Origin of the sequence: Nocardioides eburneus (genome assembly GCF_040838215.1) — a bacterium.
Classification (GTDB): Bacteria; Actinomycetota; Actinomycetes; order Propionibacteriales; family Nocardioidaceae; genus Nocardioides; species Nocardioides eburneus.
Genome location: NZ_JBFPJR010000031.1, coordinates 1 through 47,560, shown reverse-complemented (window position 1 = coordinate 47,560; position 47,560 = coordinate 1). Strand labels below are relative to the sequence as shown.

44 protein-coding genes, 1 tRNA gene and 1 rRNA gene are annotated in these 47,560 nt (G+C 72.6%); 31 read left to right on the top strand and 15 right to left on the bottom strand.

Annotated features, from left to right (window positions below; translation table 11 throughout):
- The first annotated feature begins 138 nt into the window (after window positions 1–138).
- Window positions 139–255: ribosomal RNA gene (gene rrf, locus AB3X52_RS15605) — 5S ribosomal RNA — on the top strand.
- 203 nt (window positions 256–458) lie between these two features.
- The gene (locus AB3X52_RS15600; protein ID WP_367995020.1) at window positions 459–1,478 is read left to right on the top strand and encodes a nitronate monooxygenase; all 1,020 of its coding nucleotides are present in this window, start codon (window positions 459–461) and stop codon (window positions 1,476–1,478) included.
- An 89-nt stretch (window positions 1,479–1,567) separates the two neighbouring features.
- Here the strand turns inward: AB3X52_RS15600 and AB3X52_RS15595 are convergent, their stop codons facing one another.
- Both AB3X52_RS15595 and AB3X52_RS15590 read right to left on the bottom strand, forming a co-directional pair.
- Window positions 1,568–2,755, bottom strand: coding sequence for a ScyD/ScyE family protein (locus AB3X52_RS15595; RefSeq protein ID WP_367995019.1), 1,188 nt, complete (start codon window positions 2,753–2,755; stop codon window positions 1,568–1,570).
- Between the two features lie 136 nt (window positions 2,756–2,891).
- Window positions 2,892–3,653: an MOSC domain-containing protein gene (locus tag AB3X52_RS15590; RefSeq protein WP_367995018.1), complete on the bottom strand. Its 762-nt coding sequence runs from the start codon at window positions 3,651–3,653 to the stop codon at window positions 2,892–2,894.
- A gap of 94 nt (window positions 3,654–3,747) precedes the next feature.
- Between AB3X52_RS15590 and AB3X52_RS15585 the strand changes: the two genes are divergently transcribed.
- From AB3X52_RS15585 to AB3X52_RS15575, 3 genes are all read left to right on the top strand, one after another.
- A complete protein-coding gene (locus AB3X52_RS15585; RefSeq protein ID WP_367995017.1) occupies window positions 3,748–4,734 on the top strand; it encodes an aldo/keto reductase in 987 nt (328 codons plus the stop codon).
- A gap of 10 nt (window positions 4,735–4,744) precedes the next feature.
- Complete coding sequence (locus AB3X52_RS15580; protein ID WP_367995016.1) at window positions 4,745–5,392, top strand: class E sortase; 648 nt, start codon at window positions 4,745–4,747, stop codon at window positions 5,390–5,392.
- A gap of 118 nt (window positions 5,393–5,510) precedes the next feature.
- Entirely contained in the window at window positions 5,511–6,794 is a 1,284-nt protein-coding gene (locus tag AB3X52_RS15575) for a hypothetical protein (protein ID WP_367995015.1), read from the top strand.
- A gap of 33 nt (window positions 6,795–6,827) precedes the next feature.
- Here the strand turns inward: AB3X52_RS15575 and AB3X52_RS15570 are convergent, their stop codons facing one another.
- Window positions 6,828–7,412, bottom strand: coding sequence for a mismatch-specific DNA-glycosylase (locus AB3X52_RS15570; protein ID WP_367995014.1), 585 nt, complete (start codon window positions 7,410–7,412; stop codon window positions 6,828–6,830).
- A gap of 69 nt (window positions 7,413–7,481) precedes the next feature.
- On the opposite strand from AB3X52_RS15570, the gene AB3X52_RS15565 reads away from it, so the two are divergent.
- The 3 genes from AB3X52_RS15565 to AB3X52_RS15555 all read left to right on the top strand — a co-directional run bounded on the left by AB3X52_RS15565 (window position 7,482) and on the right by AB3X52_RS15555 (window position 10,411).
- The gene (locus tag AB3X52_RS15565; protein WP_367995013.1) at window positions 7,482–7,946 is read left to right on the top strand and encodes a hypothetical protein; all 465 of its coding nucleotides are present in this window, start codon (window positions 7,482–7,484) and stop codon (window positions 7,944–7,946) included.
- 63 nt (window positions 7,947–8,009) lie between these two features.
- On the top strand, window positions 8,010–9,251 hold the full coding sequence (locus AB3X52_RS15560) for a site-specific DNA-methyltransferase (RefSeq protein ID WP_367995012.1): 1,242 nt from the start codon (window positions 8,010–8,012) through the stop codon (window positions 9,249–9,251).
- Between the two features lie 59 nt (window positions 9,252–9,310).
- Window positions 9,311–10,411 (top strand): FUSC family protein, encoded by a 1,101-nt coding sequence (locus AB3X52_RS15555; RefSeq protein ID WP_367995011.1) that lies wholly within the window; start codon window positions 9,311–9,313, stop codon window positions 10,409–10,411.
- 19 nt (window positions 10,412–10,430) lie between these two features.
- Here AB3X52_RS15555 and AB3X52_RS15550 read toward each other — a convergent pair whose 3' ends face one another.
- Window positions 10,431–11,564 carry a glutamate--cysteine ligase gene (locus tag AB3X52_RS15550; RefSeq protein ID WP_367995010.1) on the bottom strand — a complete coding sequence of 378 codons (1,134 nt, stop codon included), beginning with the start codon at window positions 11,562–11,564 and terminating at the stop codon, window positions 10,431–10,433.
- Between the two features lie 68 nt (window positions 11,565–11,632).
- Between AB3X52_RS15550 and AB3X52_RS15545 the strand changes: the two genes are divergently transcribed.
- Window positions 11,633–12,976, top strand: a complete 1,344-nt coding sequence (locus AB3X52_RS15545) for a threonine/serine exporter family protein (protein ID WP_367995009.1) — start codon at window positions 11,633–11,635, stop codon at window positions 12,974–12,976.
- A 4-nt stretch (window positions 12,977–12,980) separates the two neighbouring features.
- Here the strand turns inward: AB3X52_RS15545 and AB3X52_RS15540 are convergent, their stop codons facing one another.
- Window positions 12,981–13,235 carry a DUF2630 family protein gene (locus tag AB3X52_RS15540; RefSeq protein ID WP_367995008.1) on the bottom strand — a complete coding sequence of 85 codons (255 nt, stop codon included), beginning with the start codon at window positions 13,233–13,235 and terminating at the stop codon, window positions 12,981–12,983.
- An 80-nt stretch (window positions 13,236–13,315) separates the two neighbouring features.
- Here AB3X52_RS15540 and hrpA point away from each other — a divergent pair, with 80 nt between their 5' ends.
- The 3 genes from hrpA (at window position 13,316) to AB3X52_RS15525 (ending at window position 19,626) form a co-directional block, all read left to right on the top strand.
- Complete coding sequence (hrpA, locus tag AB3X52_RS15535; protein ID WP_367995007.1) at window positions 13,316–17,242, top strand: ATP-dependent RNA helicase HrpA; 3,927 nt, start codon at window positions 13,316–13,318, stop codon at window positions 17,240–17,242.
- Window positions 17,243–17,252: 10 nt separating this feature from the next.
- Window positions 17,253–17,849: a hypothetical protein gene (locus AB3X52_RS15530; protein WP_367995006.1), complete on the top strand. Its 597-nt coding sequence runs from the start codon at window positions 17,253–17,255 to the stop codon at window positions 17,847–17,849.
- Window positions 17,850–18,207: 358 nt separating this feature from the next.
- Entirely contained in the window at window positions 18,208–19,626 is a 1,419-nt protein-coding gene (locus AB3X52_RS15525; RefSeq protein WP_367995005.1) for an ABC transporter substrate-binding protein, read from the top strand.
- Window positions 19,627–19,653: 27 nt separating this feature from the next.
- Here AB3X52_RS15525 and AB3X52_RS15520 read toward each other — a convergent pair whose 3' ends face one another.
- Window positions 19,654–20,967, bottom strand: coding sequence for an HRDC domain-containing protein (locus AB3X52_RS15520; protein WP_367995004.1), 1,314 nt, complete (start codon window positions 20,965–20,967; stop codon window positions 19,654–19,656).
- Window positions 20,964–21,599 carry a DUF3000 domain-containing protein gene (locus tag AB3X52_RS15515; protein WP_367995003.1) on the bottom strand — a complete coding sequence of 212 codons (636 nt, stop codon included), beginning with the start codon at window positions 21,597–21,599 and terminating at the stop codon, window positions 20,964–20,966. The genes AB3X52_RS15520 and AB3X52_RS15515 overlap by 4 nt, the downstream gene beginning before the upstream one ends.
- A gap of 70 nt (window positions 21,600–21,669) precedes the next feature.
- Here AB3X52_RS15515 and hemE point away from each other — a divergent pair, with 70 nt between their 5' ends.
- Window positions 21,670–22,758: a uroporphyrinogen decarboxylase gene (gene hemE, locus AB3X52_RS15510; protein ID WP_367995002.1), complete on the top strand. Its 1,089-nt coding sequence runs from the start codon at window positions 21,670–21,672 to the stop codon at window positions 22,756–22,758.
- Between the two features lie 98 nt (window positions 22,759–22,856).
- Here hemE and AB3X52_RS15505 read toward each other — a convergent pair whose 3' ends face one another.
- Window positions 22,857–23,078 carry a hypothetical protein gene (locus AB3X52_RS15505; protein ID WP_367995001.1) on the bottom strand — a complete coding sequence of 74 codons (222 nt, stop codon included), beginning with the start codon at window positions 23,076–23,078 and terminating at the stop codon, window positions 22,857–22,859.
- A gap of 109 nt (window positions 23,079–23,187) precedes the next feature.
- Here AB3X52_RS15505 and AB3X52_RS15500 point away from each other — a divergent pair, with 109 nt between their 5' ends.
- The 5 genes from AB3X52_RS15500 (at window position 23,188) to AB3X52_RS15480 (ending at window position 27,546) form a co-directional block, all read left to right on the top strand.
- Complete coding sequence (locus AB3X52_RS15500; protein WP_367995000.1) at window positions 23,188–23,709, top strand: flavin reductase family protein; 522 nt, start codon at window positions 23,188–23,190, stop codon at window positions 23,707–23,709.
- 109 nt (window positions 23,710–23,818) lie between these two features.
- On the top strand, window positions 23,819–25,237 hold the full coding sequence (gene hemG / locus AB3X52_RS15495) for a protoporphyrinogen oxidase (RefSeq protein WP_367994999.1): 1,419 nt from the start codon (window positions 23,819–23,821) through the stop codon (window positions 25,235–25,237).
- Window positions 25,234–25,716 carry a GNAT family N-acetyltransferase gene (locus AB3X52_RS15490; protein ID WP_367994998.1) on the top strand — a complete coding sequence of 161 codons (483 nt, stop codon included), beginning with the start codon at window positions 25,234–25,236 and terminating at the stop codon, window positions 25,714–25,716. The genes hemG and AB3X52_RS15490 overlap by 4 nt, the downstream gene beginning before the upstream one ends.
- 31 nt (window positions 25,717–25,747) lie before the next feature.
- A complete protein-coding gene (hemQ, locus tag AB3X52_RS15485) occupies window positions 25,748–26,488 on the top strand; it encodes a hydrogen peroxide-dependent heme synthase (protein ID WP_367994997.1) in 741 nt (246 codons plus the stop codon).
- A gap of 110 nt (window positions 26,489–26,598) precedes the next feature.
- Window positions 26,599–27,546: a putative endonuclease domain-containing protein gene (locus tag AB3X52_RS15480; protein ID WP_367994996.1), complete on the top strand. Its 948-nt coding sequence runs from the start codon at window positions 26,599–26,601 to the stop codon at window positions 27,544–27,546.
- A 38-nt stretch (window positions 27,547–27,584) separates the two neighbouring features.
- Here the strand turns inward: AB3X52_RS15480 and AB3X52_RS15475 are convergent, their stop codons facing one another.
- The 3 genes from AB3X52_RS15475 to AB3X52_RS15465 form a co-directional block, all read right to left on the bottom strand.
- On the bottom strand, window positions 27,585–28,853 hold the full coding sequence (locus AB3X52_RS15475) for a uracil-xanthine permease family protein (RefSeq protein WP_367994995.1): 1,269 nt from the start codon (window positions 28,851–28,853) through the stop codon (window positions 27,585–27,587).
- A 51-nt stretch (window positions 28,854–28,904) separates the two neighbouring features.
- Window positions 28,905–29,312 (bottom strand): peptide-methionine (R)-S-oxide reductase MsrB, encoded by a 408-nt coding sequence (gene msrB, locus AB3X52_RS15470; protein WP_367994994.1) that lies wholly within the window; start codon window positions 29,310–29,312, stop codon window positions 28,905–28,907.
- Between the two features lie 76 nt (window positions 29,313–29,388).
- Window positions 29,389–30,252, bottom strand: coding sequence for a DUF4349 domain-containing protein (locus tag AB3X52_RS15465; RefSeq protein WP_367994993.1), 864 nt, complete (start codon window positions 30,250–30,252; stop codon window positions 29,389–29,391).
- A 48-nt stretch (window positions 30,253–30,300) separates the two neighbouring features.
- Between AB3X52_RS15465 and AB3X52_RS15460 the strand changes: the two genes are divergently transcribed.
- Window positions 30,301–31,386: a DNA polymerase domain-containing protein gene (locus AB3X52_RS15460; RefSeq protein ID WP_367994992.1), complete on the top strand. Its 1,086-nt coding sequence runs from the start codon at window positions 30,301–30,303 to the stop codon at window positions 31,384–31,386.
- Complete coding sequence (locus tag AB3X52_RS15455; RefSeq protein WP_367994991.1) at window positions 31,376–31,903, top strand: mycothiol transferase; 528 nt, start codon at window positions 31,376–31,378, stop codon at window positions 31,901–31,903. Before AB3X52_RS15460 ends, AB3X52_RS15455 begins: the two co-directional genes overlap by 11 nt.
- Window positions 31,904–32,095: 192 nt before the next feature.
- Here the strand turns inward: AB3X52_RS15455 and AB3X52_RS15450 are convergent, their stop codons facing one another.
- Window positions 32,096–32,644 (bottom strand): hypothetical protein, encoded by a 549-nt coding sequence (locus AB3X52_RS15450; protein ID WP_367994990.1) that lies wholly within the window; start codon window positions 32,642–32,644, stop codon window positions 32,096–32,098.
- Between the two features lie 103 nt (window positions 32,645–32,747).
- The gene (locus AB3X52_RS15445; protein ID WP_367994989.1) at window positions 32,748–33,836 is read right to left on the bottom strand and encodes an ATP-dependent DNA ligase; all 1,089 of its coding nucleotides are present in this window, start codon (window positions 33,834–33,836) and stop codon (window positions 32,748–32,750) included.
- 60 nt (window positions 33,837–33,896) lie between these two features.
- Between AB3X52_RS15445 and AB3X52_RS15440 the strand changes: the two genes are divergently transcribed.
- The 6 genes from AB3X52_RS15440 to AB3X52_RS15415 all read left to right on the top strand — a co-directional run bounded on the left by AB3X52_RS15440 (window position 33,897) and on the right by AB3X52_RS15415 (window position 39,136).
- The gene (locus tag AB3X52_RS15440) at window positions 33,897–35,018 is read left to right on the top strand and encodes a hypothetical protein (RefSeq protein ID WP_367994988.1); all 1,122 of its coding nucleotides are present in this window, start codon (window positions 33,897–33,899) and stop codon (window positions 35,016–35,018) included.
- Entirely contained in the window at window positions 35,015–36,130 is a 1,116-nt protein-coding gene (locus AB3X52_RS15435) for a hypothetical protein (RefSeq protein ID WP_367994987.1), read from the top strand. Before AB3X52_RS15440 ends, AB3X52_RS15435 begins: the two co-directional genes overlap by 4 nt.
- Window positions 36,131–36,176: 46 nt before the next feature.
- A complete protein-coding gene (locus AB3X52_RS15430) occupies window positions 36,177–36,293 on the top strand; it encodes a DUF6752 domain-containing protein (protein ID WP_367994986.1) in 117 nt (38 codons plus the stop codon).
- Between the two features lie 56 nt (window positions 36,294–36,349).
- Window positions 36,350–36,428 (top strand) — tRNA-Gln (locus AB3X52_RS15425).
- A gap of 161 nt (window positions 36,429–36,589) precedes the next feature.
- On the top strand, window positions 36,590–38,113 hold the full coding sequence (gene glmU, locus AB3X52_RS15420) for a bifunctional UDP-N-acetylglucosamine diphosphorylase/glucosamine-1-phosphate N-acetyltransferase GlmU (protein WP_367994985.1): 1,524 nt from the start codon (window positions 36,590–36,592) through the stop codon (window positions 38,111–38,113).
- Window positions 38,114–38,164: 51 nt separating this feature from the next.
- A complete protein-coding gene (locus AB3X52_RS15415; protein WP_367995021.1) occupies window positions 38,165–39,136 on the top strand; it encodes a ribose-phosphate diphosphokinase in 972 nt (323 codons plus the stop codon).
- A 157-nt stretch (window positions 39,137–39,293) separates the two neighbouring features.
- Here AB3X52_RS15415 and pepN read toward each other — a convergent pair whose 3' ends face one another.
- Window positions 39,294–41,756 carry an aminopeptidase N gene (gene pepN, locus AB3X52_RS15410; RefSeq protein WP_367994984.1) on the bottom strand — a complete coding sequence of 821 codons (2,463 nt, stop codon included), beginning with the start codon at window positions 41,754–41,756 and terminating at the stop codon, window positions 39,294–39,296.
- 243 nt (window positions 41,757–41,999) lie between these two features.
- Here pepN and AB3X52_RS15405 point away from each other — a divergent pair, with 243 nt between their 5' ends.
- Window positions 42,000–42,656 (top strand): 50S ribosomal protein L25/general stress protein Ctc, encoded by a 657-nt coding sequence (locus tag AB3X52_RS15405; RefSeq protein ID WP_367994983.1) that lies wholly within the window; start codon window positions 42,000–42,002, stop codon window positions 42,654–42,656.
- A gap of 4 nt (window positions 42,657–42,660) precedes the next feature.
- Entirely contained in the window at window positions 42,661–43,269 is a 609-nt protein-coding gene (pth, locus tag AB3X52_RS15400) for an aminoacyl-tRNA hydrolase (RefSeq protein WP_367994982.1), read from the top strand.
- Here the strand turns inward: pth and AB3X52_RS15395 are convergent.
- Window positions 43,259–43,933 carry a helix-turn-helix transcriptional regulator gene (locus AB3X52_RS15395; protein WP_367994981.1) on the bottom strand — a complete coding sequence of 225 codons (675 nt, stop codon included), beginning with the start codon at window positions 43,931–43,933 and terminating at the stop codon, window positions 43,259–43,261. The genes pth and AB3X52_RS15395 overlap by 11 nt on opposite strands.
- Before the next feature lie 520 nt (window positions 43,934–44,453).
- On the opposite strand from AB3X52_RS15395, the gene AB3X52_RS15390 reads away from it, so the two are divergent.
- From AB3X52_RS15390 to AB3X52_RS15380, 3 genes are all read left to right on the top strand, one after another.
- A complete protein-coding gene (locus AB3X52_RS15390; protein ID WP_367994980.1) occupies window positions 44,454–45,923 on the top strand; it encodes a sensor histidine kinase in 1,470 nt (489 codons plus the stop codon).
- Complete coding sequence (locus AB3X52_RS15385; protein WP_367994979.1) at window positions 45,907–46,590, top strand: response regulator; 684 nt, start codon at window positions 45,907–45,909, stop codon at window positions 46,588–46,590. Before AB3X52_RS15390 ends, AB3X52_RS15385 begins: the two co-directional genes overlap by 17 nt.
- A gap of 136 nt (window positions 46,591–46,726) precedes the next feature.
- Window positions 46,727–47,560: hypothetical protein (locus AB3X52_RS15380; RefSeq protein WP_367994978.1), on the top strand; the 834-nt coding region annotated here is incomplete at its 3' end.

Here is a 47,560-nt window from a genome sequence, read left to right as displayed (position 1 = left end):
ACCGGTACTAATAGGCCGAGGGCTTGTCTTCACAAACACTTTGCAAAGACAACCCGCCACAAAGCGCTCGCGTCCACGACAACTATCGTGACTCATGGTTTTGGCCATCCCCGGGACCCCGGGGTTGGTCGGTAGAGTTACGGCGGCCATAGCGAAAGGGAAACACCCGGTCCCATCCCGAACCCGGAAGTTAAGCCTTTCAGCGCCGATGGTACTGCAACCGGGAGGTTGTGGGAGAGTAGGACGCCGCCGGACATACTTTTGTGCAGCGCCGGCCCCGGTGACGGGGCCGGCGCTGCTCTCATTTCCACACCCCTTTTTGCGGCAAGCTCACATCGAGGGACGCCGCCGCGGTGCATTCGGCGCGTCGCGTCGGGCTACTGAGGCGGTATGAGGACCGCCATCGATGTCGGCCGCCGGTGGAGCGGCGAGGAATGATGCCGCGTGAATCTGGGCGTGTGCCCAACATCTTCGGCACGGACGTTCCCGTCGTCGGGGCCCCGCTGGGAGGCGGTGCGTCGACCGTCGCCCTGGCGGAGGCGGTGACCGGTGCCAGCGGGTTCGCGTTCTTCCCGGCCGGCTATCGGGACCCGGACGGGCTTGCTGCGGACCTCGCAGAGCTGCGGCGCGCCGATATTGAGGTGGGCGTCAACCTGTTCGTCCCGGACCGCGAGCCCGTCGATCGTGCGGCGTACCGGGCCTATCGCGAGGAGCTGATGCCCGAGGCAGCGGTCCTGGGCGTCGACCTGCCCGCTGAGCCGGTCGCGGACGATGACCACTGGTCGGAGAAGGTCGCGCTCTTGGCGTCCCAGCCGGCGGCGTACGTCTCGTTCACGTTCGGTCTGCCATCGGCGAAGGACGTGGCGCGCCTGAAGAAGGCGGGGAGCATGCTGCTGGCCACCGTGACGACGGTCGAGGAGGCGTACGCTGCCCAGGAGATCGGCTTCGACGCGGTCGTCGCGCAGGGGAGTGAGGCCGGCGGGCACAGCGGGACGCACGATCCCCGGCGCGAGATCACCCCCATGGACACCGCCGCGCTGACCCGCGGTGTGATCGCCGCGACGGGTCTGCCGACGGTCGCGGCAGGGGGCGTTGACGGGTCGACGCGGGTCACCGAGCTGTTGCACTCGGGAGCGACGGCGGTCGCGGTCGGCACGCTGCTGCTCCGCACGGACGAGTCCGGTGCGTCGACGGTGCACAAGGACGCGTTGGCCTCGCCCCGGTTCACGGCGACCGCGCTGACCCGGAGCTTCACCGGGCGGCCGGCCCGTGGCTTGCTCAACGGCTTCATGAAGCGGCACGAGGCGTCCGCGCCGGTGGGCTACCCGGCGCTCCACCATCTGACGCGGCCGCTGCGGGTGGCGGCGGCGAAGGCCGGGGACACGGACCGGCTGCATCTATGGGCAGGCACCGGCTTCCGCAGCGCTCGGACCGGCTCGGCCCGTGATGTCATACGCGACCTGGCAGCCCTGGGCTGAACCTCGGCGGTCCTGGCCGCGAAGTCGGACCAGCACGCGGGCCGGATCCCCCTCGACCCGGCCCGCGCGACTGAGGATGCGTGCTCCGGCTAGTAGCCGTACTTCACCAGCTGGGCCGCCGGCGCTGAGCCGCTTTCGGTCCCGGAGAGCACGTTGGTGGTGGCGACGACGCCCCATGGGGTCCACTCGACCGCGCCGGGTGCGGTGACCTTGGCGAGCGTCGAGATGTGCGGCCCGAACCGGCTCCAGGTGACTCGGGAGATCTTGTTGCCGAAGATCTCGGAGACGTAGAGCGTGCCGTTCGGGGCGACCGCGACGCCGGTGGCTCCGGTGAAGCCGCGGACGATCTGGCGGGCGCGGTGCGCGATCGGGCTGACGGTGAAGACGCTGCCGCGTGCGCCCAGCTGCGGGCCCTCAGGGCCGCCGGGCAGGCTGCTGACGTAGAGCTGGCCGAAGCGGCCCATCTCGATGTCGGTCGGCACCGGCTCGAACCAGTACGTCGTCCCCACGAAGCAGGGGTCGAGCCCCATGCCGCTGACCTGCGAGGCCGTCAGCGTCGTCGGGATCGCCGGCAACGTGGCGACGGTGCGGACGCGACCGCCCGGGCTGACCAGGAACACCGCGTTGGCGCCGGCATCGGCGACGTACGTCCAACCGCCGAGCTGGGTCGTGGCGTAGGGGTGCGAGTCGACGGCCCCGGTGTAGGTCGCCGGTCCGTTGTCCGCGGTCGGCCACAGCGCGGCGCAGCTCGAGGCGATGGAACGGAAGCCGTACGTCGTGCCCTGGTCCGGGTTGGCCGCGGCCTCGTAGGCGTGGATGTCGGCGATCTGGCGGGCGGTGCCGTGGGGGCCGAGCTGCATCAGCCAGGAGTCGACGTTCTCGTTGGTCTGCTGGTTGGTCTCGGTGACGGTGAAGCGGACCGACCAGCCGCTGACCGAGACGCCGCCGACCTCATAGCCGTTCGGGTCCTGGTAGACGACGACCGGTGCCTTCCCGGGCACGATCTTGAGCAGCTGACCGGCGAAGTTCGACGTGACGTACGCCGTGCCGTTGGGTGTGACCGCTGCGGAGAGCGGCGTGAGCAAGCCGCTGGCGTACACCCGCGGGATGCGCGGTTTGTGGGCCTTCGTCTTGTGCGCCGGCTTGTGGGCCTTGACCTTCGCTTTGTGGTGGACGGCGGCCTTCTGGGCCTCCGCACCGGGGCTCGTCGCGGCGATCCCGGCACCGGCCAGAGCCAGCACCGCGGCGACCGCCACGAGCCGATGGATCTTTGACATGTCCAGCCTCCCTCGAGCTGGCCGACGGCGCCGTTGCCGTCGGTCCCGAGTCAGTCTTGGAAGGCATGCCCGACGGTCGAATCCCCACTTCTGGTGAAACCGGGGCCCTTGTCCTCCAGGTTGGGGACGGATGTGCTCAAGAGGGGGACACGGTCCCGGGCCGGACGACCCTGGCGTAGACCCCGAACGCCGGTTCACCGGCACGGTTGAGCGGACGGTAGGTCGCCAGCGCCTTCAGCAGGCGGCCGTCCCGCTCGCCGGTCGCGGGATCGAGGTCGATCACGGCGCACCGGGGGATCGGGGCCCCGATCCGTAGGCGTACGCCGCCGGCCTCGACCTCCTGCCCGAGCCACCGCTCCTCGGCGTACGGCTCGTCGGTCGCCACCAGCAGCGTGGCGCGGAACCGGGCCGCCGCTCCCGGGAGGTCGTCGCTGATCCCGCGCCGACCGGTCCGCTCGGCGAGGTCGCGCACCGAGGCCGTCGTCACGAGCGTGAGCGGCTCGCCGAAGACCACCCCGCCGCGCGGCGCCGCCGCCAGCCGCACCTCGCGACCGAGGTGACGGGAGAAGAGGGCGGCGTGCGGTCCGTCCAGAAGCTCCAGCGGCACCGGTCGGCCCCAGTAGTCGCAGGTCAGCGTCTCCCCGCTCGAGGTCGGCTCGGCGGAGACGGACTCACCGCCAGGGAGCGCGACGGCGAGCCGGCGTCCCTCGACCTCCGCCGTCACCGCGACCAGCGCCGGGTGCTGCACCGTCTTGAGGACGCGGCGACCCGTGACGTCGACCAGGCAGTAGCGGCGGTCGCCGAGCGCGCCCCGCGCGTCGAGCGCCACGGCGTCGTACGCGAGATGGCGGGTGCCCTTGACGGCAGCGAAGCCCGCCCTGGTCACCTGGAGCTCCACACGCCCAGTCAACCAGGGGCGCCGTGACAGTCACCGGGCGACCTGCGCCACCCACCAGCGGCGGTTCGCCGGGCAGATACGGGAGGATGGCGGCATGGAACAGCGGACGCTCGGATCGACGGGCAGGGACGTGTCGGTGATCGGCCTCGGGACGTGGCAGCTGGGGGCCGACTGGGGCGCCGTGGACGAGGCCGACGCGCGGGCCGTGCTCGAGGCGAGTGTCGAGGCCGGCGTGACGTTCTTCGACACCGCGGACGTGTACGGCGACGGCCGGAGCGAGCAGGTCATCGGTCGCTTCCTCGCGGAGACGGGCGCGCCCGTCACCGTCGCCACGAAGATGGGCCGGCGGGGCGACCAGGTCGCCGCCAACTACACCCTCGACCACTTCCGCGCCTGGGCCGACCGCTCCCGGGCGAACCTGCAGCGCGACACCCTGGACCTCGTGCAGCTGCACTGCCCGCCGACCGACGTGATCGAGGCGCAGCGGACCTACGACGACCTGGAGACGCTGCGGTCCGAGGGCGCGATCGCGGCGTACGGCGTCTCCGTCGAGACCTGCGCGCAAGCCCTCGCGGCGATCGAGCGCGGCGCCGCCACCATCCAGATCATCATCAACGCGTTCCGGCTCAAGCCGCTCGACGAAGTGCTCCCCGTCGCGCGGGAGAAGGGCGTCGGGATCATCGTGCGGGTGCCGCTCGCCAGCGGCCTGCTGAGCGGTCGCTACACGACCCACACCACCTTCGCGCCCGACGACCACCGCACCTTCAACCGCCACGGCGAGGCGTTCGACCAGGGCGAGACGTTCTCGGGCGTCGACTTCGAGACCGGCGTCGCCGCCGCGCAGGAGTTCGCCGCCCTGGCCCGGGCTGCCGCCCCGGACGCGACCACGGCGCAGGTCGCCCTCGCCTGGCTCGCGCAGCAGCCCGGTGTCACCACGGTGATCCCCGGGGCGCGCAACGTCGACCAGGCCCGGGCGAACGCCGCGGCGGGCAGCCTGTCGCCGCTCGGCGACGCCTTCGACGCCGACGTCCACCGGCTCTACGACGCCCGATTCCGTGCGGCCGTCCACGGCCGCTGGTGAGCGCGGCTCGATGACCGGTCGCCGGGTCGCGCTGTGGGGCGGCGTCGTCCTCATCCTCGTGGGATTGTCGATGCTGGGCTACGTCGCCTGGGAGTTCTGGGGCACCAACTGGGTGAGCCACCGCCACCAGAAGGAGGCGGTGCACCAGCTCCGCGACGCCTGGAAGCAGGGCGAGAGCGGCGCCTCGACCCACTTCGGCCGGGCGAGCGCGATCATCGAGATCCCCCGCTTCGGGAAGGACTACGAGGTCCCCGTCTTCGAGGGCACCTCGGACTCCGTCCTGGCTGCGGGCTTCGGGCACTTCACGGGTACGGCGGGGCCGGGACACGTTGGCAACTATGCGCTGGCCGCCCACCGGGTGACCCACGGCGAGCCGCTGCGCCACATGCCGGACCTGCGCGTGGGGGACCGCGTCCGGGTCCTGACCCGCACGGCGACGTACGTCTATCGGCTGACCTCGCGGGGGGACGGGCTCGTCGTCCCCTTCACCGACACGTGGGTCACGACGCCGCTGCCGAAGAACCCGGACGGCGGCGTCCAGCCGGACCAGCGGAAGGGTCAGCGGCTCATCACCCTGACGACCTGCTCGGAGCTCTTCCACACCGACGACCGCATGGTCGCGTTCGGCGTCCTGGAGTCGCGCACGCCGGTCGGGTGAGGCTCCTCGGTGTCGGGCGGACAGGGTATTCATCCCCTGTTCCTCATCGCGTCTCTTCGACCTACAGTGGCGACGGAAGGATGACCCCGGCGGCATCAGTCGGGACTGAGGGGGAGCGGTGCGGATCACAGCACTCGTGGGCAGTCTGGTGATCGCGGCGACCACGGTCGTCGGGGGCCCGCTCGCGAGCGCCGGCGCCGCGGACGGGTCGGTCACCGTGCACGGCCTGCGGTTCCCGCTCGGGAGCCCGGTCCAGCTCTCCTTCGTCGGCTGCGACGGCCTCTACTCCCGCGCCCCGGAGACGCTCGCCCCGCGGATCTCCACCGACGCCGACCTCGGGCAGCGCAGTGTCGCCTACGACCTCGCCGGCGGGAACGCCGTCGGGACGCTCGCGTACGTCGACAGCCTGGCCGCCACCACGCACGTCGGCCTCGACGTGAAGGCCCCCGGTGGCACCACCGGCGTGGCATACGCCGTCTACCAGCCCGCGGCGATGCGCGGGACGGCGACGCTGTGGGTCGGACGTGCGTCGCTCGCCGCCGCCGGCGGCTGGACCCCGGTCGACGCCTTGGGCCGCTCCTTCGCCTGGGAGCGTGTCGACAGCCGCACCGGCACGCCGCTCGGCGGTGCCGCCTCGGCCACCGTGGCGGACTTCACCGCGGAGCACGGTGACGGTGCCGGCTTCGTCACCGTCGGCTTCGGCTGCGACGGTCAGTCGTTCCAGATCGACGCGCTCCGCCTCGACGGGACCGTCGATGACCTCGAGGGCTTCGACGCCCAGGTCGGGATCACGGCCTCTGCTGACGCGGTGTCGGCCGGCGGCCGCGTGACCCTGACGGGCAGCCTCACCGACGGGTTCGGCGGCCGCATCCCGCAGGGCACGCTGATCCTCGAGGCCAGCACCCGGGGTGGTGGCTGGAGCCCGGTCGCGGTCGTCGACGCCAGCGGGGGCGACCCTCAGGTCGAGGTCAGCCCGACGGAGACGACGCGCTACCGCTTCCGCTTCGCCGACCGGGACCTTGCGCCGGGGAGCGAGTCCAGCACGGTCACCGTCACGGTCGCGGCGCCGAGCATGTCACCGGCGGTCACCTCGCCACCGCCGTCATCGCCACCGTCGTCACCGACGACCGCGCCGGACACCCCGACACCGTCGGGCTCGGCCCCCGGCTCGCCGGCGGCATCGCCGGTCCCGTCGACCACGACCCCGGAGAAGTCTCCGACGACGCCGTCGCAGAAGCCCACCTCCACGCCCACGGGGAGTACGACGCCCAGCAGCCCGGCTGCCAGCCCGACGGCCGCGGCAACGACGAGATCGCCGGGCGGCCCGTCGTCTCCGAGGAGCCCCGCGGCGGGCGTCGCGGGGGCGCCGGACGATGCGGCAGCGGGGCCGGCCGGGGGCTGAAGCGTCCGCCAGGGGCCAAGGCGTCCGCCGGGGTCAGATCACGCCCGCGGCGCGGGCCGCGGCGGCGTACGCCTGGGCGAGCGAGGCGACGGTCTCGTGCGCGTTGAGCCCGCTGGGATTCGGCACGACCCAGAGCTCGGCCGGGCCGAGCGGCTCGGGCTGGCGACCCGGGACCGCCTTGGGCAGGCCGAAGGCGGCGCGGTACGCCGTGATCCCGGCGATCGCCACGACCTGCGGCCGGCGGGCCTCGACGAGGCGGGTGAGGGCGGCGCCGCCCTCCTTGAGCTCCGCGTTGGTGAGCTCCGAGGCCCGGGCCGTCGCGCGCTGGACCAGGTTGGTGATGCCGATGCCGCGAGACCGGAGGTGGTCGCGGTCCTCGTCGGTCATGCCGGCGGCCGCATCCACGGGACGGGTGATGATCCCCGCGGCCAGGAGCGCCGGGTAGAACCGGTTGACCGGGTGGGCGAAGTGGGTCTGCGTGGCCGCGGTCCACAACCCCGGGTTGATGCCGACGAAGAGCAGCCTGAGCTCCTGGTCGTCGCGGGGGAGCAGGTCGGGAACAAAGACGCCGTAGTAGCTCTGCAGCTCGGCCTTGGTGAAGCGGGGCACGGGCGGCATCCTCGCATCCGGGCGAGGCGGTCCCGCCTCGACCTGCAACGATCCGGCGGCCTTCGACGTTGTCCAGGCATGAGAGGCATGCTCGGAGTCCTCGTCGTGGTCGGCACGGTCCTCGCGGGTGCGGGGTGCGGCGCACCCGACGCCGCCCCCGGCGGATCCGGTTCACGGTCCGCTGGCCCCGTCGTCGGCGACTCCCGGGTCGCCGTCGTCTCGGTGACCGGTGCTCGGATAGGCGGGCTGGCCGCGCCCGCGACGGCGCTGCCGGACACGCGGGCGCAGCGGTCCTACCTCGCCCGGCTGCCGACCGGCCCACGGACCCAGGCACGACAGGCGATCGAGGGTCTCGCCGTCACCGCCCCAGAGATGCTCTACGCCCACGTGGTTCACGTCGGCTGCCGGGAGGCGCCCGCCGACACGGTCTCGGTCGTCCGGCGCGGCAGTGCCGTCACGATGACGAGCAGCTTCCGCGAGCCGGCGACCGTCGACTGCTTCGCCCCGGTCTCCACCCTCGCGTTCGCCGCCGTCCCCGGCTGAGCCGCGCCGACCTGCCGGGCGGATGCTCCGTGCACCGGCGCCGAACCGGATAGCGTGACGCCCGTGGAGGCGTGGAACACGTTCGTCGAGGGCGACAACCTCGCGGTGCTTCACGCCTTGGCGCGGGCCGGCGAGGAGTTCGACCTGGTCTACATCGACCCGCCCTACAACACCGGCAGCGTGCTGGCCTACCACGACGACCTGCGCGGCGCGGACGGCCGGCGTGCCGGTCGGCACGAGGCCTGGGTCGCCATGATGCGGCCCCGCCTCGAGGCGGCCCGCGCGGTCATGTCCTCGCGCGGGGCGATCTATGTCTCGATCGACGACAACGAGGCGGCGTACCTCCGGCTCCTCCTCGACGAGGTCTTCGGCGAGCGCAGCTTCCTGGCGCAGGTCGTGGTCAACCTCAACCCGAAGGGCCGGCAGCTGGGCAAGGGCTTCGCGACGTCCCATGAGTACCTCCTGGTCTACGCGTACGACGCCCGCACCTGCGTGCTCGACGCGTCGAGCCCCGACGACGTGGACGCGCGCGACTTCCCCCAGGTCGCCCCCGACGGCCGGCGCTACCGCCGGCTCCCGCTGCGCAACACGAACAAGAAGTTCAATCCCGAGACCGCGCGGACGCTGCATTTCCCGGTCTGGGGCGACCCGGAGACGGGCGAGGTGCGGACCGCGGCCTTCGACGGAGGCGTCGAGATCTGGCCGGTGTTCGGCGACGGGACGCCGGCGGTGTGGCGGTGGAGCGCGCCGCTCATCGAGCGCCGCGCCGTCGACCTGGTCTGCCGCCGGGTGCGCGGGCGGCTGGGGGCACGCATCGACGTCTATCAGCGGGACTGGCTCGACACCGCCGGTGGTCGCGACCGGCGCAAGAAGCTGCGCACCATCTGGCCCGCCGACGAGGTCGGCTCCACCGACACCGCCGTCGCCGAGGTGAAGGCGCTGGTCGGCAAGGTGTTCGAGTCGCCGAAGCCGACCGGGTTGCTCCGCCGCATCCTCACGACGATGCCGGGGGACGCGCGGGTCCTCGACTTCTTCGCCGGGTCGGGGACGACGGGCCACGCGGTCGCCCTCGCGAACGCGGCCGACGGCGGCCGCCGTACCTGTCTGTCGGTCAACTCCGCCGAGCCGGTCCGTGCGGGCTCCGACGCCGCCCGTGCGGGCCTGGCCACGGTCGCCGACATCACCCGGGCCCGGCTCCAGGCGGTCGCGGACACCGTCGGCGGCGGCTTCGCGGAGGTGAGCCTCGGCCTGCTGGCGGCCCAGGCCGGATCGATCGCGGACCCGTTGCCCGAGGCGGTCTCCTGAGGAAGGTCATGGCCGCCGATCCCGCCCGGTGGCGTCGCCGCTCTGGCAGGATCGGTGGCATGCTCTCGGACGCCGCCTCGCGCCTGCGAGCACAGACGCGCAGCCAGGCCCGGGCACGCTACCGGCGCTGGTCGGCGAAGCGCTGGCACGTCGCGCAGGCCGCCGTCGCGGCCGGCACGGCCTGGTTCATCGCCGACGACGTCCTGCGCCACCCGCAGCCGGTGTTCGCGCCGATCGTCGCGCTGGTCAGCCTGGGGACGTCGTACGGCCAACGCCTGCGGCGGGTCCTCGAGATCACGCTCGGCGTCGCGATCGGCGTCCTGCTCGGCGACCTGCTGGTCCGGGGGATCGGCTCCGGCCCGTGGCAGCTGAGCCTCATCGTCGCGCTCGCGATGTCGACCGCGCTGCTGTTCAACTTCAGCCAGCTCTTCATCAATCAGGCCGCCGTCCAGTCGATCTTCGTGACGACGGTGCTGCCGACCGGCGGCGCCGCGTTCACGCGGTGGACCGACGCGCTGATCGGCGGATGCGTGGCGCTCGTCGCCGCATCGATCGTGCCGGCCGCACCCTTGCGACGGCCGCGGGAGCAGGCGGCGGTCGTCGTCCGGAAGATCTCCGCGCTGTTGCGCGCGGCGGCCCAGGTGATGCTCGAGGGGAAGGGCGATCACGGGTACGCCGTCCTCGCGGACGCCCGGGCCACCGACACCCTCATCCGCGAGCTGCAGGCGGCCGCGGACGAGGGCATGTCCGTGGTCGCGAGCTCGCCGTTCCGGATCCGCCACAAGGAGAACGTCCGCAAGATGGGGGAGCTCGTCGAGCCGCTCGACCGGGCGATCCGGACCACCCGCGTGCTCGTCCGACAGGCGGCCGTCTCCGCCCACCTGGGGCGGCCGGTGCCGGCGTCGTACGCCTCGCTCGCGCTCGACCTCGCCGACGCCACCGACCAGGTGGCCGAGGAGCTCGCCTCGGACCGGATGGCCGTGACGGCGCGTCCGGCGCTGCTGGCCGTGGGCGAGGCGACCGCGGCCGTCGAGCGGGCCGCGTCGATGAACGCCGAGGTCGTGCTCGTGCAGCTGCGGTCGCTCGTCGTCGACCTGCTCGTGATGACCGGGGTCGAGCAGATGGACGCGGTCGACGCGCTTCCGCCGCCACCTGGCTGAGCCGGGTGAGGGGCGCGGATCAGCGGCCCAGGCTCTCCCGCAGCTCGCGTACGACGGAGTCGACGACCGCCACCAGGTCGAAGTCGGTCGCTGCGGCGACCGCCCGCTGGCGCTGGTAGGACGCCCCGCGCGCCACGATGGTCGAGACCGACGCGAGCTCGTCGGTGCAGCGCAGCCGCTCGGCGACGGGCTGCAGCCGCGCCAGCAGATCGGTGAGGTCGTCGGTGACGAGCCGCTCGCGTGACTCGCTGTCGAGGATGACGATCGCCTCGAGGCCGTAGCGCGCGGCCCGCCACTTGTTCTCCTGCACATGCCAGGGCGGCATCGTGGTCACCGGCGCCCCGGTCGCGACGCGCGCGTCGAGGTCGACCACGAGGCAATGCACGAGGGCCACGAGCGCCGCCAGCTCCTCGAACGTCGAGACGCCGTCGCAGATCCGGGTCTCGAGCGTCCCGAGGTGGGGGGAGGGCCGCACGTCCCAGCGGATCTCGCTGAGCTCGTCGACGACGCCGGTGGTGAGCTGATCCTGGGCGAACCCCTCGAACTGGTCCCAGGTCTCGAACTGGAACGGCAGCCCGGCGGTCGGCAGCTGTTGGAACATCAGCGCCCGGTTGGAGGCGTAGCCGGTGTCGACGCCCGCCCAGATCGGCGATGAGGCCGACAGCGCCTGGAGGTGGGGGTAGTAGGTGAGCAGTCCGGACAGCACCGGCATGACCCGGCTCTGCTCCGGCAGCCCGACGTGGACGTGGAGGCCCCAGATCAGCATCTGACGGCCCCACCACTGGGTGCGGTTGATGAGCTCCTCGTAGCGATGTCCGGGAGTGAGCTGCTGACGGGTCCAGGAGGCGAAGGGGTGCGTGCCGCCGCCGTACAGGTCGACCCCGAGCTCGTCGCAGCCGAGGACGACGGCGTCCAGGGTCGCCCGCAGGTCGCTCATCGCCTCGGCGACGGTGTGGCACACGCCGGTCACGATCTCGACGGTGTTGCGCAGCAGCTCCTTGTGGAGACGGCTCGGATCGGGCATCCGCGGCTTGGCCCGGGCGAAGAGGTGGGCGGCCTCGTTGACCAGGTCACGGGTGTCGCGGTCCACGATGGCCAGCTCCCACTCCACCCCGAGCGTCGGCTCGGGCGAGGCGTGGAAGTCGATCCGCATGACGAAAGCGTTCCAGGTGAGCCGGGCCCGCGCCAGGGGGCGCTTGCCTCTTTGGCAACATCGGGCACGTGGACGCACGCGACGTGAACCTGACGCTGGACTTCTGCCTGCGCGTGGGCGAGCTGTTGCTGTCCTCGGGAGCCGGTGCGGCCGACGTGGCGGCGTCCATGCGGAGCCTCTCCCGGCACTTGGGGCTGCGCAACGCCGAGATCGACGTCACCTACATCAACCTCTCGATGCAGTACCAGCCCGATCCCGAGGAGATGCCGGTGCTGGTCACCCGGCAGGTCCAGATCCGGGCGATCGACTATGACCACCTCACCCAGGTCGACCACCTGATCCGCGACGTCATCCGCGGGGCGCTCGACCTCAAGGAGGCCCGCGCCGAGCTCGCGCGGATCGTGTCGGGCGGCCACGGTCGTCCGCGGTGGGCGGTCACCCTCGGCGTGGCCGCGATGGCGGCCGCGGTCGCGGTGCAGCTCGGCGGTGGCGTGCTGGTGTCGCTGCTCGCCAGCGTCTCGGCCGTCGGCATCGACCGGCTGCAGCTCGGCCTCATGCGTCGCCGGCTGCCGATCTTCTACCAGCAGGTCGCCGGCGCCGGCCTGGCCTCGCTGCTCGCCCTGGGCGCCGCCGCCTCACCGGTCGACATCGACGTGTCGTCCTCGATCACTGCGAACATCGTCGTGCTGCTCGCGGGGATCGGCTTCATGGGAGCGCTGCAGGACGCGCTCACCGGCTTCCACATCACCGCCAGCGCCCGGCTCATGGAGGCGCTCATGTCGACCGCCGGCATCATCGCGGGGGTGAGCGGCGGTCTCGCCCTCGCCTCCGCCGTCGGCGTCACGATCCCGCCCATCACCCCGGGCGCGACGGATGTCCAGGGGACGTCGCTCTCGGTCGCCGGTGCTGCGATCGCGGCCGGGGCGTTCGCCTATGCGTCGTACGCCCCACGGCGGATCATCGCACCGATCGCGCTCATCGCGGCTGTCGCGATGGGCATCTTCCTGGCGCTGCCCACGGACCTCGGCCGGGCTCTCGGCGTCGGGGTGGCGGCGTTCTTCGTCGGCCTGGTGAGCTACTCGGTCTCGGGTCGCCTGCGGGTGCCGCCGCTGGTGGTCGTCGTCTCCGCGGTCGTGCCGTTGCTGCCCGGTCTCTCGATCTATCGCGGCCTGACGCTGCTCTCCGAGGGCACCGGCCCGGACACCTCCGACGGACTCCTCGCGATGTTCACAGCCGCGTCGATCGCGGTGGCGCTCTCCTCGGGCGTCTTCCTCGGGGAGTACGTCGCCCAGCCGCTCAAGCGTCCGGCCCGGAAGCTCGAGGCGCGACTCGCCGGTCCGCGTCTGGTCGGTCCGGTCCGGACGCCGCGCACCCGCAAGCGTGGCCGCAAGGCACGCAGCGAGCCGGCCTGAGCGCTCACTCCAGGTAGTTCTCGACCACGCCCTCCGGCCGCACGGCGGCGGCTGAGGGGTCCTGGCCCGCGGCGCGGAGCGCGTCGCGCTGGCGGAGCAGGTCCCAGCACTGGTCGAGCTCGGTCTCGACGGCCTTGAGCCGGGCGTGCTCGTCGTCGACCGTGATCTCGCGGGCGGCGAGCCTGTCGCGCAGGTCGCGCTCCTCGCTCACGAGTCGGCTGATGCGGGTGCGGATGCTGGTGTTCTCCTCGTCGGCCATAAGCCCACCGTAGGCCGTTCGCGGACGCCAGGGCTATCCGTTCGCGAGCATGACCGTCCGTCAGGGACAATGGCGGGGAGATGTCCGAGACCCCGTCGATCGCGATCACCTATCCGCCCCAGCTGCCGGTGACGCAGCGGCGCGACGACATCGCGGCGGCGATCCGCGACCACCAGGTCGTGATCGTGGCCGGCGAGACCGGGTCCGGGAAGACCACCCAGCTGCCCAAGATCTGTCTCGAGCTGGGTCGCGGCCGTGGGGGCCGGGTGGGCGGGGGGATCATCGGTCACACCCAGCCGCGCCGGATCGCGGCGCGCAGCGTCGCCGAGCGGATCGCCGAGGAGCTCGGCACCGAGCTCGGGGACCTGGTCGGCTACCAGGTGCGGTTCACCGACAAGACGAGCGCCAGCAGCCGGATCAAGCTGATGACCGACGGCATCCTGCTCGCCGAGCTGCAGCGCGACCGCGACCTGCGCCGCTACGACACGATCATCATCGACGAGGCCCACGAGCGCAGCCTCAACATCGACTTCCTGCTCGGCTACCTCAAGCGGCTGCTGCCGAGGCGTCCTGACCTCAAGCTCATCATCACCTCCGCCACGATCGACCCGGAGCGGTTCGCCGCCCACTTCGCCACGGTGTCGGCGGACGGTCGCACGCGCGTGCCCGCGCCGATCATCGAGGTCAGTGGACGCACCTATCCGGTCGAGGTCCGCTACCGCCCGCTCATGCAGCTGCCCGAGGACGGTCCCGACGTCGACGAGGAGGGGGAGCCGGTCGTCCGCGACCAGACCGAGGCGATCGTCGACGCGGTCAAGGAGCTCTCCGCCGAGGGCCCCGGCGACATCCTGGTCTTCCTGCCCGGCGAGCGCGAGATCCGCGACGCCCAGGATGCGCTCACCGACGCGCTCGGGCTCAACCGCGATCGGCGCGCGAACCTGGTCGAGATCGTCCCCCTCTTCTCCCGGCTCTCCGCCGCGGACCAGCACAAGGTCTTCTCGCCCCACACCGGCCGCCGCATCGTGCTCGCCACCAACGTGGCGGAGACCTCGCTGACGGTCCCCGGCATCAAGTACGTCGTCGACACCGGCGTCGCACGGATCAGCCGCTACAGCGCGCGGACGAAGGTGCAGCGCCTCCCGATCGAGCCGATCAGCCAGGCGAGCGCCAACCAGCGCTCCGGCCGCACCGGCCGCGTCGCGGCCGGCGTCGCGATCCGGCTCTACAGCGAGGAGGACTTCGAGGGCCGCCCGGAGTTCACCGATCCGGAGATCCTCCGCACCAACCTCGCCTCGGTCATCCTCCAGATGGCCTCGCTCGGGCTCGGTGACATCGCCCGGTTCCCCTTCGTCGAGCCGCCGGACCGGCGCAACGTCCAGGCCGGCGTCCAGCTCCTCGAGGAGCTCGGGGCGCTGCGGCAGGGGCGCCTGACCAAGCTCGGGCGAAGGCTGGCGCGGCTGCCGATCGACCCGCGTCTCGCCCGCATGATCCTCGAGGCGGAGCGGCTGGGATGCCTACGCGAGGTCGTCGTCATCGCGGCCGCGCTGAGCTTGCAGGACCCGCGCGAGCGGCCCGGCGCCGACCATCCGAAGGAGCAGGCCCAGGCCGACCAGCTCCATGCGCGCTACAAGCACGAGAGCTCGGACTTCCTCACCTGGCTCAACCTGTGGACCTACCTCCGCCAGCAGCAGCGCGAGCTGTCGAGCAGCGCCTTCCGGCGGATGTGCCGGCGGGAGTTCCTCAACTACCTGCGCGTCCGGGAGTGGCAGGACTTCGAGTCCCAGCTGCGCCAGGTCTGCAAGGAGATGGGGATCACGCTCGGCCGGCCCGCCACGGAGTCCGACTCCGGGGGCCCGGACGAGGACGGCATCCACCAGGCGCTGCTCTCGGGCCTGCTGTCCCACATCGGGATGCTCGAGGAGCGCGAGAAACGCGGGCCGAGCGCGTCGCGCGAGAAGCGCCGACCGGGACCGCGCGAATATCTGGGCGCCCGTGGCGCGCGCTTCGCGATCTTCCCCGGCAGCGTGCTGCACCGCAAGAACCCGCAGTTCGTCATGGCGGGCGAGCTCGTCGAGACCAGCAGGCTCTGGGCGCGGCAGAACGCCGCCATCAAACCGGAGTGGGCCGAGCGGCTCGCCGGCGACCTGGTCAAGCGCAGCTGGTCGGAGCCGCACTGGTCGCAGAAGCGCGCCGCGGTGATGGCCTACGAGAAGGCCACGCTGTACGGCGTCCCGCTGGTCGCCGACCGGCTCGTGTCCTACGGCAAGGTCGACCCGGAGCTCGCCCGTGAGCTCTTCATCCGCCATGCCCTGGTCTATGGGGAGTGGCGGACGAACCATCGCTTCCTGCGCGACAACGCGGCGCTGCTGGAGCAGGCCGAGGAGCTCGAGCACCGCGCGCGCCGCCGCGACATCGTGGTCGACGAGCACACCCTCTTCGCGTTCTACGACCGTCGCCTGCCGGAGGGCATCGTCAGCGGCGCCCACTTCGACCGCTGGTGGCGGGACGCCCGCCGCACCCAGCCGGACCTGCTGACCTTCGACCTCGCCATGCTCACGAACGAGGCGGCCGGAGAGGTGACCGAGGAGGACTACCCGGAGGAGTGGGCCGGCACCGACGCGGCCGGCGGGCCGTTGACCTTCAGCCTCAGCTATCACTTCGAGCCGGGCGCGGCCGACGACGGCCTGACGATCGACGTGCCGGTCGCCACCCTCAACCGGGTCAGTGGCGACGACTTCTCCTGGAACGTGCCGGGCCTGCGCGAGGAGCTCATCACCGCGCTGATCCGCAGCCTCCCGAAGCAGCTCCGGGTCAGTCTCGTCCCGGCCCCCGACAAGGCCCGCCAGTTCCTGGCCCAGACGCCGCCGGGCGAGGAGCCGCTGCTCGACGCGCTGGAGCGCTGGGCCCGCTCGACCGCCGGCATCCACGTCCCGCGCGACGCGTGGGACTGGTCGAAGGTGCCCGAGCACCTGCGGCCGACCTACCGCATCGTGGCCGAGGACGGCAGCGAACAGGCCCGGGGGAAGGACCTCGACGCGCTCAAGGCGCCCCTCGCCGGCGAGTTCGACCGGGCGATCGCGGAGGTCGCGGGCGAGGCCGGACTGACCCGCACCGGTGAGACCCGCTGGGTCTTCGCCGACATCCCGGTGACCGTGACCGAGAAGCGTGCCGGCCATGAGGTGACGGTCCATCCCTGCCTCGAGGATGAGGGGTCGACGGTCGGGCTGATGGTGGTCGGGAGTGCCGACGAGGCCGACGCGCGACACCGGCTCGGGGTCGCCCGGCTGCTGCTGATCGAGCTTCCCGAGGTCACCAAGACGGTCACCGACGGACTGAGCAACCTGGAGAAGCTCGGGCTCGCGGGGTCGCCGTACCCCTCCGTCGCCGAGCTCGTCGAGGACTGCCGCGCCGCCGTCGTCCAGCAGGCCGTCGACGCGCGCCCGCCCGTCCGCACCCGCCAGGAGTACGACGCCCTCCGGACCGCCGTGGGCGGCGAGCGCGACCTCGTGGCCGGCGTGCGTGCGGTGCTGGGCGACGTCCTCACGGTCCTCGCCGAGCATCGCGAGGCCGACCGGGCGCTCACCGGACGCGCCGACATGCTCCAGTTGCCGGCGCTGACCGAGATGAAGGACCAGGTCGCCCGGCTCGTCCACCGGCCCGGCCCGCGCGGCGGCTTCGTCCGGGACGCGGGGACGGTCCAGTTGCGGCGCTATCCGACGTACCTGCGCGCCCTCGTCGAACGCCGGCGCAAGCTGGCTGGTCTGACGGGAGCAGGCAACGTCAATGCCGACCGGACGCTGATGGACCGCATCGCGGACCTCCAGACGGCCTACCTCCACCAGCTCGAGGCGCTGCCCGAAGGACGTCCGCCGGGGGAGCGGCTGCGGCAGGTGCGCTGGATGCTCGAGGAATACCGCGTCCAGCTCTGGGCCCAGCAGCTGGGGACCGGGCAGACCGTCAGCGATGCGCGCATCCGGAAGGCGCTCGCCGAAGGCGTGTCTCGGTAGCCTGGGACAGATGACCAGGCAGTTCCACTCGCCGATGACACCGGGCGACGGCTTCTTCGACCAGCTCCTGGGTGGGACCGACCCCGCCCTCGTGCAGGAGGCCGGCGACCGCGCCGCCGCGGTGCTGGTCCGCGGAGCCCGGGAGAGCGACGACCCGGAGGTCGCCGAGCGGATCCTCCACCTCGCCGAGGAGGAGGGGATCGAGACGATCGCGGAGGTCTGGTCGGGCGCGCCGGCCGACACCCTGGCCGGCTGCCTGTGGCGGCTCTACCTCCTGCGCAGCTGGGTCTACGCCGACCCGACCACGGTCGCGCGCGAGTACGACGCCGGGCGGATCCGGGCGCAGGTCGCGCGGGTGGTCGCGGGCGTCGCCGACCCGCCCGGTCCTGACGAGTTGAAGACGATGGTCGACGAGGTGCTCCGCGGGATCGCGCGCGGTGAGTTCGCCGACGTCCTCCTCCGAGCCGCGGCCTTCGCCCGCGTCGTCGCCGCCGGTCGCGCCATCCTCGACCCCGACGCCACCGGCCCGGACGCCCGCCACATGCTCCAACTCTCCGAGCAGCTCGAGGCGGCGGGTCACGCCGAACTCCAGCATCGGTTGGGCTGAGCCGTTAGGATGGCCGACGAGCACGCCGGGCTGCGGCAGCCCCGGGTCCCAACATCAGCCGCTACGAGCGGCCACGCGCCGTGAGGCGCTCCCGGTCCGGCGTGCTCCCTATGACTGCATCGCTGGGTCGCGCCGCGCGGACGCTCGTCCGCGGTGCCGGCGCGACGGCCGGGTGATCGCCGCGGCGCGCGCCTACCACCTGTGACGGACCCGATAGCGGCAGGGGAGAACACGACGTGAACGGGCAGTCACCCGGTCGCTACAGTGGGGCGGCCCCGTCCGGTCGACGCGCCGTTGCGGCGCGTCGACCCAGCACGTCGACGGGGCGCTCTGCACGCGGTCGAAACGGGGGTAGTCGGTGAGGTTCTCGAAGGTGCGGGCGGCCACGGGTGTCCTCGCCTGCGTGGCGCTCGCCTCGACCCTGGCGGCGTGCGGCGGCAGCGGCCCCGACGCCAAGGCGAGCAGGTCGCCGAGCCCATCACCGTCCTCCGCGTCGTCCTCGCCCTCGGCCGGCGAGCCCGTCACGCTCACGTTCGGCGTGTACGGCGGCTCGCGGGTCGTCGGTGCCTACAGCGCCGTCGCGAAGGAGTACCGCACGATCGACCCGAGCGTGACCGTCAAGGTGGAGTCCTGGCCGAGCGAGTCCGCGATGGTCGACAGCCTCGCTCACGGCGCGAAGGCGCCTGACGTCTTCCTCACCCCGCGTGCGGACGTCGCGGCCCTCACCGACGTCGACGTCATCCGGCCGGTCGACACCTTCCTCGAGGCGCGCAACGTCGACCTCGGCGACGGCTACTCCCGCGTCGCGATCTCGGACTTCTCCGAGGACCACCACCTCACCTGCATGCCGTACTCGGTCTCGCCCGAGGTGCTCTACGTCAACACCGACCTCGTCGACTTCGCGGCGATGAAGGCCCGGGGGCTGCCGGTGCCCGCCAACCCGGCGAACGGCAAGTGGAGCCTCGAGCAGTTCACGGCCGCCCTGCAGTTCGCGAGCAAGCCCCGCCGGGGCATCGCCGGCGCCTACGTCGCCCCGACGCTGCGCGGCCTCTCGCCCTGGCTCGCGGCCGCGGGCGGTCAGCTGGTCGACGACGTCCGGACGCCCACCACGACGACCTTCAGCGACAGCCTCGACGCGCTCAAGGCGCTGCAGCCGGTCCTCGCCAACCCTCGCTTCCGGCTCACCTCGAAGCAGCTGAGTAAGGCCACGCCGCTGCAGTGGTTCGAGCGCGGCAGGCTGGCCGTGCTCCCCGGCGACCGCTCCCTGGTCCCGCAGCTGCGCGAGCGTGCCGGTCTCCACTGGGACGTCATGGCGATGCCCACGAACGGCGGCGGCGCCGCGACCACCGGTGACTACAGCGGCCTGTGCCTCAGCAAGGTGACCGAGGACGCCGATGCGGCAGCCGACTTCCTCACCTACCTCATCTCCACCGACGCGGTCACCGACGTCGCCCAGTCGGGCTACGTCGTCCCCGTGAACCAGCAGGTGGCGCTCGCCGACGGGTTCAAGCAGCCGGGTCGGGCGCCGGCCAACGCCGCCGTCTTCACCGACGCGGTCAAGGGGATGGCGATCCTCCCGGCCGCTCGCACGCTCGCCGAGCTCCAGGACGCCACCGCGACGCCCGTACGCCGTCTCTTCGTGCGCGGCACCGACGCCGAGGTGCTGGCCAACCGCATCGACGAGCTGAGCTCCGCGCTGCTGGGCCCGGCGCCGTCGACCAGCCCGAGCGACGGTGCGAGCGGGGGCGCGGCCGCCAGCGGCAGCCCCACCCCCTGACGAGGGGGTAGGTGAGCCTTCGGCGGGTCAGCCCTCCGCGTCGGCGCGCAGGATCGCGTCGGTCAGCAGCGGCGCGGTCAGCGCGATCTGCCAGCCGCGGGCGGCGTAGCCGTCGAGCAGCGTGATCACGCCGTCGAGCAGCGCGCCGGGCTCACGGGTGCGTGGCGGTGCCCAGAGCACGCGGCGCAGGTGGTCGGGGGTGAGGAGGTTCTCGACCGGGAGGTTGCGCTCCTCGGCGAGAGTGGCGAGGGCGTCGCGCGCCAGCGCGAGCCGGCGGGCGGCGACCGGGTCCTTCTCCGCCCACGCGCGGGGCGCGGGCGGGCCGTCGCCGCGCGGGGTGCGCGCCGGAAGCTCGTCCTCGCTCATCGCGACGACCTGGCGCAGCGTCTCCACCCAGGTCCGGGCGTAGCGCTCCGCGCCGCGGCCGTGGAAGCCCTTGACGCCCAGCAGCGCGCCGCGCTCGGTCGGCAGCTCCTGAGCGGCGGCGACGATCGCGGAGTCGGGGATGATCCGCCCCGGGGTGACGTCGCGCTGCCGGGCGAGCTCGTCGCGAGCCTCCCAGAGCGCCTTCACCGCGGCGAGGCCCCGGCGGCCCCGGACCCTGTGCATCCCCGACGTACGCCGCCAGGCGTCGACGCGCGGGGTGGGCTCGAACCCGCGGAGGTGGTCGAACTCCTGCCGCGCCCACTCGTCCTTGCCGGCGGCGCGCAGCTCGTCAGCGAGCGCGTCGCGCAGCTCGACGAGCACCTCGACGTCGAGGGCGGCGTACTCGAGCCACGCCTGGGGCAGCGGCCGGGTCGACCAGTCGGCCGCGGAGTGCTCCTTGAGGAGCGTGTAGCCGAGGACCGTCTCGACGAGCGTCGCGAGCCCCACGCGCGGGTAGCCCAGCAGGCGGCCGGCGAGCTCGGTGTCGAAGAGCGCCGTGGGGCGGAGCCCGAGCTCGGCGAGGCAGGGCAGGTCCTGGGTGGCGGCGTGCAGGATCCACTCGGTGCCGTCGAGCGCCTTCACCAGGGGAGTCATCGTGGTGAGCGGGATCGGGTCGACCAGCCAGGTGCCCGAGCCTTCGCGGCGCAGCTGGACGAGGTAGGCCCGGCTGGAGTAGCGGTAGCCCGACGCGCGCTCCGCGTCGATGGCGACCGGCCCCGTGCCGGCGGCGAGCGCCGCGGCAGCCGTGGCCAGCCCCTCGTCGGTGTCGATGACCGACGGCAGGCCGTCGCGCAGCGTCAGCAGCGGCGCCGGCGGCGTGTCCGCGACCTCGGCGAGGTCGGTGGCGTCGGCGGCATCCGGCACGGAGTCGTCGAAGAGAGGTGGGTCGGCGGGTCCGCCGGTCTCGCGGGTCACGAGCCGCGCTGTCCCCTCCGGCTCGGGATCACGACCACGCCCTCGGGCACGGGCGGGAGTCCGGCCGCGGTGCAGAGCAGCTCGCCCCAGGCCTCGACGTGAGGACCGACGGCGACCACCCCGGAGGTGTCCTCGAGGGGCGTCCAGGAGGCGCGGATCTCGATCTGCGCAGTGCCCTCCTCATCGGCCATGCCGCCGAAGCTCTCGGTGGCGACACGGGTGACCGTGCCGGACACGGCGGTGAACCCGGCGCCGTGCGCGTCGAGCGCCTCGGTCAGCCAGGACCAGCCCACCTCGCCGAGCATCTGGTCGGTGATGAGGTCGACGTCGATCTCGGCGCGGGCATAGGCGACCAACCGGAACCGTCCGGGACCGGTCGCCGTCGCGCCCCAGGCGTCGTTGCCGTCCGGGTCGTGGAGCAGGATCAGCCGGCCGGTGGCGACGTCGGTGTCGTCGACGGTGACGTCGGCGGAGAGGGCGGTGGCGTACGGCGCGATGCGCTGCGGGGCCGGCATCTCCTCGCAGAAGACCTCCGGCCGCAGGATGGCGGCCTGCATCTCCGCCACCGCGGCCCGGAACTCGCTGGGGCCCGCTGCACCCGCGTCCGGGCGCGTCTCTTCGCGCACGACCATGTGGCCAGCCTAGGTCGCCGGAGTCCCGACGATGTGCACACACGCCGCACGGGGTGGGACTATCGACACCGTGACAACCCCCCGGACGGAGCCTTCGACCCCCCAGGGCGCCCTGCAGCAGAGCGCCTTCCTGCAGGCCGCGCGGGGTGAGCGCCCGTCCCACACGCCGGTCTGGTTCATGCGTCAGGCGGGGCGCGCGCTGCCGGAGTACCACCAGGTCCGCGCGGGCATCCCGATGCTCGACTCGTGCATGGACGCCGACCTCATCACCGAGATCACGCTCCAGCCCGTCCGCCGCTATGGCGTCGACGCCGCGATCTTCTTCTCCGACATCGTCCTGCCGCTCAAGGCGGTCGGCGTCGACCTCGACATCAAGCCGGGGGTGGGGCCGGTCGTCGCCCAGCCGGTCCGGACGCTCGCCGACGTCGCGGCCATCCCCGACCTCACGCCCGACCACGTCCCCTACGTCACGCAGGCGGTCCGCCAGTTGACCGCCGAGCTCGCCGGGATGGGTGAGCACGGCACCCCGCTGATCGGGTTCGCCGGAGCGCCGTTCACGGTGGCGTCGTACCTCGTCGAGGGCGGCCCCTCCAAGGAGCACGCCAAGACGAAGGCGCTCATGTTCAGCGCGCCGGACGTCTGGGACGCGCTGATGACGAAGATCGCCGACATCGCCGCGGCCTACCTCGAGGTCCAGGTCACCGCGGGCGCCAGCGCCATCCAGCTCTTCGACTCGTGGGCGGGCGCGCTGACGCCGCAGGACTACGAGCGCTACGTCATGCCCTACTCCGCGCGGGTCCTGGCCCGGGCCGGCGCGCTCGGCGTCCCGCGGATCCACTTCGGCGTCAACACCGGCAGCCTGCTGACCCTCATGGGGGAGGCGGGCGCCGACGTCGTCGGCGTGGACTGGCGTACGCCGCTGGCCGACGGCATCGCGAAGGTCGGTGGCCCCCGGGGCCGGTGCGTGCAGGGCAACCTCGACCCGACATTGGTCTTCGCGCCGACCGAGGTCATGCTCGAGCGCGCCGCCGAGGTCATCGAGGCCGGTCACGCCGCCAAGGGGCACATCTTCAACCTCGGCCACGGCGTCATCCCGACCACCGACCCGGACCAGCTGAAGAGGCTGACGGAGTTCGTCCAAGGCTACGAGTTGGGCTGAGCGGCCGCCGATCGGGGCGCTGCTCGGGGTCTGCTCGCGGCGTTCTGGAGCGAGCTGTTCGACACCCGCTACCGCTTCTCGGCCCTCAATGCGCTCTATCAGGTCTCCGGCGTCCTCGCCTCGGGGCTGACCCCGCTGATCGCCGCGTGGCTCGTCGAGCTCTCGAGCGACCGCAGTCTGTGGTTCGTGGCGGCGTACAACGTCGTCGTCGCGCTCGTCAGCCTGGCCTCGATGCGCGCGCTCCCCGAGACGCTCGGGCGGGAGCTGCGTGACCGTGCGGTCGAGGAGGCACGGACGCCGGTCCCGGAGCCGGTCGGCATCTGGGCGACGCCATGCCGTGACCGGACACGCCGCGGACTGGACTCACCAAAGTCAAGTAATCTGATCTAGAATAGTCTTGTTGCTGCAGCCGGCCACGAGAGGACACGCATGACCATCCCGGCCCTGACCACCAACCAGGATCTCGACCCCCGGCGCCTGCGCCAAGCATTCGGGATCTTCCCGACCGGCGTGGTCGCGGTGGCCGCCGAGGTCGACGGTGCCCGGACCGGGCTCGCGGCCAGCTCGTTCACCTCGGTGAGCCTCGACCCGCCGCTGGTCTCCTTCTCGGTCGCGAAGACCTCCAAGACCTGGCCTGACCTGCGCCGCGCCGGCCACCTCGGCGTCACGATCCTCGCCGGTCACCACGGCGAGGTCTGCCGCCAGCTCGCCGGGCCGGTCGAGCACCGCTTCGACGGTGTCGCCGTCACGGCCAGCGAGGACGGCGCCGTCACCCTCGACGAGGGGCTCGCCCGCTTCGACTGCACGATCTACCGCGAGGTCGAGGCCGGCGACCACGTCATCGTCCTGCTCGAGCTCCACGCGGTCGAGCACGCCACCGACGACGGCGACACCGGCAACCCGCTGGTCTTCCACCGATCCGGCTTCGGCCGGCTCCACGCGTCCGCCTGACGCACCCCGACCCCTCGCGGGGTGGTGGTCCGCACCCGGCCATCGCCCCGCGAGGTTCTTCCTCCCGCCGCCCGTCGGCGACACGTCCGGCCGGTGAGAGACTGGCCCCGTGCGGATCGTCGTCGTAGGTGCCGGAGTCGGCGGGCTGACCGCCGCCCACGATCTCTCCTCCGCAGGCCATGAGGTGGCGGTGCTGGAGGCCGCCCCCCGGGTCGGGGGCAAGCTCCTCACCGCCCCGGTCGCCGGGGTCGGCGTCGACGTCGGCGCGGAGGCGATGCTCGCCCGGCGCCCGGAGGGCACGGCGCTCGCCGCCGCGCTCGGGCTCGCGGTCGTGCACCCGACCGGCGCCACGTCCCGGATCTGGACCCGCGGCGCGCTCCGGCCGCTGCCGCGCTCGCTCATGGGCGTGCCGATGGACCTGGCGGCGTTGGAGACCTCCGGCGTGCTCTCTGCGGACGGACTCGCGCGGGTGCGCGAGGAGCCCGGGCTGCCGCTCGACCCGGCCCTGGTCGAGGACGACGTCTCCGTCGGTGACTTGGTCGCCGCACGCTTCGGCGACGAGGTCGTCGATCGTCTCGTCGAGCCCCTCCTCGGTGGCGTGTATGCCGGCCGGGCCCGGGAGATCTCGGCGCGCGCGGCCGTGCCGCAGCTGGTCACGCTCGCCGCGCGCGGCTCGCTGCTCGAGCAGGCCGCGCGGATCACCTCGACCCCCGGTGTCCCGGTCTTCGGCGGCCTGGCCGGAGGGATGGGGCAGCTCCCGCTGGCGCTCGCCGAGAAGCTCGACGTCCGGACCGGCGCGCCGGTCGTTGCCCTGCAGCCGCGGGCGGCGTCCGACGGCGGCGGCTACCGGGTGGTGACGGACAGCGGGGTGGTCGAGTGCGACGGCGTCGTACTCGCGACGCCGGCGGGGCCCGCCGCGGCGCTGCTCCGTGACCTCGCGCCGGCAGCCGCGGCGGAGCTGGCCGCGATCGACTATGCGTCGATGGCCGTCGTCACGCTGGCGTTCCGTGCCGCCGACCTGACGGGCGTCACCGACCTCGACGGCTCGCGCTCCGGCTTCCTCGTCCCGCCGGTCGACGGGCGACGGATCAAGGCGTCCACGTTCTCGTTCGCCAAGTGGGACTGGGTCCGCGCGGCTGGTGCGCCGGAGGGGATCGTCCACCTCCGCACCTCGATCGGCCGCGTCCATGAGGAGGCGTCGCTGGACTTCCCCGACGACGAGCTCGTGGCGCAGTCGCTCGCCGACCTCGCCGAGGCCGCCGGGCTCGCCGCGATCCCCGTCGACAGCCACGTGCAGCGGTGGACGGACGGTCTCCCGCAGTACGCCGTCGGCCATCTCGACCGGGTCGCCCGGATCCGTTCCGCCGTGGCTGGACTGCCTCGTCTCGCGCTCTGCGGTGCGGCGTACGACGGCGTCGGGATCCCCGCGGTCATCGGCTCCGCCCACCGCGCGGCCGAGGCGGTCGCCGGGACGGCGCGCGACGACCAGCGCCACGACGGTCCCCACGACCGCGAGGAGATCCGATGAACGTGACCGTCCGTCCGGCCAGAGCCGACGACGCCGAGGACCAGCAGTGGCTTCAGGCGGCCTACGACGCCGACTGGGAGGGCCCGACGATGGCGCTCGACGGGCGGCTCCACGATCTGCTCGGGCTGCCGACGCTGGTGGCGGAGGACGACGGCCAGCTGTGCGGCTACCTCGTCTACGAGGAGCGGGCGGACGCGACCGAGCTCTACGCGATGGCCGCCCACCCGCGCGGCCTCGGGACCGGTCGACGGCTGCTGCGTGCCTTCCTCGCCCAGGCCGACCGGCCGGTCGTCCTTGTGACCACCAACGACAACGTCGCCGCACTCGCCTTCTACCAGCAGCACGGCTTCCGGATCACGAGCGTGCGGACGGGCGCGGTCGACCGCTCGCGCACGGTCAAGCCCGAGATCCCGCAGGTGGGGGACCACGGCATCCCGCTCCACGACGAGCTCGTCCTGGAGTGGCGCCCCCGCTCCTGAGCGGCCTCGCCGCCAGGCGCACAATGGAGTCATGTCCGACGAGCGCCCCACCGAAGCCGACCCGCAGGCCCACCTCAAGACCAACGCAGCCAAGATCAACGAGCTCAACGCGACCATCCGCTACACGATGTGGTCGGTCTTCAAGCTGGAGACGGTGCTCGGTGACGCCGACCGGAAGGCCGAGGCGGTCGAGCTTGAGCAGCTCTTCGCCGAGTTCGCGGCGGAGGACGTCGTCGTGCGCGGCGTCTACGACGTCGCCGGCCTCCGCGCCGATGCCGACGTGATGATCTGGACCCACGCGGGCTCCTCGGACCAGCTCCAGCAGGCCTACCACCGGATCCGTCGGACCGCCCTCGGCTCCCGACTCGCGCCGGTCTGGTCCCAGATGGCGCTTCACCGCCCGGCGGAGTTCAACCGCAGCCACCTCCCCGCGTTCCTCGCCGAGGAGCGCTCGCACGCCTACGTCGCGGTCTATCCCTTCATCCGCTCCTACGAGTGGTACCTCCTCGAGGACACCGAGCGCCGCCGCCTGCTCGCCGAGCACGGCCAGATGGCGCGCGACTACCCCGACGTCCGTGCCAACACCGTCCCGGCCTTCGCGCTCGGCGACTACGAGTGGATGCTCGCCTTCGAGGCCGACGACCTCTCCCGGATCGTCGACCTCATGCGTCACCTGCGCGGCAGCGAGACCCGCCGCCACGTGCGCGAGGAGGTGCCGTTCTACACCGGCGCCCGTGTCGAGGTCGCCGACCTCCTCGACCGCCTGCCCTGACCGATGAGGTTGTGAGTGTCAGCGCGGGCTATAGCCCGCGCTGACACTCACAACCTGATGCCTGTGGAGAGCCGGTCGCGCTGCCTGCGGCGTCGCGCAAGGCTGCAGCCGTGGCAGAGCGCGTGCGGACGCAGGACATGTCGGTTCCGCGCACGTGGCGCGAGGTCGCAGCGGGACAGGCGGGCCTCCTCACTCGGGTGCAGCTGCGCGAGGTCGGGGTCGAGCGGTGGCACATCACACACCGCGTCTCGACCGAGCGGTGGCAGGCCCTCACCCCGTCCGTGATCGCCACGACCACCGGCGAACTGTCGAACGCCCAACGGCTGTGGCTCGGGGTCCTGCACGGCGGTGACGGGTCGATGCTCGGCGGACTCACCGCCGCTGAGCGGCTCGGACTCGAGCGGTGGCACCGCGACACGATCACCGTCCTGGTGCCCTACGCCAACGACGTGCCGGCGCCCCTCGACGGCTACCGGTTCGTGCGCAGCCGCCGCCCACTCGCGGAGCTTCGCGAGCGGTCCTCCGACGTCCCGTGTTGCCAGATCGAGCCCGCCGTCCTCCTCTTCGCCGCTGCGGAGCGATCGGCACGGACCGCACAGGGAGTGCTCGCTGCGGTTGTCCAGCAGCAGCGCACCGACGCCGCTGCCCTGTCCTCGTGGCTCGATCGGCTCGCGCCCCTGCGCAGAGCGGCGCTGTTCCGACGCACGTTGCTGGAGATCTCCGGGGGAGCGCAATCGCTCGCCGAGATGGACGTCAAGCGCCTGTGCCGTGCGCACGGGTTAGCCCTGCCGACGCGTCAGGTCAAGCGACGTGACGCCGAGGGCCGCCTGCGCTTCACCGACTGCGAGTGGGTGCTCCCCGATGGCCGCATCGTCGACCTGGAGGTCGACGGTCTGTTCCACATGGAGGTGGAGCAGTGGGAGGACGACCTGGCGAGGCAGCGCGCGCTGAGCGGCTCGGGGCGGACCATCGTCCGCTGCACCAGCCGTGAGGTGCGCGACGACCCCGGTCGGATCGCTGCCGACCTGCGACGGCTTGGCGTTCCGCGTGCTGCGTAGTTGTGAGTGTCAGCGCGGCCTGGAGCCCGCGCTGACACTCACGACGTCGCGGTCCCGCGAACGCGGGCGAGGGCGGTCATGCCGTGGTAGATCACGACCGCGGCGATGGTGCCGAGCGCGATGCCGGTGAAGCTGAGGTCGCCGCGGGTGAGGGTGAGGTCGCCGATGCCGATCACCAGCGCGACAGCCGCGGTGAACTGGTTGACCGGCTGGGAGAAGTCGACCTTGTTGTCGAGCCAGATCCGGATGCCGATGAGGCCGATGAGGCCGTAGAGCGCGACGGTGATGCCGCCGAGCACGCCGGCGGGCACGGTGTTGAGGATCGCGCCGAACTTCGGGCACAGGCCGAGCAGGACGGCGAAGAGGCCGGCGACCCAGTACGCCGCGGTCGAGAAGACCCGGGTCGCGGTCATGACCCCGATGTTCTCGCCGTACGTCGTCGTGGCCGACCCGCCGCCGGCGCCGGCGAGCGTCGTGGCGAGACCGTCGGCGAGCAGGGCCCGCCCCGTCTCACGGTTGATCGTCGCGTCGCCGGCGAGGTGGGCGACGCTGCGCACGTGGCCGACGTTCTCCGCGACCAGGACGAGCACGACGGGCAGGAACATCGGCACCACGGACCAGGTGGCGTGGGGTGAGGTGAAGTCGGGCAGGCCGACCCAGTCCGCCTTGCCGACGGCGCTGAAGTCGAGGTCGCCAGCGATCCACGCGCAGACGTAGCCGACGACCACGCCGATGAGGATCGACAGGCGTGCGGCGAGACCGCGGAAGGCGACGGAGACGACGAGCACCGTCAGCAGCGTGACGAGGGCGAGCCAGGGCGTGGCCGAGAAGTTGTCGGTCGCCGTGCCGGAGAGGTTGAGCCCGATGAGCGCCACGATCGCGCCGGTCACCACCGGCGGCATCAGCACCTCGATCCACCGGGTGCCCGTGACCACGACCACGGCGCCGACGATCGCCAGCAGGATGCCGGTGGTCATCACGCCGAAGAGCGCCGATCCCATGCCACCCGACTCCTTCATCGCTGCGCCGATGGGCGCGATGAAGGCGAAGGACGAGCCGAGGTAGCTCGGCAGCCGGTTGCGGGTCAGGAGCAGGAACAGCAGCGTCCCGATGCCGGAGAAGAAGAGCGTGGTGGTCGGCGGGAAACCGGTGAGCAGCGGGACCAGGAAGGTCGCGCCGAACATCGCGACGACGTGCTGGGCGCCGAAGCCGATCGTCCGCGGCCAGCTCAGCCGCTCCCAGGGAGCGACGATCTCGCCCTCGCGGATCGTCCGTCCGTCACCGTGCAGGTCCCAGCCCAGTCGCATGGGCACAGGATGGCGGAAACCCGTCGCGCGTCGCCACACCGCGCGACGGGGTCACTCCTGGGCGTCGGCGGGCTGCAGTGAGAGCGAGATGCTGTTGATGCAGTAGCGGTCGCCGGTGGGGGTGCCGTAGCCGTCGGGGAAGACGTGGCCGAGGTGGCTGCCGCAGTTGGCGCAGCGGACCTCGACGCGCTTCATGCCGTGGGAGTTGTCCTCGAGATATTCGATCGTGTCCGTGAGGGGCTGATAGAAGCTCGGCCAGCCGCAGCCGGAGTGGAACTTCGTGTCGGACTCGAACAGCTTCGCACCGCAGGCCCGGCAACTGTAGACGCCCTTGGTCTCGGTGTCGGTGTATTCGCCCGTGAACGCGCGCTCCGTCCCGGCTTGGCGGAGCACGGCGTACTCCTCCGGGGACAGCTGCTCGCGCCACTCGGCGTCGCTCTTCTCCACGTTGTAACCCACGCTCCCAGGGTACGCCGCCCCCCGAGTCCGACCCCGGCGAGGCCGAGGCCGGAAGGGCGAGGCACGTCTGGACCGGTCACTCGGCCGGTCCGGCGGTCGCGGCGAGGCGACGCCGCCGGGCCAGCAGCCAGGTCGGCACGGTGACCACCAGGAGCACGGGGAGCCAGGGGAGCAGCGCCCCGACGACGGTGACCACCGCGGTCGCGGCCGCCGTCAGCCCGTGCCATCCCGCCTCCAGGCCGGAGACGAAGCCGCCGCTGGACTCGCGGGTCGGCGCGACTTCCCGGCGGTCGATGGTGACCGTGATCGTCGAGAGGGCGGTCTGGTCAGCCAGATGCTTGTGCTGCGCGAGCAGCGAGTTGAGGTCGGCCTCCCGGCTGGCGAGCCGGGACTCGATCGCGAGCACGTCGCCGATCTTCTCGGCCCTCCCGAGGAGGGCACGGATGCGGGCGAGGCTGGCCCGCGCGCTCTTCACCCGCTCGTCGACGTCGATGACCTGGGTGGTGACGTCCTTGCTCCGTGCGCGGGAGTCCTCCAGGTCGCCGACCTGTTCCAGGTCCGCCATGGCCCGAGCGAACGAGGCGGCGGGGATGCGGAGCACGAGCCGTGCATGGCTCGCCTGCTGGCCGTCGCCGACGGTCGTCTCCTGCTGGCTGATGTCGCCGTCGTACCTGTCGGCGATGCGCTGCACGTCGGTGCGCGCCGCGGCGACGTCCGCCGCGCGGAGGGTGACCGTGCCGGTGGAGATGATCGCCGGCTGCTCCGGCGTGGACGTCGCGGCCTTCGCCGGTGCCGGCGCTGGGGCCGCCACGCTGTCCGCCCTGGTCTGGGAGGTGGCCGCGCCGGCCGAGGAGTCGCCCGAGGAGCCGGAGGAGCAGGCGCCGGCCGCCATGAGCGTGACGAGGAGAGCGGCGGTGAGCCGGGGCAGGGTGGGCTTCATGCCCTGTCCTACGCGCCGCGGACCGGTTCCGTTGACTAGGTTGGGTGCATGGCGAAGACAGCCGCGGCCGAGGTCCGCGCGGGCGACCGCGCTGTGCGGGTCTCCAGCCCGGACCGGGTGGTCTACGAGGCCACCGATCGGACCCCGGCGATCACCAAACTGATGGTGGCGGAGTACGCCGCCGCGGTCGGCGATGCGCTGATGCGCGCGCTCCGCGACCGGCCGACGGCGCTCGAACGGTGGCCGGACGGCTGGCGTGAGGGGATGCGTCTGGCGACCGGACCGACCGATCGCGACGCCGACGGCTTCTACCAGAAGCGGGCGCCGAAGGGGGCGCCCGACTATCTCGAGACCGTCCAGGTCATGTTCCCCAGTGGGCGCCGGGCCGACGAGATCTGTCCGACCGAGATCGCCGTCCCCGTCTGGTGCGTGCAGATGGGGACGCTGACCTTCCACCCATGGCCCGTGCGCCGCACCGATGTCGACCACCCCGACGAGCTGCGCATCGACCTCGACCCCCAACCCGGCACGACCTTCGCCGATGCCGTGCGGGTGGCCGGTCTCGCCCACGAGCTGCTCGAGGAGCTCGGCCTCCGCGGCTTCCCGAAGACGAGCGGCAACCGCGGCGTGCACGTCTATGTCCGGATCCGTCCGGAGTGGACCTTCGAGGAGCTGCGCCACGCGGCGATCGGCTTCGGCCGGGAGCTGGAGCGACGCGACGCCGGGGTGACGACGGCGTGGTGGAAGGAGGAGCGTGGTGCGCGGATCTTCGTGGACTACAACCAGAACAACCGCGACCGCACGATCGCGTCGGCGTACTCGCTCCGGCCGCGCCCGGGCGCGCCGGTCTCCACGCCGCTGACCTGGGACGAGCTGGCGGAGCTGCGCGACCCGCGCGAGCTGAACCTGCTGACGGTCCCCGAGCGGCTGGCCGAGCGCGGCGACGCATGGGCTGAGATCGACGATGTCGCCCACGACCTGACCCCGCTGCTCGAGCTCTGGGAGACGCTCCCCGGTGGCGAGCTCAACTTTCCTCCCGACTATCCCAAGATGCCCGGCGAGCCGCCGCGGGTGCAGCCGAGCAAGAAGGTCGCCGCACACTGGGACGAGGAGGGGAACCGCCGTGAGAAGTGAGCCCGAGTCCGGGCTGGGCGGCGCCCCTGGCACGCCCGGCGAGACGGCGTACGTCGCGGCGTTCCTCCGCTTCTACCGCGCCACGATCATCGAGAAGTGCCGTGCGCTGCCCGTCTCCGAGCAGCGCCGACCGCATCTGCCCTCCGGATGGACGCCGCTGGAGCTCGTCTGGCACCTGGCGTACGTCGAGCGGCGCTGGTTCGTGTGGGGCTTCCTCGGCGAGCAGGTGCCGGAGCCGTGGGGTGACCACGTCGGGGACGACCCGGAGGGGAGCTGGTTCGTCCCGGCGGAGACGTCCCTCGACGACGTCGTGGCCATGCTGGAACGGGTGGCCGCGCGCACCGAGGACGTGCTCCTCCGGCACGCGGCCGAGGAGGTCGCGGCCCTCGGCGGTCGCTTCGCGGCGGACCCGCCGGACCTGCGGTGGATCTGCGCCCACGTCCTGCAGGAGTATGCCCGGCACGCGGGCCACCTCGACGTCGTCGTGGAGCTCGCCGGCGGTCCGACGGGGGAATGAGGGCCGGGCCGGCGGGCTGGAACGGCGAGGAGCCCGGCGCGCGTATCCCCCGATCGCGCCCGGGCTCCTCCGAGGCTCTGGGCCCCCATGGGCCTGCCGGATCCCCCGATCGGCAGGCCGCGGCCACCCTAGGCGGTGGGCTCCCACGCGCCCCTGACGTCTCGGGAACAGGATGGCAACAAGCGGCGCGGATCACATGCCGTTGATGCCCTCACCCTCGCCGGCCTGCTCGTCGAAGGTCTCGTGCTCGAGGAGGTGGAGGACCGGGACGTCGAGGTGGCGGCGCGCCTGGGCGGTCCAGTCGACGTGGAAGAACTCGGCGATGACATGGGGCCGGGTCAGGATGATCGCCTCCCGGCCGTCGTAGCGCGCGACGGCCGACTGCAGCGCCTTGACCGGGTCGTCGACGAGCTCTCCCTCGGCGGTCGCGCCGGCGATGCGCAGCGCCTCGAGGGTGCGGGCGAGGTCGGTCTGGGAGCGGTCGCGCGCGTCGTCGCGGACGGCGTCGAGGTCGACCTCGTGCATCATCAGCGTCGGCGAGCCCATCAGCTCGTTGGAGCTGAGCGAGCCCATCGCGCTCTCGATCCGCGCGGCGGCGTCCTCGACCGGCAGCAGCACGTGGTAGGCCACGGGCTCCTCGATGCTCTCGTGGAGCGAACGCACCCGGGCGGCGTCGGCGGGGGTCAGCGCCTGCTCGATGAGCAGGACGACGGCATAGGTCTCGGCAGCGGTGTCGGCCATGGCCAGAGACTAGCCCCGCGGGCGAGCGCGCGGGATCGGGCGGTGGGAACGGCCAGGGATCGGCCGGGGATCGTGCGGCATCGGTGACGGCCCAGCGTGGGTTTCAGCCGACTTGTTCACCGGACAACACTGCGTCCAGGTCGTAGGACACCGGCTCCTCGAGCTGCTCGTAGCCGCACGACTCCGGGTCGCGGTCGGGGCGCCAGCGCTTGAACTGCGCGGTGTGGCGGAACCGCCGGCCCTCCATATGGTCGTAGCCCACCTCGAGCACCCGCTCGGGTCGCAGCGGCACGAAGGAGAGGTCCTTCCCCTGCGACCAGCGGCTCTGCGTGCCGGGCACCCGGTCGGGGTTGGCCGTGAGGAACTCGGCCCAGCGGCCCCACGGGTGCTCCTCGATCGGAGTGACGAGCGGCTGCAGCTCCGCCCAGAGCTCGGCGCGCCGGGCGGCGGTGAACGACGCGGAGACGCCGACGTGCTGCAGTTGGCCGCCGTCGTACAGGCCCAGCAGGAGGCTGCCGAGGAGCGGCTTGTCCGGCGTGGAGGTCTTGTGCTCCCGATAGCCGGCGACGACGACGTCAGCGGTGCGGGCGTGCTTGATCTTGAGCATGGTCCGCTTGTTGGGCTCGTACGGCGCGTCGAGCCGCTTCGCCACGATGCCGTCGAGCCCCGCGCCCTCGAAGCGGGTGAACCAGTCCTCGGCGAGCGCCCGGTCGGTGGTCGTCGTGCAGAGCCGGACCGAAGGCGACGTCACGCCGTCGAAGACACGCTCGAGCACGGCCCGCCGTGCGGAGAACGGCGCGTCCACGTACGCCTCGTCGCCGAGGGCGAGCAGGTCGAAGGCGACGTACGACGCCGGCGTCTCGACACTCAGCTTCGCGATCCGCGAGGCGGCCGGGTGGATCCGCTCCTGGAGCACCTCGAACTCCAGCCGCTGGCCGAGGGCCACGAAGATCTCTCCGTCGAGCACGCACCGGTCGGGCAGGGCCGCACGGAGAGCCTCGACGACCTCGGGGAAGTAGCGGGTCAACGGCTTGGTGTTGCGCGAGGCGAGCTCGACCTCGTCGCCGTCCTTGAACACCAGACAGCGGAAGCCGTCCCATTTCGGCTCGAAGCTCAGACCCGGCGTCGTCGGCACGCCTTTCACCGACGTGGCCAGCATCGGGAGGACGGGCGGCATGACGGGCAGGTCCATACGCCCACCGTAGGGGACGAGGCGGGGCAAGAATCGGGCTATGGAGCTCTCGTCCTTCGTGTGCGCGCCACGACCGGGACCCTCCGCGGTGCGGAGGGGGTCGTCCTGCCCCACGCCTGGACGACGGAGGGTGTCGTCGCCGAGATCCCATGCGCCATCTGGGGCGGAGCGCCGGTCGTGCGACGCGCCGGAGGACGCCCACGTTTCACCGGAGGCGCTCCGGGAAGGCTCGCGAAGGTGCGCCGCTTCTTCGTCATCCTGGGTCCCGTCGTCCTCGCTCTCCTGACCACGGCCTGCGGCGCGGGAGGCGACGAGCACGTCGTCCGTGCCGGCACGGTGGCGGCCGCGGCGCCGGCGGCCTCGATTCAGGGCACGGACTACCGGATCATGCTCCCCTCGGGGCGGTTGACGGTGACCGTGACCGATCCCGTCACCGAGGTGGCGTCCCGGCAGAGCGCCGACCATGCGAGGCTCCTCGCGCCGTCGGGTGCACGTCTTCGGGGCGTGCAGTGGACGCTGGACCCGGCGGCGGGGCCGGCGTACCTCGGCAACTATGCGCTGTTCATGGCCAACGAGGTCGCGAGCGACGTCGTCGGGAAGTCGGCTCCCGTGAGCCTGCGGCTCGTCGTCGACGGCCAGCGCGTCCCGCTGTCCACGAAGGAGACCGATGAGGAGGAGAGCGAGGACAGTGGAGGCGGCGGCACGTCATCGCCACCCGGTGTGTGGGCAGCCATCCCGTCGGGGCACGCGACGCTGGAGGTCGAGTATGACGGACTGGTCCAACGCGTCGATCTCGCCAGCGGCACGGTGGACCGCGGGGCGGCGTCCTCGTTGTCCGACCCCCAGCCGGCCGCGGCCGAGGGCTCCTGCGAGTCCAGCCGGCCCTGGCTCAACTGCTACAGCATCGAGGCGCAGGCCTTCCCCTACGTCGGGGGCCACGGCTGGGCGCGCCCCGGCCGGACGTGGCTGGTGGTCGACCTCGGCACCGATCCCGACGACGTCAGCATGAGCCGGGTGACCGTGGCCGGTCGCCGGCCCGTGACACAGCTGGACACCATCCCGACGACGTGGGTCTACGACGTGCCGACCGGGAGCGACCGGCTCCGGCTCGGCGGCGTCGTCGCCGAGTCGGGCCGCACCGCTGCCCGGATCAGCGGCTGGCTCCCGGGGGTGGCGCGATGAGTGCGTCGACACCGCAGGCGCCCCGGCGGACGCCGTCGTGGCGGCATGCATGGACGCCACGCCGGACGTGGGCCGTGGTCGCCGTCGTGACGGTCCTCGTCGTGGGGACCGTGGTGACGGCGTACGTCCGCCGCATGGACGCGGCCACCCCCGGGATCGTCCCCGGCTACATGGAGGACGCGAGCGCGGTCACTGACCCGATGCGCACGCTCACGGTCCAGCTCCCGCAGCAGACGCTCAAGGTCAGCGTGGCGACGCCGGTCGACGAGGTCAGCCGCTACGAGCTCGGCGAGGATCTCAGCGAAGCCACGATGTCGAAGTCGGGGCGCGACGCCCGGATCGTCCAGCTCAGCTGGCAGGCGCAGCCACGGCAGACGTCGCTGCCGTTGGCGTACTTCCCGGCGCATCAGTTCGGGTTGGCGCTCGTGGCCGACGGCGAGCGCTACGACCTGCGCCCGGCCGGGTCGGGCGGCAGCCGGTACGTCGTTGTCGCCGGTCATGCCGAGCACCTGCAGGTCGAGGTGACCTATGAGGGCGTCACGCAGACCGCCGACGTGCGGTCCGGTGAGGTCACCGACCAGGGCCGAGCGGCGCCGTACTACCGAGCCCCGGTGCCCGCCCGGTCGCCGGCAGGCACCTGCGCGATGCTGACGCCGGCCCAGCGCCGGGCGTACGACGCCTACGAGCCGTCGACCGGACCGGCGCCGTGCCAGCTCGGCTCGGTGACCTCGGTGCCCTACCTCCCTCAGGTCGGCTGGGCGCCGGCGGGGCGCACCTGGTGGGTGGTGCAGGCGTCGGTCTCCTGGCCGAACCTGCTGGAGACCACGCGCACCGACGACGGCCCCTATGCGGCCTATGGGGTGCGCTTCGCCGGGCCGCTGAGCGTCACGCTCGACGGCACGGCACCGACCGCGGTGTTGCTGCCGCGGAGCGGCGGGCGCAGCCTGCCGGGCGCGAGCGGGTTCTATGTCTTCAGCCTGAGGCGGCCCCCGACGCGGCTGCACGTCACCGCGCCGTACGTCGCACGCAAGGATCTCACCGGCATGCCTGGACCGACGACGGTCAGGTTCGGTCCCGACCAGGGGATGCGGCTGGTGGTCGGCACCCCGTGAGCCGCCTCGCGGGCCGGGCGCGCGACGCGCCGGCCCGCGATGTGGCGTGTCGACGTGCATCGCTGAGCTGACCGACGTCGTCGCGGAGCTGCTCATCCCGCTCCAGGATCGCGACCCCCAGCAGGTGGAGGAGCTGCTCGCGGCCTACCGCGCCGAGATCTGACCTCGGGCGGCTGTCCCTTAGGGTGGGGCCTGTCCGCGGCCTTCGGCCGCTGGCGTTCCCCGGTTGGTCTGCCGGCAGGGCCCGCCTGACTTTGAATCAGGACTAGCGACGCAGGTTCGACTCCTGCCCGGGGAGCGAGGCGCACGTGCTGGTCACCTGAACTGGCATAGGGCCTCTCCGAGCGGTCCCGCGCCGCGGCGGGGCCACTCGCCGGCGCGTCGGATCGTGACCTAGGCCAGTCGGGGCGGCCGCCGCCACGCTCAACGCACGTCGGCCGCCCACCTAGACTCGCCGCCATGAGTGAGCTGACCGTGATCGTGCTGGCCGCCGGCGGCGGGACCCGGATGAAGTCGAAGACGCCGAAGGTGCTGCACACCATCGCGGGGCGCAGCATGGTGGGCCACGTGCTGACCGCGGTCCGCGACGCCGGGGCTTCGCACGTGGTCGCGGTGGTGGGTCACCAGCGCGAGCTCGTGGGTCCCCACATCGAGCAGCTGATGCCCGAGGCGACGATCGCCGTGCAGGAGGAACAGCTCGGCACCGCCCACGCGGTCCGGGTGGCGGTGGAGACCGCCGCGCTCGGCGACCCGGCCGGCGACGGACGGAGCACGGTCCTCGTGGCGTACGGCGACACCCCGCTGCTCCGCGGGGAGTCGCTGCGGGCGCTGGTGGCCGACCACGAGGCCGCCGGGCGCGCGCTGACCATCCTCAGCGGGATCGTGCCGACACCGTTCGGCTACGGCCGGATCGTCCGCGAGCAGGACGGCTCGGTCGCCGCCATCGTCGAGGAGAAGGACGCGAGCGACGAGCAGCGGGCGATCACGGAGATCAACTCGGGGATCCTCGCGTTCGACGCGCGGTTCCTGGCCGCCGTACTCCCCAAGATCGGGAACGACAACGCCAAGGGGGAGTACTACCTGACCGACGCCGTCGCGCTCGCGCGTGCGGAGGGTATGCCGGTCGGGGCCTACGTCCTCGACGACGTGCGACAGACCGAAGGGGCCAACGACCGCGCCCAGCTCGCCGCGCTCGGGAAGGAGCTCAACGCCCGGATCGTCACCCGCTGGATGACGGAGGGCGTGACGGTCATGGACCCGGCGACCACCTGGATCGAGGCCGACGTGGAGCTCGAGCCTGACGTGACGATCCTCCCCGGTGTCCAGCTCCTCGGTGCGACGAAGGTTGAGGAGGACGCGGTCATCGGCCCCGACTCGACGCTGAAGGACTGCGAGGTCGGGGCGGGCGCACGGGTCGTGCGCACGCACGCCGAACTCGCCGTCATCGGCGCCGGTGCGAACGTCGGCCCGTTCTCCTACCTGCGTCCCGGGGCGCGGCTCGGCGACCGGGGCAAGATCGGCGCGTTCGTCGAGGTCAAGAACTCCGAGATCGGCGAGGGCGCGAAGGTCCCGCACCTCTCCTACGTCGGCGACGCGACCATCGGGGAGGGCACCAACATCGGCGCCGGGACGATCTTCGCCAACTATGACGGCGTCGCGAAGCACCACACCACCATCGGCCGGCACGTGAAGTCCGGCTCGAACGTGACGTTCGTCGCGCCGGTGACCGTCGGCGATGGCGCGGGCACGGGCGCCGGGACCCTGGTCCGCCAGGACGTCCCGCCCGGCGGGCTGGCGCTCTCGGCCGGGCCCCAGCGCGTGATCGAGGGGTGGGCGCAGGCCAAGCGGGCCGGCACCGCGCAGGGCGAGGCGGCCGCGGCGGCTGCGTCCGGGAAGGGCGCGGGAACGGCGGATGAACGAGAGGCGACTCACACGGGGGACCCCGGGGTTGGGGATCCGGGCGCCGGTGCGACACAATCCTGACGTAACACCCCCTTTGACTCCGACCGGAGCAGGAGTGCGCGCGTGACCGGAATGAAGCGGACCACCGAGAAGAACCTCATGGTCTTCAGCGGCCGGGCACACCCGGTCCTCGCGGAGGAGGTGGCCGACCTCCTGGGGACCCAGCTGGTCCCGACGTCGGCCTACGACTTCGCCAACTCGGAGATCTACGTCCGCTACGAGGAGTCGGTCCGGGGCTGTGACGCCTTCGTGATCCAGAGCCACACGGCGCCGATCAACCAGTGGATCATGGAGCACCTCATCATGGTCGACGCGCTCAAGCGCGCCTCGGCCAAGCGGATCACCGTGGTGATGCCCTTCTGGGGCTATTCCCGCCAGGACAAGAAGCACCGTGGCCGTGAGCCGATCTCGGCCCGGCTGGTCGCCGACATGTTCAAGATCGCCGGCGCCGACCGGATCATCTCCGTCGACCTCCACGCCGACCAGCTGCAGGGCTACTTCGACGGCCCGGTCGACCACCTGATGGCGCTGCCGCTGCTCAGCGACTACATCAAGGACAAGTACGGCAGCCAGCCGCTCGCCGTCGTCTCGCCCGACGCGGGCCGGATCAAGGTCGCCGAGCGCTGGGCCGCCCGGCTCGGCAACGTGCCTCTGGCCTTCATCCACAAGACGCGCGACATCAACCGGCCCAACGAGACCGTCGCCAACCGTGTCGTCGGCGACGTCAAGGACCGGATCTGCGTCCTCTCCGACGACATGATCGACACCGGTGGCACCATCGTGAAGGCCGCCGAGGCGATCATGAACGACGGCGCGGCCGGCGTGATCATCGCGGCCACCCACGCGATCCTCTCCGACCCCGCCGTCGACCGGCTCAAGAACAGCTCGGCCGTCGAGGTCGTCATCACCAACACCCTGCCCGTGCCGGACGAGAAGCAGTTCGACAAGCTCACCACGCTGTCGATCGCCCCCATGCTCGCCCGCGCCATCCGTGAGGTGTTCGAGGACGGGTCCGTGACCTCCATGTTCGACGGCCACGCCTGATCAGCGCCGCCCGATGGCGCGTCCGCCGCGTTGGCGGCGCTCGACGACCCGCTTCGCTCCAAGGTCGCCTTCGCGCCGCCGCCTTGCGGCCGCGCGCATCGGACGACGCTGATGTGCGCCGCCGGCCGGCAGTGGTGGCCGGGCGCTCGCGGGGCGGTCAGGCCCGGTCGTCGAGGCGGTCCTCCCAGGCCCGCCGCAGGATGACGGGTACGTCGCCGGCGAGCGCCTCACGGACAAGCCGGAGCTGCCCCTCATCGAGCGGGATCGTCGGGAACGCCTGACCGACGACGCCCTCGAAGGCCTGCCCCCGCCGGGCGAGCCGCGGAGCCTGGGCGACGTAGGCGCCCACGAACGGCCGCAGCAGGTCCGCCTGCTCGGGCACCCACAGCCCGTCGGCGAGCGCACCGAAGAGCCGGTTCGAGACGTCCGGGTCCTGCGCCATGGCCGACCAGGCGGCCGTCTTCGCCTCCTCGGTCGGGCGCGCGGCGAGTGCCCGAGCGGCACCGAGCTCGGCCTCGAACGTGCCGTCCCGCTCCTGCTCGGCGCGGACGAGCGACGCGTCGGCGGCGCCGAGCTCGGCGAGACGGGCGACGGCCTGCCACCGGACCGCGGGCAGCAGCGGAAGCCCGGCTGCGGGGGCGTCGTCGGCCAGCCACCGCCGCAGCAGGTCGACGTCCGGACTGGTGCTCGCCAGCCCGGAGGCGAAGGCCAGCGCACGCTCCCGGTCGTCGACGGACGCCGTCGGCGCGGTCATCGACGCAGCCAGCCCGGCGGCAGCCGCGGCCGCGATCCGGCCGATGGCCGACGAGGCATCCTCGGCGGCCACCCGCTCGGGGACGACCGTGCGCCGCGACCGCGTCAGCACGGCCTCCACGATCGACGGCTCGGTCTCGGCCGGGAGCTGCGCACCGACCAGCGCGAGGTAGTCGTCGACCGACATCTCCCGGTCGCGCACCAGCCGGAAGGCCGTCGACCACAGGACCGAGCGCACCACCGGGTCCGCGATCTCACAGAGCCGCGTCGAGAGCGTCGCCCACGAGCGCGCGTCGGGGCGCAGGGCCGCGAAGGTCTCCGCCCCCGCGTTGGGTACGACGGCCAGGCCGGCGTAGTCCGGCAGCGCGACCGCGTCCTCGGCCAGCTCGACGCGTCGGCTCCCGACGTGGACGAGCCGCGCGCCGTCGTCGCGGTAGGCCGCGACCGTGAACGCGTGGGGGCGGAGGCCGTCGCGCCGCAGCACCGGCACGTCGCCGTCGCGGTCGACCACGATCGTGTCGTGGCCCGACCGCCGCAGCCAGACCGCGACCCAGGCGCGGACGTCGCGCGAGGAGACGGAGTCGAGCGAGTCGACGAAGTCGTCGAAGGTGGCGTTGGCGAGGCGGAACCGGGAGAGGTGCGCATTGGTCCCGGCCCAGAACTCCTCGTCGCCGAGCCAGGTCGCGAGTTGGCGCAGACAGGCGTTGCCCTTGGCGTAGGAGATCGCGTCGAAGTTGGCGGCGGCGGCGTCGACGTCGGGAACCTCCTCGGCCAGCGGCGCGACGGGATGGGTCGAGCGACGGCGGTCGGCGTCGTACCCCCACGGCTTGCGGCCCACCTCGAAGTCGACGAGCGCGCCGGGGAAGCCGGCGGCGTCCTCGGCGACCCGGTAGCCCAGGTAGTCGGCGAAGGACTCCTGCAGCCAGGTGTCCTCCCACCAGGTCATGGTCATCGAGTCGCCGAACCACATGTGGGCCATCTCGTGGGCGATGATCGTCGCGCGGGTGGCGCGGAGCCGGTCGGTGAGCGCGCCGCGGGGGAGCAGCTCGTCGCGGTAGGTCACGCAGCCCGGCATCTCCTGGGCGCCCCAGTTGAGCCCGGGGACGAACACCTGGTCGTAGGAGTCGAAGAGGTAGGGCTCGTCGAAGATCGCCGCGTCGTGGTCGAAGCAGGCCTCGGTGGTGGCGCGCAGCTCGTCGGCGTCACGGTCGAGCTCGGCGGCGAGCGAGCGACGGGCGTGCCAGCCGAACGGCAGCGGGTCACCCGAGCCGGCGGCGTGCTCCCAGGTGACGGAGTGCCACGGACCCGCGGCGACGACGACCAGCGCCGGCGGGATCGGTGGCGTCGCGGCGAACTCCCAGACCCCGCCCTCGGTGCGCACCGGCCGCGCGTTGGCCAGGACCGTCCAGGCGGGGTCCGCGGTCACCGACACCGTGAACGTCGCCTTGAGGTCGTTCTGGTCGAAGCAGGCGAAGACCCGCTGGGCGACGTCGAGCCCGAGGTAGGCCGAGACGTAGCGTTCCCCGTCGGCGGGGTCGGTGAACGTGTGCATCCCGTCGCCGTCGGTGGTGTAGGGCAGCGACGCGTCGACGACGACCTCGTTCGTCGCGCCGGTCAGCAGGCCGGTCAGGGGCAGCCGTCGGCCGTCGTACGCGAGATCCTCGGGGGCGACCGGGTGGCCGTTGACCACCATCGTCACCGTGCGCGCGCCACGGAGCTCGAGGAATGTCTCCGGCGCCGTGCTGTCGAAGCGCACGCTCGTCAGGCTTCCGAACGTCTCGGTGCCGGTGAGGTCGAGCGTGAGGGCGTAGGAGTGGACGGTGAGTACGCCGGCGCGCTGCCGCGCCTCGTCGAGGGTGAGGGCCACCCGGCCACCGTAGGGGAGGTCCGGGCGGCAGGCGCCGGCATTTCGCCGTCGCCGCGGCGGCTGGCTAGAATGTGCAGGTTGCCTCGGCGAGGGAGCCCGCTGCGTCAGCAGGAGAGACAGCAGGGGACTCCGTGATCGACAGGGCTGGCACTGGTGCCGCGCGTCCTGTCGGGCGCGCGGTTCTTCCGTCTCTCAGGGATTCGTCGAGCGGCCACCACGCGTCAGCACCACCTGAGGAGAAGCATGTCCAGCGAGAAGATCACCGCCGAGACCCGCACGGAGTTCGGCAAGGGCGCCGCCCGCCGCATCCGCCGCGAGCACAAGATCCCCGCCGTCGTCTACGGCCACGGTGGCGAGCCGATCCACCTGACCCTCCCGGGTCACGAGACCATGATGGCGCTCAAGCACCACGGTCCCAACGCGCTGCTCGAGCTGAGCATCGACGGCAAGACCCAGCTCGCGCTGACCAAGCAGGTCCAGATCGACAACGTCCGACGCGTCATCGAGCACGTCGACTTCATCGCGGTCAAGGCCGGCGAGAAGGTCCTCGTCGAGATCCCCGTCGTCGTCGTCGGCGAGGCCGCTCCGGAGACCCTGGTCACCACCCTGAGCGAGACCGTCTCGGTCGAGGCCGAGGCCACCCACGTCCCCGAGGCCATCGAGGTCTCCGTCGCGGGCGCCGAGGCCGGCACCCAGATCACCGCCGCCGACCTCACGCTCCCCTCGGGCGTCACCCTCAGCGCCGACCCCGAGCTGCTCGTCGTCCACGTCGCCGCCGCCCAGACCGCCGCTGCGCTCGAGGCCGAGCTCGAGGCCGCCGAGGCCGAGGCCGGCATCGTCCACGAGGAGTCCGACGCCGAGGCCGCCGCTGAGGCCGCGGCTCCCGCCGAGGGCGAGTGACTCGTTGACGGAACCCCTCTCGGGTGCTGACGGTGTCTGGCTGGTCGTCGGCCTGGGCAACCCCGGGCCGACGTACGCCGGACACCGTCACAACATCGGCTACCTCGTCACCGACGAGCTGGCCACGCGGCTGGGGGGGACCTGGCGGTCCCACAAGTCCGGCCGCGCTGACGTCGTGGAGGGGCGCCTCGGCATGCCGGGGCGCCCCGGTCCACGGGTCGTGCTGGCCCGCCCGCGTTCCTACATGAACGAGGTCGGTGGGCCGACCAAGGCGCTCGCGACGTTCTACAAGGTGGCGCCCGACCACCTGGTCGCCGTCCACGACGAGCTGGACATCCCCTTCGACACGATGCGGGTCAAGCTCGGCGGCGGCGACAACGGCCACAACGGGCTCAAGTCGCTGCGCGGCTCGCTCGGCACGGGCGACTTCTACCGGGTGCGGGTCGGCATCGGCCGCCCCCCGGGTCGCCAGGACGTGGCCGACTTCGTGCTCTCCACCTACTCCTCGGCCGAGCGGAAGGTGCTGCCCTTCCAGGTCGACACCGCCGCCGACGCGGTCGAGACGCTCATCCTCGAGGGCCTCGAGAAGACCCAGCAGCGGTTCAACTCCTGACCGGGGCGTCGAGCTCCAGCAGGTGACCGAACGCCGCCACCGCGGCGAGCTGGGAGTTGACGTCCAGCTTGCGCAGGACCGCCTTCACCTGGCTGCGCACCGTCGTCGGCGACACGTCGAACATCACCGCGATGCGGGCGACCGAGTCGCCGTCGTACAACAGACGGAGGACCTCGCGTTCGCGCGGCGTCAGCGAGCGGACCCGTTCCTGCAGCGCCTGGCGCTCCTCGTGGAGGCGGCGCCAGGCCGCGCGCAGCTCCGCGGCGTCGGCGGGCGGCTGGAGCGAACGGTCGGCGGCCCCGAGCAGCGCCTCGTGCACCGCGGAGAGGGAGGCGTCGCTCGAGAGCACCGCGCGGGCGCCGTGCTCCAGGACCGCGCCCCACAGCGGGCCGCGCTCGGCGCTGGTCAGCACCACCCACGGCACCCTCATCGTGCCCATGACCGCCACGGCGCTGCGGAGCCGGCCCCAGCGGTCGAGGTCGCTGATCATCAGCGCCACGTCGGCCCGCCGGCCTCCGCTCTGGCGCGGCTGCGGAACGTCGGGAACCCAGCGCATGACCGTGACGCTCCAGCCCCGCTCGGTCAGCGCGGCACGAACCGCCTCGCACACCAAGGACTGGTCGGACGCCACCGCGACACGCAGGTGAGCGAGCTCCGTCGCCATCTCCCTCTCCCACCCCCGCGTCGCCGCGGTCAGCAGCCCGACCCGGCGAGCATGCACTCGTCGCGGTGCTGGGTCTCTCATCACCTCCACGATCTTTGGAGGGGGGGTCGACGGACGGCGTCGTACGCCTGGCAACGTCCCCCAATTCGGGGACGATCGGGCCCTCGAAATGGGCGCTGGACGGTGGACTAGATCAGGGACCTCCGGCCCGTGAGGCTCACCAAATTCCGGTATACCGTCCCCAGCATTCGGTAACGGCTCTCGGGGGATTTCATACGTTCCGAGCGACATGAACCGACGCGATCAGGGGACGGTCCGACGGGCCGTTTTCGGGGGGAGACAGGGCCATCCGAGATGGCTCTTTCAGGCAGGAAGCTGCCCCTGGTCGCCTCGTCCTGGGAGCACGATGACAACTCCATCTTCGACTCGCCTGCGCTGGAGCTGGAAAGCCACAGCGTTCGCATTCCTGGTCTCCGTCTCACCAGCGCTTTTCCAGATGGTGACCGACCACAGGGATCTGTTGACGGCAGCCGCCGCCTCGGACGGTCTCACGATCGCCCCAGCAGCACTCGTCACCGCCGTCTGTTTCTACACGTCGTGGCGTATCTCGGCCGCCGCGTCCCCGACCTGGCTCGTCGCCGCCACGGCCGTCCTGGGTGTCCAGAGCGTCAGCCTTGCGGCGCTCCAGGTCACCAATCCACATCTGACCGCCCAGCAGCACGGCTGGATGGCGCTCGCCGACCTCGTCCTGTTGGGCACCGTCCTGGCGCTCCGTGCGGCCGGGAGTACGACGGTGATGTACCGCTACCCGACCGCGATCGGCGCGGCGGCCGGCCTGGCCGTCGGCCTACTGCGCGTCACCGCGGTCTCACGGTTCGCACCCAGCGACCCCGGCCTCGCCCAGCGGGTGCTGGTCGCCGCCGCGGGGATCTCCCTCGCCGGTGCGCTCGCCTACCTGGTGCTGCGGGCGGCGCCGGTCGCGCTCGTGGTGCGGGAGCGCTTGGTGTCCGCGCTCTTCCTGCTGACCGCGGGCCACACGGTCAACTCGCTCGACGGCGCCGCGCAGCACGCGCTCAACACGCTCGTGACCCTGGGCTGCTCCGTCCTCGCGGCCGTCGCGCTCTTCGGCGCCTCCGTGGGGATGCTGCGTCGCACGCTGCTCGAGGAGTCGGGCGTCACCACCACGCTGCGCAGCCGGCTCGAGACCGTCGAGCAGGACGAGCGTCGCCACCGCGCCCGCATCCACGAGATCGAGTCCATGATGGCCGGCATCGTCTCCGCCAGCGAGCTGCTCCGCCAGCGCCACGACATCCCGACCGAGCGTCGGGCCCACCTGGAGGAGATGATCCACGAGGAGCTCGGCCGGCTCGAACGGCTGCTGCGGGCCCAGCACGAGGCGCGGCAGAACGTGGCCCGCCTGGACCCACCGCTCGACATCCCCGCGCCGCGTGCCTGCCACCCCGGCGAGCACGCGGGGGGCGAGACCGTCTCGATGCCCGTGCCTCCGACGGCGCCGTCCACGGTGACGCCGAGCGTCCCTGCCGGCACCGTCGACCTCGACCGCACGATCGGCCACCTGGCCCTCGCGCACGAGGCGAAGGGGACGTCGGTGGAGTGGCGGCCGTGCGGGTGCTTGGTCAACGGATGTGCCGACGACATCACCGAGGTGCTCAACATCCTCCTCGACAATGCCGCCCGCCACGGCGACGCCACGGCGTCCGTCTCGGTCCGGCAGGCACCGCACGCCGTCGAGATCCTGGTGACCGACCACGGTCCCGGGATCGCGCCGGAGATCCGTGACCAGCTCTTCCAGTGGGGTGCCCGCGGCCCGGGCTCGCCGGGGCAGGGGATCGGTCTCCACATCGCCCAGGACCTGATGCAGAAGGCCGGCGGCTATCTCAAGGTCGGCGACCCGGCTCCCGCCGAGTGCGGCGTGACCTTCGTCGTCGGGCTGCCGAGGGTGGAGGCGGACGATGGCATCCTCGCGTAGCCAGGTCCGCGTCGTCATCGTCGAGGACCACGTCCTCTTCGCCGAGTCGCTCGAGCTCGCCCTCACCGTCGAGGGGTACGACGTCCGTCGGCTCAGCGTGCCGACGGAGCCGACCTCGGTGTCGGGACTGGTCTCCGCGATCGTCCGCCTCCACCCGCGGATCGTGCTGCTCGACTTCGACCTGGGGCGGTTCGGCGACGGCGTACGCCTCATCGAGCCGCTCGCCACCGTCGGCACCGACGTCGTCGTGGTCACCGCGGCCACCGACGAGGCCCGCTGGGGCCAGGCGCTGCGCCATGGGGCCCGGACGGTGCTCTCCAAGTCGCAGCCGCTCAACGACATCCTGGCGACCGTACGGCGGATCAACCAAGGACTCAGCGTCCTCGACGTGCGCGACCGGGAGAAGCTGATCCGGGTCTGGCACCAGCGCCGTCACGAGCTGACCGAGCTGCAGACCAAGATCGACCAGCTCACCGCCCGCGAGTCGCAGGTGCTCGGCCACCTCATGCGCGGCCGCACCGTCCACGAGATCGCGTCCACCAGCGTCGTCTCCGAGGCGACGGTCCGGACGCAGGTGAAGGCCATCCTCGCGAAGCTGGAGGTCTCCTCCCAGATCGCGGCCGTCGGGCTGGCGCACCGGCTCGGCTGGAAGTCGCCCGTCACCTGACCACGCGTCCGGGCCGGCGTGATCGCTGGTCCGGACCACCCCCGGGTTTGCCCGATTTGCGGCATGCCCCGGCCGGGACCCTCCTCCACTCTTGAGGGGGCGCCGGCCGTGGGGGCCGGCCGGGAGGGGGGTCACGGTGTCGGTCACGACAGACGCCGTCGGCGCCGGCGCGAGAGCCGGCCGCACGGTCCTCTCCGGGCCGTGGCGGTCCCGTCGCCGGCCGTTCGTCCTGGTCGCCGTGGCGGATGCCGTGGCGACCCTGCTGCTGGCGCTCTACGTCGTCGACGTCGCCACGGGCCGGGCCGTCACCGCGGCGCTGCTGTGGGCGGTCTGGCTACGGGTGAGCATCCCCACCCGGGTCACCGACCTGCACGGCGCGGTGACCGGCGTGGGCCGCGCGACCGCCTTCGCGGGTGTCGCCTGCTGGGTCGGCGGCGCGCTCGTGCACCTGCCGATCCCCGAGCGTCGGCTCGTGGCCCTGCTCGGCTCGGCGGCGCTGGTCTCGGTGCTGGTCCGGGTCACCCTCGGCCGCCTCGCCGCCCCGCTCGGCGTCCTCGTCGTCGGCGACGTCGATGACCGGGTCGCGCTCACCGAGAGCCTCGAGGCCCTCAGCGGGGGACGGCTCCTGCCGGTCGGCGGCTGCGATCCCGCCGGCACCGCCTCCAGCGTCGCCTCCCTGCGTCCCGACGCCGTCCTCGTCGTGCCCGGGCCCGCGCTGGCCGGCCGCGAGGTGCAGCGGCTCACCTGGGAGCTCCAGGCTCACGGCGTACCCCTCCTTGTCGGGACCCGGCTCCACGACGTCGCTCCCGCCCGTACGGCGGCGGTGCGCCTCGGTCAGCTCGCGCTGCTGCACGTCGACGCGCCGCGTCACGACGGGCCGGGACGAGTCGTCAAGGACCTGTGGGAGCGGTCCGCCGCGCTCGTCGCGCTGGTGCTGCTGTCGCCGCTCCTCGGGGTGGTCGCGCTCGCC

What these genes read in the sequence shown, in the direction of transcription:
- AB3X52_RS15595 (WP_367995019.1), bottom strand. Translation starts at nt 2,755, where the DNA reads ATGTCAAAGATCCATCGGCTCGTGGCGGTCGCCGCGGTGCTGGCTCTG.
- AB3X52_RS15585 (WP_367995017.1), top strand. Translation starts at nt 3,748, where the DNA reads ATGGAACAGCGGACGCTCGGATCGACGGGCAGGGACGTGTCGGTGATC.
- AB3X52_RS15580 (WP_367995016.1), top strand. Translation starts at nt 4,745, where the DNA reads ATGACCGGTCGCCGGGTCGCGCTGTGGGGCGGCGTCGTCCTCATCCTC.
- AB3X52_RS15570 (WP_367995014.1), bottom strand. Translation starts at nt 7,412, where the DNA reads ATGCCGCCCGTGCCCCGCTTCACCAAGGCCGAGCTGCAGAGCTACTAC.
- AB3X52_RS15565 (WP_367995013.1), top strand. Translation starts at nt 7,482, where the DNA reads ATGAGAGGCATGCTCGGAGTCCTCGTCGTGGTCGGCACGGTCCTCGCG.
- AB3X52_RS15555 (WP_367995011.1), top strand. Translation starts at nt 9,311, where the DNA reads ATGCTCTCGGACGCCGCCTCGCGCCTGCGAGCACAGACGCGCAGCCAG.
- AB3X52_RS15550 (WP_367995010.1), bottom strand. Translation starts at nt 11,564, where the DNA reads ATGCGGATCGACTTCCACGCCTCGCCCGAGCCGACGCTCGGGGTGGAG.
- AB3X52_RS15540 (WP_367995008.1), bottom strand. Translation starts at nt 13,235, where the DNA reads ATGGCCGACGAGGAGAACACCAGCATCCGCACCCGCATCAGCCGACTC.
- hrpA (WP_367995007.1), top strand. Translation starts at nt 13,316, where the DNA reads ATGTCCGAGACCCCGTCGATCGCGATCACCTATCCGCCCCAGCTGCCG.
- AB3X52_RS15530 (WP_367995006.1), top strand. Translation starts at nt 17,253, where the DNA reads ATGACCAGGCAGTTCCACTCGCCGATGACACCGGGCGACGGCTTCTTC.
- AB3X52_RS15515 (WP_367995003.1), bottom strand. Translation starts at nt 21,599, where the DNA reads ATGGTCGTGCGCGAAGAGACGCGCCCGGACGCGGGTGCAGCGGGCCCC.
- AB3X52_RS15505 (WP_367995001.1), bottom strand. Translation starts at nt 23,078, where the DNA reads ATGCCGACCGGCTCCGGGACCGGCGTCCGTGCCTCCTCGACCGCACGG.
- AB3X52_RS15500 (WP_367995000.1), top strand. Translation starts at nt 23,188, where the DNA reads ATGACCATCCCGGCCCTGACCACCAACCAGGATCTCGACCCCCGGCGC.
- AB3X52_RS15490 (WP_367994998.1), top strand. Translation starts at nt 25,234, where the DNA reads ATGAACGTGACCGTCCGTCCGGCCAGAGCCGACGACGCCGAGGACCAG.
- hemQ (WP_367994997.1), top strand. Translation starts at nt 25,748, where the DNA reads ATGTCCGACGAGCGCCCCACCGAAGCCGACCCGCAGGCCCACCTCAAG.
- AB3X52_RS15475 (WP_367994995.1), bottom strand. Translation starts at nt 28,853, where the DNA reads ATGCGACTGGGCTGGGACCTGCACGGTGACGGACGGACGATCCGCGAG.
- AB3X52_RS15465 (WP_367994993.1), bottom strand. Translation starts at nt 30,252, where the DNA reads ATGAAGCCCACCCTGCCCCGGCTCACCGCCGCTCTCCTCGTCACGCTC.
- AB3X52_RS15460 (WP_367994992.1), top strand. Translation starts at nt 30,301, where the DNA reads ATGGCGAAGACAGCCGCGGCCGAGGTCCGCGCGGGCGACCGCGCTGTG.
- AB3X52_RS15450 (WP_367994990.1), bottom strand. Translation starts at nt 32,644, where the DNA reads ATGGCCGACACCGCTGCCGAGACCTATGCCGTCGTCCTGCTCATCGAG.
- AB3X52_RS15445 (WP_367994989.1), bottom strand. Translation starts at nt 33,836, where the DNA reads ATGGACCTGCCCGTCATGCCGCCCGTCCTCCCGATGCTGGCCACGTCG.
- AB3X52_RS15435 (WP_367994987.1), top strand. Translation starts at nt 35,015, where the DNA reads ATGAGTGCGTCGACACCGCAGGCGCCCCGGCGGACGCCGTCGTGGCGG.
- glmU (WP_367994985.1), top strand. Translation starts at nt 36,590, where the DNA reads ATGAGTGAGCTGACCGTGATCGTGCTGGCCGCCGGCGGCGGGACCCGG.
- AB3X52_RS15415 (WP_367995021.1), top strand. Translation starts at nt 38,165, where the DNA reads ATGAAGCGGACCACCGAGAAGAACCTCATGGTCTTCAGCGGCCGGGCA.
- AB3X52_RS15405 (WP_367994983.1), top strand. Translation starts at nt 42,000, where the DNA reads ATGTCCAGCGAGAAGATCACCGCCGAGACCCGCACGGAGTTCGGCAAG.
- AB3X52_RS15395 (WP_367994981.1), bottom strand. Translation starts at nt 43,933, where the DNA reads ATGGCGACGGAGCTCGCTCACCTGCGTGTCGCGGTGGCGTCCGACCAG.
- AB3X52_RS15385 (WP_367994979.1), top strand. Translation starts at nt 45,907, where the DNA reads ATGGCATCCTCGCGTAGCCAGGTCCGCGTCGTCATCGTCGAGGACCAC.